Below are 57,671 nucleotides of genomic sequence, written 5' to 3'. Positions count from 1 at the left end.
AATTGTGTAATAACAACAATATTGGTAACAAAGGGTATATTTTTATCCTGGACAGCAACGGAAGCATTATTTATCATCCCAAGCAGCAGCTAATGTACGGGGGCCTGAAAACAGAGAATATAGAAGAAATTATGGCTTGTGAGTCAGACTATCTGATCACTAAGGAAGGGGAAGAGAGTAAGCTCTATACCATCTCCAAGTCAGAGATGACAGGCTGGACTGTTGTGGGGGCTGCATATACCTCGGAGCTGCTTAAGAATAACAAACAGGCACAAATGCTATATCTCCTTGTGGCAGCAGGCCTTCTGCTGGGGGTTATTCTGATTTCAAATATTATTTCCAGGGAGATTACTAAACCCATCAGGCAGCTCAGGGATTCCATGAGCATGGTGGAGGAGGGGCATTTCGATAAGGCAAATGTGGCAGTGACCACCAAAAATGAAATCGGCAGCCTGAGCAAGTCCTTTAATGTAATGACAGAGCGTATCCACACGTTGATGGAACAAAACGTCTATGAGCAGAAGGAGAAACGAAAAAATGAGATGCGGGCTCTCCAGGCCCAGATTAACCCTCATTTCCTGTATAATACACTGGATTCTATTATCTGGATGTCAGAGGCAGGGAAAAATGAGGAGGTTGTCCTGATGACGGCTGCGCTGGCGAAGCTGCTGCGCCAAAGTATCAGTAATGATAAGGAACAGGTTACTTTGTCAGAGGAGATAGAATATGTGGAGAGTTATCTGACTATCCAGAAGATGCGTTATAAGGATAAACTGGAGTATTCTATAGAGGTGATGCCGGAGACAAGGGGGACTAAGATCATCAAGTTTGCACTCCAGCCTCTTGTGGAGAATGCAATTTACCATGGCCTGAAATATAAAGAGACAAAAGGTCATCTGAATATCCGCGCATATGAGAGAGGGAATAAAGTATATATAACAGTCGCAGATGACGGCGTTGGGATGGATGATGAGACATTGCAGCATATTTTTGATGAGACAAAGACAGAGCATAAATCTAACGGCGTGGGGGTGCCGAATGTGCAGAAGCGGCTGAAGCTCTATTATGGAGCTGATTATGGGATATCTTATATCAGCAGGAAGGGGGTAGGCACGGTGGCCACAGTAAGTGTGCCGCTGGAGAGCATAGTAGACAATGAAAAAACTGACCAGTAAAAGAGTTATGACGACCTTGTTTGTGTTTTGCGTATTTATTGCTTTGCTAGTGGCTGCAGCAAGTTTCCTGAATTTTGAGAGTACAGAGAAAAAGACGTATAAGCTTATCCTGATGCCAAAGACAATTGATGAATCCAACGGTTTCTGGACTTCCCTCATAGCAGGGGCTAAGCTGGGGGCAGAAGAATTTGGCGTGGAACTGGAGGTTCTGGGAGGAAAATCAGAGGAAGATGTGGAAGGCCAGATTCAGCAGATAGAGGAAGTGATTAAAAAGAAACCGGATGCTATTCTGGTATCTCCCTGCAGTTATTCGGAGACAACTGAAGTATTGCAGAAAGTAGTGGACAGAGACATTCGTCTGATTTTGATTGATTCTGTGATTGACAGGGATATTGCGGATAGTATTGTGGCGACAGACAGTTATCTGGCGGGTGAGGAACTGGGGGAATTTACAAGGACCCTGCTGGATGAAGATTCCCAAATTGGGATTGTAGGGCATGTGAAAGGCGCGTCTACGGTTATTGAGCGGGAACAGGGGATGCGGGACGGCCTTGGCAGTTATGCCGGCCAGGTGCAGGATGTGGTATATTGTGATTCTTCCTATGATAAGGCGTATGCCTTGACGGTGGATTTAATGGAACGCTACCCGGACATCAAGGTAATTATGGGAACCAATGAATATGCGGCAGTGGGGGCGGCGCGGGCCATTAAAGATCTGGGACTGTCCGGCAAGGTACAGATGGTAGGGTTTGACAATTCAATAGAAGAGATCCAGATGTTGGAGGAGGGGATATTCCAGGGGATCGTTATACAGAAACCCTTTAACATGGGATACCTGGGAATAGAGCAGGCTGTGGCTGTCCTGGAAGGCAGGCCTGCGAAGGAGAATCTGGATGTAGGCTGCAAGCTGATAACAAGAGACAATATGTATGAGGAAGAAAACCAGAGGCTTCTGTATCCATTTACAGGCCAGCAGTAAGCTGATGGGTTAAGAATATGGGGATAAAATAGGCATGGGAAGGGTGGGAATGTGAGAAGATAATTAGACAGCAAGCCGGGAGAGGGAGTTCCGGGAGAAAGAGAAAATACTGTTTTTGGAATTATTTAAAAAAGGTTAAAAAATTACAGTCTGTAATTTTTTAACCTTTTTTAGTAAAATATTCAATTTAATAAAAAGTTAATAAATAATATACTATAAACAAATCTTAGTTGTAAATGTTTGTTGTTTTAGTTTTCTGTTTCCTTATTGGAGACTTTCGGATTCAGATAAGAATATTGAAGGGCTTTCTGGGTGTCAGTTGTTACAAGAGACAAGACAATATCTCCATTTTCCAGATGCCAGACATCACCATAATTGGTCTGCTGTTTTGTGTTATACCCGCTTTCGCCATAGGTATCCTCAATCTGCTGATGGATTGTGGAATAGATGTTTTTTAAATCCTCTTCTGTCTCCGAACTGTAAGTCCAGGCAACGCACATTAGCTCGTCAGCGCCGTCATACATGTACTTTATACTGCCTTCCAGATCCAGATAATTTTTGGGGAATACATATGTAGTCCCGTCATAGACGGAGTCATAAGTTGTGAAGTCATCGCCTTCTGAAGCGGTCATATCATCAACGGAATTCTCCCATGTCATATCAGTGAAAGGACAGGTGACAGTCTGAGGTTGCTTTTGACATCCCATGAGGGTGGACACAGCCAGGGTTAAAATCAGCGATACAGAAAAAAACGTACGTAAATGTTTCATGATTACCTCCTTTTCCGGCTCCTTTCTGGGGCGGCGGATAGTGGTATTATAATCAGGTTTTCCGGGAAATGCAAGAGCTGTTTTTGTATGCCTGGGGGGGGCCTGTGGCAGAAACAGGTGCATCGGACAGCATTTGAGACGGGATGAGGGAATTGCTGCAACATTCCTGTAAACAGCAAGATTAAAGAAGTAGGAGGAAGAAAAGTGGGAAAGATTAAACAAAATCCTTTTGTAAAAAAGGTAGGGTTTAACAGGGTTGTTTTGTGCTTTGTTTTGATTCTGCTGTACGCATTTTTCTGCGCGATGACGCAGGGGAGTTTTCTGGGAATCAACCGAATTCTGAGTGCCCTTAATTATGCATATTTTCTTGGATTCTTATCATTGGGAGTTACTTTTGTAATCGCGACTGGTGGAATTGATTTCTCTATCGGGCCTGTTATGTTCTGCTGTGCACTTGTCTCAGGATACAGCCTGATTACATATGGCGTGCCTATGGCGGCAGTTATGGTTATCAGCGTGCTGGTAGGCCTTGTTTTCGGTATTTTCAATGGATATTTGGTGGCATATTGGTCTGTGCCTGCATTCATCACTTCTATGGCAAGCATGAATATTGCAAAAGGACTCGCATCTGTCTATACAAAAACTCAGTCCGTCAGCTGGCCCCAGTCTTCAGGGGAGGGCGGATGGTACAGATACTTGGTAAAGATGGGGAATATTCCGGTAGGGCTGATTATCTTCCTTGTGATCGCAGTTATCTGTGCAATTATTTTGAATAAGACAAGAATTGGACGATATATCTTATCTCTGGGAAGCAATAAAGAAGCAGTAAGGCTTTCCGGTGTGAATGTTAAAAAATGGGAAATGATCGCATATATAATCTGTGGAGTGCTGGTGGGCATTGGTGCCATTTTCTATGTATCAGCCTATACGACAGTTCAGCCCGGATACGGTGACCAGTATAATAACGAAGCGATTGCAGGCTGCGTAATGGGAGGAACCTCAATGGCAGGGGGACTTGCTTCTATCAGCGGAACAGTCATCGGCGTATTTATCATTGCTCTGCTTCAGGAAGGCATTCTGGCTCTTGGCTTTACGAAAGATTATCAGCTTGTTATTACAGGTATTATTGTTATTGTTGCAGTATTTAGTGACGTTGTTGCAAGACGCAGGAAGAATTAATAATGATACATGGAAATCTGAGAGTAAAATTATAGAAAGGCAAGGGTAAGAGAATGGGCGAAGTTATATTAACTATGAAGGAAATCGATAAATCTTTCCCGGGTGTCCACGCGCTGGATCACGTAAACCTGGAGGTCAGAAAAGGTGAAGTCCTTGCGCTGATGGGAGAGAACGGTGCCGGTAAATCTACATTGATGAAGGTACTTACAGGTATTTATAAGAAAGACTCGGGTACGATTACATACGAGGGAAAAGAAGTAGAATTTAGCAGTACAAAAGAAGCCCAGGAAGCAGGGGTCGTTATTGTACATCAGGAATTGAACATGCTGGGGCATCTGACAGTTGCCCAGAATATTTTTATCGGAAGAGAGTTTAAAAAAGGTATCCGTATTGATGACAAGAAGATGAATGAGGAGGCCGCAAAGCTTTTTCAGAGAATGAATATTGACATTGACCCTAAAGAGACAATGGGCAGGCTTACAGTAGGAAAGCAGCAGATGTGTGAGATTGCAAAGGCCATTTCACACGAAGCGAAGGTCATTGTTTTTGACGAACCTTCTGCGGCATTGACAGAGACAGAGATTCAGGAATTATTTAAGATTATACGCGACCTGCGGGAAAAGGGACTTGGAATTATTTATATTTCCCACCGTATGGATGAGATTAAGGTGATTACAGACCGTGTTACTGTCATGAGGGACGGTACATACGTAGGAACGCTGATTACAAAAGACAGCACGAAGGATGACATTATCAACATGATGGTTGGCCGTGTAATCTACGAAGATCCTAAGACAGAGAATATGGTGCCGAAGGATGCGCCGGTCGTTCTCAAAGTCGAGAACCTGAATGCAGGTAAGATGGTACAGGATGTCAGCTTTGAGCTTCATAAGGGCGAGATACTCGGATTCTCAGGACTGATGGGCGCAGGGCGTACAGAGACGGCCCGTGCACTGTTTGGGGCAGACCCTATTGACAGCGGAAATATTTATATCAATGGCAATAAAGTTACAATTAATAATCCCCAGGATGCTGTTAAAAATGGTATTGGGTATCTGTCAGAGGACAGAAAGAGATTTGGTATTGTAGTCCAGAAATCAGTTGCAGAAAATACCACAATGGCCACTCTGGAAAATTATATGAGCGGTATTTTTATTGACAAAAAGAAAGAAAAGGAAGTTGCACAGAAGTATGTAGACTCACTGGCAACAAAGACCCCGGATGTGGAGCAGCTTGTTGTGAACCTGTCAGGCGGTAACCAGCAGAAGGTCGTTATTGCAAAATGGCTGACCAGGGACTGCGATATTCTGATATTCGATGAACCTACCAGAGGTATTGATGTCGGAGCCAAGAATGAGATTTATAAATTGATGAATCAGCTTGCAGCAGACGGAAAAGCCATCATCATGATTTCCTCTGAAATGACGGAAATATTACGTATGAGCGACAGAATCGTCGTAATGTGTGAGGGCAGGAAGACTGGCGAGCTGGATATTTCCGAGGCAACACAGGAAAACATTATGAATCTGGCTACGCGAGAGATAGAGTAGGGAGGAAAATAAGATGACAGATAAAATGACGAAAACGGCTGGCAGGGACAGGTCAGTAATTGACAGGCTGGGAGGGCAGAAATTTATTGTTCTTCTGGTTGTGATTATATTATTTCTCTTTTTCTGCATACTCAGTCCGAATTTTAGAAAATATACAACAATCGTAAGCATCCTTGATTATTCCTATTATATAACATTGATGGCAATCGGAGTTGCTTTTCCCCTGATGACGGCGGGTGTTGACCTTTCTATTGGCACGGGCCTTGTATGTTACTCACTGGTAGGCGGATATCTGATTACGATCCAAGGATGGCCCACTTGGGCAGGGATGCTCGTAAGTATTCTTCTTGGCGTGGCTATTGGCGTCCTTAATGGCTGCCTTGTTGCAATCATGGATTTGCCCCCATTTTTAGCCACCTTATGTACGTGTATGATTACCCGTGGATTAGGATCCATCATAGTAGGCGGATTGGGAATTTCCTGGCCGGCTGCTACAGCGCCGGGAGGCTGGTTCAGAAGTATCTTTAAGATACAGGTGGATGGTACGAATATACCCATTGGTTTCATCTGGATTATAGTGATTGTCATTCTTATGACGTTTGTTTTGAACCATACAAAAATCGGGCGTTATACCCTGGCTATAGGAAGCAATAAAGAAGCAACAAGGTTATCAGGGGTAAACGTAAGGTTTTATCATATCATGGCTTATGTGATTTCAGGATTTTTTGCAGGTTTGGCGGCGATTTCATATTCTGCTATCTTTTCAACAGTACAGCCGGGAAGTGGCGCGGGATTTGAGCTGGAGGCTATCGGAGGCGCCATCATCGGAGGTGTATCCATGGTCGGCGGAGCTGGAAGTATAACGGGGACGCTCGCAGGTGTATTTGTCATCTGTCTGTTGAAGACAGGACTTCCGTTTATCGGACTTACCGCAAACTGGCAGCAGATTATTACAGGTTTGGTCCTGATAGCAGCCGTACTGATTGATATTCTCAAGAGAAAGAAAGAAAAAGAATAAAGACATTAGCATAATTAACCCAATGATAGATAGCGGCTATGGTTACACATGGCTGTTACTATAAAAACTATTAATTTTAGGAGGACGAAAAAGTATGAAAAAGAAAATTTTGGCAGTTTTACTTGGCGGATGCATGGTTGCCGGATTACTTGCAGGCTGCGGCGGGGGAAATAATACAGCAGACAGCGGAAGCGATTCTGGAGATTCAAAAGAGAGTTCAAGCGGCGGCGGATATCACTTTGAAGTTGTTGTTAAGAGCTTCCAGTCATCGTATTGGCAGGCAGCTGTTAAAGGAATCGAGGAAGCAGAGTCTGAACTTGGTGTTACAACAAACACAACAGGGCCTAACGCAGAGTCCGATATTGCTGACCAGGTAAACATGCTCAATAATGCTATCAACCAGGATCCAGATGGTATTGCACTTGCAGCTTGTGACCAGAACTCCGTTTTAGATTCTCTGCAGTCAGCATTGGATAAAGAGATTCCGGTTGTATGCTTTGACTCAGGCGTGCCGGATGCCCCAGAGGGATCTGTATATGCGACAGTTGTAACAAACAATGGTTCAGCAGGTGCTATTGCAGCAGATAAAATTTATGAGACAGTAAAAGACAAAATTGCAAGCGCTTCCGAACCTGTCAGGATAGGGGAAGTAAACCAGGATGCTACATCTGCAAATATTACAGAGCGTGGCCTTGGGTTCATTGAGAGATTTATTGAACTGGCTACAGAGGATGGAAAGAAAGTTGCTGTAGTAGGAAATGATTACTATGTAGGAAAAGTATCTGACAAGGGTGACGAGAAATCAGCTGACATTATCATCGAAGTTGCAGTACCTGCACAGACAACAGTTGAGCTGTGTGCTACAGAGGCTGCTAATATCATGAACAAAGATGATACAATCGCTATGTTCGGTTCAAATCAGGTTTCAGCAGAGGGTGTCCTTACAGCTAACCAGAACCTGAGCGTACTCGGAAGCGATCCTGAAAAGAATATTATCGGAGCTGGATTCGATGCAGGTTCTACAATCAAAGCAGCTGTTAAAGACGGTACACTTATCGGTGCTGTTACACAGTCTCCTCTGATGCAGGGTAAATTATCTATCGAGACTCTGTATAAGATCTGCGAGGGAGAAACAGTAGAGGATATCGAGACAGATGGTTACTGGTATGATGCTACAAATATGGAAGAAGCAGACATCGCTCCTAACCTGTATGACTAATTAATATTAAATGATATAAATATTGCCTGGGGATGACACTGAAAAGTGGCTTTTGGGGAATATGCAATGATCTATAGTGAGAGGAACCGGGGTATCCCCGGTTCCTTTTTCAAAATAACTGTATGGCAAAGGAGAAAGATATATGCTTCAGGGAATAGAGACAATCTTTGATGATAAAGAAAAGATGATGCGTAAACTGAAAAAAAAATCCTATGAAAGTAATAGTAAGGAATTTATGGAGAGAAACGGTCATTTTTTCAGAGAAATGACGGAGTATATAGGGCGGGCAGAAAACAAGGAAGCTGCAGCACTGGAAATCGGAGAGGCCCTGGCAGGCGCTGTAAAGAAAAGATTTGCCGGTAAGAAGGAAAGGATTGATGGGCGGACACAGGTGGATCTGAATTTCTTTATGATATACTATGTATTTCCTTCCATTCTGGGGACAGGGCACCCGGACAGCAATGCCATAGCGGAAGGGGTGCGTACAGTATGGGACAGAAGCTTCAAAGGGAGTAATATAAAGTATGCGGATTATGATACTTTATATGAATCTTTCCATGAGAAAATTCTTGGGATATTCTGACAGCTCATATTTATCGGACTACTCATGCTTAATAAGGGATGCCCTTTGGGTATATTTATTGAATTGCTCATGTTCAATAAGTATGATCTTAAGAAACAGAATTTCATGGACATGGGAAATCCGGTCAGGAGAGGTATTTTTTGGGAGTTGTCCCTTTATATTTTTTAAATGTTTTTATAAAATAGCTGAGATCATTAAAGCCGGAATTATATGCGACCTCTGTTATAGACTGGTCAGTAGTCATTAGCTGGTAACAGGCACGCTCTATCCTATAGTAATTTAGGTAGTCCACTGGGGTACGGTGGGTCATCTCCTGAAAAAAGCGGCAAAAGTATTTGGGGGACATATTTACGCTGGCTGACATTTCTTCCAGCGTAAGGGGCGTATTGTAAGATGACTCCATAAATTCCAGGGCAGTTTTTAACTGTACTATGCGCTTGTGGTTCCTGGGGGATTTTACAGGTGCAGGGTTGTAATGGCCTTCTGTAAAAACTGCACCTATAAGCTGGTAAAAAGCTCCCAGCACAGTCAGTTGGTATCCCTCTTTCCTGGTAGAGACGGCTTCAAACATGGACCAGACATACTGGTGTATATCGTTATAGGATTGTGGATATACAGATTTTAACTCTGCCTCATGGTTTATAATTCTGTTGATGAATTTACAGCAGGAATCATTCTTGTTCATGAGCATGTTTATGTCAAAAACAATACACTCGTATGTACAGTCACGGGGGGTTCCGGCGTGGAGGGCGCCGGCAGGTATAAAGATAGAAGAACCTTCGCAAACCTCATATTCACGCTCGTCTATAGACAGATGGAAGGAGCCGCTGAGGATGCGGATAATCTCAAATTCTATGTGCCAGTGCAGGGACATGACATACTGTGGGTGTGAGGGTGTGATATGGTGGTATTCCAGGGGGAAGTCTACAGTCCCCCGCTGCCAGCTTTCCCGGTAATTGATATATTGCATGAATCTCCTTTATGTGAATATTGTTATATTTTTTACCATTATAGCACAAGTATCTTGCAGGGGACAATGATAAAATGTAACTAATGGGGGTGGATACAGGCCGCATGTAGGCGTTCTGTATTCATGATCAGGTTTAAGGCGGATTTGAGGTATCCGCCCTGCCGACTTTGAAAGGAGGAAGATGTGTGAGTTGTGATAAGAAACAGGTGCTTGCATTTGACTTCGGTGCTTCCAGCGGACGTGCCATTCTGGGGACCTTAAAGGACGGGAAGATCCACATGGAAGAGGTTTACCGTTTTTCCAATGATCCCGTAATTATTGGCAAGACTATGTACTGGGACACATTGAGACAGTTTTTCGAGATTAAGCAAGGTATCATCAAGGCAAAACAAAAAGGTGGTTTTGACAGTATTGGAATCGACACTTGGGGGGTTGACTTCGGACTGCTTGATGAACATGGAGTATTGCTTGAGAGCGCCGTGCATTATCGGGATGACAGAACTCTAGGTATGCAGGATGCAGTATTTAAAGCTATTCCAAGAGATGAGCTTTATGATATGACAGGCAACCAATTTGAGAACTTTAATACAGTATTTCAACTGTATTCACTTGTACAGGACAGGCCCTGGATGTTGGAACGCGCAGATAAGCTTTTGCTGACCCCGGATTTATTCAACTATTTTCTGACAGGGGAGAAAAAAGCAGAGTATACTATGTCTACCACTACACAGTTGATGGATGCGCGCAATAAAGTCTGGTCAGATAAGATTATGGAAGCGCTCCGTATTCCGAGAGGCATTTTCCCGGAGATCGTACCCAGCGGTACGGTAGTGGGTACCTTAAGCGAAGATATTTGTGAGGAGCTGGGGATCCAGCCGGCCAAGGTGATCGCGGTTGCCAGCCATGATACACAGAGCGCTGTTGTGGCGGTTCCGACACAGGAAGAAGATTTCATGTTTATCAGCTGTGGGACATGGAGCTTGTTTGGTACAGAGCTTAAGGCTCCTATAATTGGCGATAAGTCTCTGGAATGTAATGTGAGTAACGAAGGCGGATATGGGGATACAACTACACTGCTTAAGAATATTATCGGCCTGTGGCTGGCCCAGGAGAGCAGGAGGCAATGGATCCGGGAAGGCCAGGAGTATTCCTTTGGGGAGCTGGAGAAGATGGCCATGGAGGCAGAACCCTTCCAAAGTTTTATTGATCCAGATGCACCAGAGTTTGTCCCCGCAGGCAATATTCCTGACAGGATACGTAAGTTCTGTTCAAGAACAGGGCAGAAGGTGCCGGAGACAATTGGTGAGATTATGTGCTGCATCAACCAGAGCCTGGCATTAAAATATAGATATGCCCTGGAGCAGATTGAGTCATGTACAGGCAAACATTATCCGACCATACATATGATAGGCGGAGGAATCCAGAGCAAGCTTTTATGCCAGATGACAGCCGGGGCAAATGGCCGTAAGGTAATTGCAGGGCCGGTAGAGGCCACGGCGCTTGGCAATATAGTGGTACAGTTCATGTCATTGGGTGACATTAAAGATGTGAACGAAGCAAGGCAGATTATTGCAGATTCAGAAAAAACATATGAGTACATCCCACAGAACCAGGAAAAATGGGATGCCGCATATGAAAAATTTAAAACTTTTATTCAAGAATAAGGAGGAAGAAAACAATGGCAAAATCAAGACTCATCGGGGACTATCCAGTAATCGGAATCAGGCCTACAATTGACGGAAGAAGAGGCGTCCTCAAGGTTCGCGAATCTCTGGAAGACCAGACCATGAACATGGCTAAATCAGCCGCAAAACTTTTTGAGGAGAACTTAAAATATTCTAACGGCGAGCCGGTTAAGGTAGTCATTGCCGATACAACAATCGGCCGTGTGGCTGAGGCTGCCGCTTGTGCAGATAAGTTTAAAAAAGAAGGGGTTGATATTACATTGACTGTAACTCCATGCTGGTGCTATGGAGCTGAGACAATGGATATGGATCCCCAGACAATCAAGGCAGTATGGGGATTTAATGGAACAGAGAGGCCGGGAGCTGTTTATCTTGCTTCTGTCCTGGCTACACATGCGCAGAAAGGCCTTCCTGCATTTGGTATTTATGGACATGATGTACAGGAAGCTGACAACACAGAGATCCCATGTGATGTAAGAGAAAAGCTGCTGAGATTCGGACGTGCTGCTGTTGCCGCTGCAACCATGAGAGGTAAATCCTACCTGCAGATTGGATCTATCTGTATGGGAATCGGCGGATCTATTATTGACCCTGCATTTATCGAAGAATATTTGGGCATGCGTGTAGAATCTGTTGACGAGGTAGAAATCATCCGCCGTATGACAGAAGGCATTTACGATGAGGAAGAATACAAGAAAGCGCTGGCATGGACAAAAGAGAAATGCAAAGAAGGCTTTGACAAGAATCCAGAAGAATTCCAGAAATCACGTGAAGCTAAAGATTCTGATTGGGAATTTGTAGTTAAGATGATGTGTATCATCAAAGACCTCATGAATGGAAATGATAATTTACCGGAGGGCTGCGAGGAAGAGAAAGTTGGCCACAATGCCCTTGCAGCAGGATTCCAGGGACAGAGGCAGTGGACAGACTTCTATCCAAACTGTGACTTCCCAGAGGCAATGCTTAACACATCCTTTGACTGGAATGGCGCAAGAGAGCCATATATCCTTGCAACAGAGAATGACGTTCTCAATGGCCTTGGAATGATGTTCAGTAAACTGCTTACAAATTCAGCCCAGATTTTTGCAGATGTACGTACATACTGGAGTCCTGAAGCGGTAAAGAAAGCGACAGGCGGCTATGAACTGGAAGGTAAGGCTAAAGAGGCGGCTGGGTTTATCCACCTGATTAACTCAGGGGCAGCATGCCTGGATGCAAATGGACAGGCAAAGGATGCCGATGGAAATGGCTGTATGAAGCCATGGTACGAGGTGACAGAGGCTGACCAGGACGCTATTATGAATGCAACAACCTGGAATTACGCAGATCTCGGCTACTTCAGAGGTGGCGGGTATTCCTCAAGGTTTGTTACAGAGGCTGAGATGCCTGTGACCATGATCCGTCTGAACCTTGTTAAAAACTTAGGGCCAATGCTCCAGATTGCAGAGGGTTGGACCGTAAAACTTCCTGAAGAAGTGACAGATGTACTCTGGAAGAGAACAGATTATACATGGCCATGTACATGGTTCGCACCAAGAGTGACAGGGGAAGGCGCTTTTGCCACAGCATATGATGTTATGAATAATTGGGGCGCAAACCATGGGGCAATCAGCTACGGCCATATTGGAGCTGACCTGATAACACTTTGCTCTATCTTAAGAATCCCGGTTGCAATGCACAATGTACCTGAGGAGAAGATTTTCAGGCCTGCATCATGGAATGCATTTGGACAGGATAAAGAAGGACAGGACTTCAGGGCTTGCCAGGCATACGGGCCACTGTACAAATCAATCAGATAATATCCCTCATGTATGGGATGCGTCTAGTGCTTAATAGCCTGCAGGGTTTATTATAGGATAGCCTGTGGGTTGGGAACAATTTAAACAGACTGTGATACAGAGAGTGCCTATCATGTAGGCGCTCTTTGTATTCATATTTCACCAAAGGAGAAGATTCTTTTTTGGGTAAAACAGGAGGAGAGAGATGTTAAAAGGAATTCCACAGATTTTATCACCAGAGCTGCTGAAAGTATTATGTGAGATGGGGCACAGTGACCGCCTCGTTATCTCCGATGGAAATTTCCCCTCAGAATCTATAGGAAAAGATGCTATTGTAATCCGCTGTGATGGGCATGGCGTGCCAGAGATATTAGATGCTATTCTTCAAGTGTTCCCTCTGGACACTTATGTGGAAAAGCCAGTGAATCTGATGGAAGTGATGGCAGGAGATAATGTGGAGACACCTATCTGGGATACATATAAAGAAATCATAGCCAAATATGACGATAGGGGCGCTGATGTAGTGGGAAATATTGAGCGCTTCAAGTTTTACGAAGAGGCCAAAAGTGTCTATGCAATTATTGCTACCAGTGAGAAAGCACTCTATGCGAATATGATGCTTCAAAAAGGAGTTGTTTTGGAGTAAACAATATTTCTGCTTCCGGGAATGGCGGAACAGAAAAATGTATCTGCATATCTGCTGCAGGCGATTTAACATAATATATTTATTCCCGCGGGCAACGAGCCAAGCAGATATGTTTACATGTCCGTTTGGCGACTGCCGCGAGGGTCAAATACCCCGATGCTTGCATCGGGGTATTTGACTGGACTACGAATGTCCGACAAGATATACCCAAAGGGCACCCCCTAATGCAGGCCCCTAAAGGGGCGGGCGGACTCCGTCCAATAAGGTATACCCAAAGGGCACCCCCTAATGCAGGCCCCTAAAGGGGCGGGCGGACTCTGTCCAATAAGGTATACCCAAAGGGCACCCCCTAATGCAGGCCCCTAAAGGGGCGGGCGGACTCCGTCCAATAAGGTATACCCTAAAGGCGTCCTTGAACCGAAAGGCAGATGGTGTTACAATAGTTGACGAAACACTATATTCTTTCCGTAAAATGAAAAGGAGCAAAAGGGATTTTATGACAATTACTGAGATTGCGAAAATGGCCGGTGTATCCGTGTCTGCTGTATCACGTTATCTGAACGACGGCTATATCAGTGCGGAAAAGCGTAAAAAAATTAAAGCTGTTATAGATAGGACAGGATATAAGCCGTCTAAGCAGGCTCAGATACTTAGGACAAAAAAATCAAAGGTTATTGGTGTGATTTTGCCGAAAATCAGTTCGGAGTCAATAGCCAGGGTGGCAGATGGAATTAGTTCTGTACTTTCTGGCGCCGGATACCAGATGCTTCTTGCCAGCACGGAGAACCAGCCTAAAAGGGAAATTGAATATTTGAATTTATTTAAAAACAATCCTGTGGATGGCATATTGTTTTCAGCATCTGTATTCGACAAGGCGCACCGGGAGGCTTTGAAACGTCTGGAAATACCTGTAGTGATTATCAGCCAGAAATTTGAGGGTTTTGCCTGCGTATATCATGATGATTATGGGGCGGCAAAAGCGATGGCTGAAATTATGCTGAGGAAGGGTTGTAAGAACATAGGGCATATCGGCGTCATTCAGGAGGATGCAGCGGCAGGTAAGAGCAGGACGGATGGGTATATAGATGCCATGCGGGAATCTGGGATAAGGGCAGCCAAAAGTATGATAGAAGTTGGCGGTTTTGGCATGGATGCAGGGTATGGATGTATGAAAGAGCTTTTAGGGAGGCATCCTAACCTGGACGGCGTATTTTGTGCCACAGATACATTGGCAGTAGGTGCTATGACTTGCCTGAAGGATATGGGAAAAAGGGTTCCTCAGGATGTGGCTGTAAGTGGAATCGGGCATAACCGTATGTCGAGAGTTGTGACCCCTAAATTGACAACAGCCCATCTTTTTTATAAGACCAGTGGAATTGAGGCGGCAAATATGCTTTTGGAGATGATTGAGGAAAAAAGCACTATATCACGCCAGACAAAGCTGGGATATGAAGTGATAGAAGCGGAAAGTGTATAAAATGGCAGTTCTTTTGGGAGGCTTAATGCTCTGGAAAGGACTGCCTTCTTTTTTTGTGTATTATTACTGAAAAACCTTATTTAAATTTGGATCATCTGACTATTTACAGATTTAGAGAAAGTGATACAATATTAAGTGAAAAGTGAAAACGATTTCATAATATATACACGTAATTATTAAAAATATATGTGAAATCATGTTAATAAAAGTGGTAACGTTATCATAAAGGAGGATGTTATGGACTACCAAGCAATTGCCAGGGAGATTTTAGAAAAGATAGGTGGCAGAGAAAACCTGATTTCAGCAGCCCATTGTGCGACACGGCTCCGGTTGGTTATCTCAGATAATAGCAAGTGTGACAGTAAGGCTGTGGAGAATATGGAAGCCGTGAAAGGGGTGTTTTTTGCCTCAGGCCAGATGCAGATTATTCTGGGGACTGGGACTGTCAATAAAGTATATGACGAATTTATAAAAATAGCAGGAGTAAGCGGTGCAAGCAAAGAGGAAGTAAAAAGGGAGGCTGCCAAAAAGGGGAACCCCTTTCAGCGCCTGATTAAAACAATTGGTGATATATTTGTGCCTATTATTCCGGCCATAGTGGCAAGCGGTTTCCTTATGGGGATCATGGAAGCCCTGAATTTCATGGTAAACAATGGTTTCCTGAAAATAAGTACAGATGGATCTATTTACCAGTTTGCTGTTTTATTCAGCAACGTTGCCTATGTTTTTCTGCCTATTTTAATTGCATTTAGCGCGGCAAAAGTTTTTGGGGCAAATCCCTTCCTGGGAGCTGTCATCGGCATGATTATGATCCATCCCGACCTTCAGAATGCCTGGACAGTAGCTACAGAAGGAGTACAAAAAACACAAGAGGTATTTTTTGGACTTTGGAAAGTAGATATGGTTGGCTATCAGGGGCATGTAATTCCAGTTATTATTGCAGTATTTGTATTGAGCGTGATTGAAAAACGGCTGCATAAAATCGTGCCTCCTATGTTTGATCTGTTTATCACTCCTCTTGTGAGTGTATTTGTTACAGGATATCTTACGCTGGCAGCCATTGGCCCAGTGTTTGTGTTTATAGAAAACGGTCTATTAGATGGGATTCAGAAACTTCTTACACTTCCTTTCGGCATAGGCAGTTTCTTGATGGGCGGACTATACGCCACAACAGTAGTTTCAGGAATCCATCATATGTATACCGTAATAGATGTGGGGCAATTGGCGAAATTTGGCCTTACTTTCTGGCTACCTCTGGCATCTGCGGCAAATGTGGCGCAGGGCGGCGCGGCATTGGCAGTTGCATTCAAAAGCAAAAATAAGAAAATGAAGTCTGTGGCTCTTCCCTCTGCCCTCAGTGCATGTATGGGTATTACGGAACCTGCAATTTTTGGGGTTAATTTACGGCTTGGAAGACCATTTATAGCAGCATCCATAGGTGCAGCCTTTGGGGCATTGTACGCATCTATTGTAAACCTTGGAGCAACCGGGACAGGTGTGACAGGCATATTCGGCATACTTTTGCACCTGCACCGTCCGCTGCAGTATGTGATTGCTATGGCCATTGCCTTTGGCGCTGCATTTATTCTGACAGGACTGCTGGGATTTAAAGAGGAACCTGAACAGAATAAAGATTTAGAAGAGGAACCGAAGGAAGCAAAACCAACGAATACAGTCCCGGATAATCAGCAGGGTGAAGAAATACTGGAAATTACCTGTCCCGTCAAAGGAAAGGTGATTCCTCTGTCTGAAGTGCCGGACGCCACATTTGCATCAGGCGTATTAGGGGACGGTGTGGGAGTAAAGCCGGCAGAGGGAAAGGTATATGCGCCTTTTGACTGTACTGTTGTGACAGTATTTGATACGAAACATGCTCTCGGACTGGAGACAGAGGATGGATTGGAATTGTTGGTCCATATTGGATTGGAAACGGTGTCTTTAAGAGGAGAGCCTTTCACCGCACATGTAACGGCAGGACAAAGAGTCAGGAGAGGAGATCTGCTGCTGGAATTTGACATGGAGAAAATCAAGGCAGCCGGTTTAGTGACAGTCAGTCCGATTATAGTTACTAATCCAGGCAAGTATAAAGAAATTACTATTACGGCTGGTGGAGAAAGCAATTAGAATAACAAATTTATATTTCCGGCGCCGAGCCTGCCGCTCTATGGGCGGAGGAAACAGGTGATGGGAATCAATTATAAAGACAAAATATAAAGGGGTTTTAAGGAGGCTTATGTTAGGAATAAATGAAAATGACAGGTGGAGGCTTGGGTTCCATCTCATGCCGCCCACAGGCTGGTTAAATGACCCAAATGGATTATGTGAATTTAATGGAGAATACCATGTGTTTTTTCAGTATACGCCAGATAATCCAGAGGGGGGGATGAAGTACTGGGGCCACTATTTGAGCAAGAATCTGGTAGAGTGGGAATATGCAGGCATTGCACTATCGCCAGAAAAAGAATTTGAAAAGTGCGGAGTCTATTCCGGGTCCGCATTGGTTGCAGGCGGCAGAATGAATTTGTTTTACACGGGTAATGTAAAACTGCAGGGAGATTACAATTATATAACAGACGGGCGCCAGGCAAATACAATACTTGTATGCAGCGAAGACGGCCGTACCTTTGGGGAAAAGAAATGTCTGCTGACAAATACAGACTATCCGGAGAATCTTACCTGCCATGTGCGTGACCCAAAAGTTGTGCCAGGAAAAAGCATAGGAGCTGAAAATAATAAAAACTATATGTTTTTAGGGGCCAGGACCCAGGACGATGAAGGGGAAGTGCTTGTCTATGAGAGCTCTGGGACAAAGAACTGGAAGCTGGTGAACACCCTGACTTCGACAGAAAAATTTGGATATATGTGGGAGTGCCCGGACGCTTTTATGTTGGACGGCAGGAAGATTTTAAGTGTGTCGCCCCAGGGGGTTGAGGAACAAGAAGGGAATTATCAGAATTTATATCAGTCAGGATATTTTGAACTTACAGGGAGATTTGAAGGTTCATACCGCCTTAAGCGTTTTAAGGAATGGGACCGGGGATTTGATTTTTATGCCCCTCAGACTTTTGAGGACAGCCATGGGAGAAGGATACTGATTGGATGGATTGGTATGCCGGATGACCCTGGACAGCGTAACCCCACAGTAGCCAGGGGGTGGCAGAATGCTTTAACCGTACCGAGGGAAGTATTTCTTAAGGATGGCAAGGTAATGCAGTATCCAGTGAAAGAAATTTCAGCACTGCAAAAAAAAGAAGAGACACTCAGAGTGGGAGAATCCTCCCGGGCAATGAGGATGTACGACGCCCACATAGAGACGAAAGTTAATTCGGATATTATAGTTACTGTCAGTGATGGGATTAAGCTTCAGTACAGTCTTGTGGATCATTACTTTACACTAGAGTTTTTAAAGGAATGTGATCTGGGGTGCGGCAGAAGGAAACGCAGTGTATATTTGGAGAAATGCAATGCAATCCGTATACTGGCAGATACCTCCTGCCTGGAGATATATTTAAATGGAGGGGAAGAGGTATTCACAACCCGGTTTTATACGGACAGCGGGGCGAGCAGTTTCTGCATAGAGAAGGGGGCAGAGGCAGCCACATACTGGGAGATGAATCCTATGAAATATATAGTCCCTGAGAACATACTATAATATGGCTGTGGCAGGTAAGACCCAGCCTGCATTTACAGAAGAAGAGGGTGCCATCCTTGAGAAATTCCTCATACTTGCATTTGGACTGCATATATTGTAAGGTATACTTATTGAACTACGAATATTCAATAAGGCAGCCCCAGGATATCCTTAAACGGGGGACAAGTGGACGGCAGATGTAAGGCCGTCTGAGGCGAGCTGGGGAAGTAAACTTAATTTGGGGACAAGGATGGGGTTTATGGATTTTAAAAATTGGGACAAGAATAAAATGAAAATTTTACTGGAGGCCGCACTGGCAGTCTTATTGGTCGTCATCATAGGCATAGCTGCAGGCAAGGGGATGCTGAGTAAAAAGGACGGGGAAAAAACTCCGGCATCCGGGCAGGAGGCTGTAAAAAAGGCCGAGGAGGAAAATGCAGCGGCCAAGGAGGATAAATCTTCACAATCGGAAGGGCAGGAAGAGAAGGATGGCAGCTCAGATACTGTAGAAAACAGTGGGGAGCAGGCAGAAGAGGTTATAGCAGATGGGCAGTATCCAATTATGGGGAAAAGTTCTGTGACGGTAGATCAGATGGTGGAATATTTTAAATCCAGTGGTGAGCAATATCCCAAGGAAGCGCTGGAAAAGGGCGGGGCCGACAGCATAGAAACATTCTGCCAAATGTACTACGATGAGGCTGTGGCAGAAGGGGTCCGTCCTGAGGTAGCGTTTGTCCAGACTATGAAAGAGACAGGATGGCTGCAGTATGGAGGGGATGCATCCATTGAACAGTTTAATTTTGCCGGGTTGGGGACGACAGGGGGCGGCGTGGCAGGCAATTCTTATCCTGATGTCAGAACTGGTATCCGGGCGCAGATACAACATTTGAAGGCATATGCCACAGCGGATGCACTGAGCCAGGAATGTGTGGATGACCGTTATGAATATGTCACAAAGGGGTGTGCCCCCTATGTAGAATGGCTGGGGCAGCAGGAAAACCCGGAAGGATATGGGTGGGCCACGGCAGATAATTATGGATATTCGATTGTAGATATGATATCCAAACTAAAGCAGATTAAGGAATAGAGTAAGGCCTACTTTAGGGAATTTATACGCTGCTGTAAATGTACTTGGCGACGCCAATGTGATTTTTGTGTAATATGATAAATATTAAGATTACGTAAACTCCTTGACAAATCAGTCCCCGAAAGATATGATATTTTGTAGTTAATATATAGTTAACATTTTATTAATATATAAAGGTGCTGATGAAGAGGAGTACATAAGGCCGCCTGTCAGAGAGAACCGTCCACCGGCTGAAAGATGGTTCCAGGAAAAGGAGTATGGAAGGTAGCTTCTGAACTGGATGCCCGAAGCGTACAGTAAGGTATCCCGGAGTTGTCCGCGTTATAGGACAGAAGAGATGCGTGCGTGGGAGCAGGGATATTAAACAAATTCCTGCTGTGGCCTAAAGCAGCATGAATAAAGGTGGTACCGCGTGGAATGCGCCCTTTACATAGTATGTAAAGGGTGTTTTTGTATTCTGGAGCCTGTATGCAGCAAAAGGGCATTGTTTTGCAGTTACAATGGAGTGGTAAAGTATTTGTAAGGACTTAATAAAAAAGCAGGGTATGTGAGGGAGAACAAGGAGGAAACTATGAGTAAAGAATTGGCGAAAACGTATAATCCAAAGGAAATTGAAGAAAAACTATACGAAAAGTGGTGTGAAAAGAAGTACTTCCATGCAGAGGCAGACAGGAGCAAAAAGCCTTTTACAACGGTGATGCCGCCTCCGAATATCACAGGCAAACTGCACATGGGGCATGCGCTGGATAATACGCTTCAGGATATATTAATCCGTTTTAAAAGAATGGAAGGCTATAATGCACTCTGGATTCCAGGCACAGACCATGCGGCCATCTCCACAGAAGTAAAGGTGACAAACCAGCTTAAGGAAGAGGGGATCGACAAAAAAGCCTTGGGCCGTGAGGGTTTCCTTAAGAGAACCTGGCAATGGAAAGAAGAATATGCTGGGACCATTGAAAATCAGCTGAAGAAACTGGGGATTTCTTGTGACTGGGACAGAGAGCGGTTCACAATGGATGAGGGCTGCAGCAAAGCCGTTGAGGAAGTGTTCATAAAACTTTACGAAAAAGGGTATATCTATAAAGGCTCCAGGATTATTAACTGGTGCCCGGTATGTAAGACTTCTCTTTCTGATGCTGAAGTTGAGCATGAAGAGCAGGAAGGCTCCTTCTGGCATATTAAGTATCCTATTATTGGCACAGACAGGTTTTTGGAAATAGCCACCACCCGGCCGGAGACAATGTTGGGGGATACCGCCATTGCAGTGCATCCGGAGGATGAGCGCTACAAGGATATTATAGGGAAGAAAGCTCTTCTGCCTCTGGTGGGACGAGAGATACCGATTGTGGCGGACTATTATGTAGATAAAGAATTTGGTACAGGCGCTGTTAAGATTACCCCGGCCCATGACCCAAATGATTTTGAAGTTGGCAGGCGCCACGGCCTGGAAGAAATTAACATCATGAATGATGATGCTACTATCAACGATAAGGGCGGGAAATATGCAGGCATGGCGCGGTACGAGGCAAGGAAGGCCATAGTAGAGGACTTAGATGCAAAGGGATATCTTGTGAAAATAGAGCCTCATTCACATAATGTGGGAACTCATGACCGCTGTGGGACGACAGTGGAGCCGCTGATAAAACAACAATGGTTTGTGAAGATGGAAGAACTGGCAGGGCCTGCTATCCAGGCGTTAAAATCAGGCGAACTTAAATTTGTGCCAGAGCGCTTTGACAAAATTTATCTTCACTGGCTGGAAAATATAAAGGACTGGTGTATTTCCAGGCAGATTTGGTGGGGGCACAGGATCCCGGCCTATTATTGTAAAGAATGTGGAGAATTTGTAGTAGCCAGGGAAATGCCAGGGAAATGTGAACACTGCGGATGCACAGAATTTACACAGGATGAGGATACCCTGGACACATGGTTTAGTTCAGCACTCTGGCCATTTTCCACGCTGGGGTGGCCGGAGAAAACGGAAGATTTAGCATATTTTTATCCTACAGATGTGCTTGTTACAGGATATGATATTATTTTCTTCTGGGTAATACGTATGGTATTTTCTGGACTGGAGCATACTGGCCAGTCTCCCTTCCATACCGTGTTGATACATGGACTTGTGAGAGATTCCCTGGGAAGGAAGATGAGCAAGTCTCTGGGGAATGGAATCGACCCCCTCGAGATCATTGACCAGTATGGCGCTGACGCCCTGCGGCTTACGCTGGTAACTGGAAATGCACCGGGAAACGATATGCGTTTCTATAATGAAAGAGTAGAGGCCAGCAGGAATTTTGCCAATAAGGTGTGGAATGCTTCCCGTTTTATATTGATGAACCTGGAAGATGAAAAATTGAGAAGTATGGCAGTTTCTGAACTTGGCGCTGCTGATAAGTGGATCCTCACACGGGTAAATACATTGGCAGTGGATGTAACAGAAAATATGGACAAGTTTGAGCTGGGTATTGCAGTGCAGAAAGTATATGATTTTATATGGGACGAATTTTGCGATTGGTATATTGAGATTGCAAAATACCGTATTTATCACAGGGCGGAAGAGCCGGATGGTGCAAGGTGCGCTCTTTGGACTTTAAAAACAGTACTCTCCCAAGCGCTTAAGATGCTTCATCCTTTCATGCCATTTGTGACAGAAGAGATCTACAGTGCATTGGTGCCAGAGGAGGAATCATTAATGATATCTGCATGGCCGGCCTATAAGAAGGAGTGGGATTTCCCGGAAGAAGAAAATATTCTGGGGCATATGAAAGAGATTGTGCGGGGAGTCAGAAACATTCGGGCCGAAATGAATGTGGAAAATGCAAGAAAGACAAAAGTGTTTATTGTCTGCAAAGAAGAAGAGCTCTGCCGGGGATTGGAAACACTTACAGATTCTATAAAACCATTGATGAGCGCAGCAGATATATTCATCAGCAGTAAAAAGGAAGGCATCCCCGAGGATGCAGTGTCAGTGGTTGTGCCGGATGCTGTGGTATATCTGCCCATGGAGGAGCTGGTTGACTTTGAACAGGAGCTGAACCGGCTTAAAAAAGAAGAGGAAAAGCTGATAAAGGAAATTGCCAGGGCAAAAGGAATGTTGGCAAATGAGAGGTTTTTGAGCAAGGCGCCAGAAGCAAAGGTGCAGGAGGAAAAAGGTAAGCTGGAAAAATATTCACAGATGCTTAAGCAGGTGCAGGAGAGAATGGCCGGCCTGAAGAAATGATAAGAGAGGGCATACATGAAACGCATTCAAATCAAGAAACCTGATATAAAAGGCTTTTTTCAAAAGATTAAAAATATAAAAGGCGAAGATGTACGCAGATATTGGAGGGAGCGGCGCCAACGGCGCCAGCATATACTGGAACAAAGGCGCAACAGTAAATTCGCAAAAAAGATGCAGCCTGTCTACCGTTTTATGGACAGGATATCTCTGATCCTGCATTTTGTGCTGGCCTGCGTGCTGAACTTTTTTATAGAAGTAATATCCAGGCATTCTCTGCTTCAGGCCTGGGAGTATATGACAGGGACGCCTGAGGTGTTTTTGTTCAATGCATTTTTAATATTTGCTACATTTTCTATTGTATACCTAGTCAGGAGGAGAGTCTTTGCCAGAATCCTGCTGAGTGTATTCTGGCTGTTTTTGGGAACCTGTAATGGTTATCTGCTTTTAAAACGGGTCACGCCTTTTAACGCACAGGACTTGAAGGTGCTCTCAGATGCACTGGCGCTCACAGGGAATTATTTCAATACATTTGAGCTGCTGCTTTTAATTGTTGGAATCGCGGCGGTTGTCATATGGGTGGTTTCTATGTGGCGCCGGGGGGGGCAGTTTACCGGAAAAATGCACCGTATACTGGCTCTTTTTGGCGTAGTATTCTGGATAGGGGCCTATATATTTTTGACGGACATAGCCATAGACAAGAGGGTAATCTCGAATTATTTTGGAAATATAGCCTTCGCATATGAGGATTATGGATTTCCTTACTGCTTTACTGCAAGTATTTTTGATACAGGAATATCTGAACCATCGGGTTACAGTGAGTCCGCAATGAAAAATATAAGTCAGGACGGGGCTATAACGAAGAGCGAAACAGGCAGGGAAGAGGAAGAGCTTCCTAACATATTATTTGTGCAGCTAGAATCTTACTTTGACCCCACAGAGGTAGAATGGCTCCAGTTCTCGGAAGATCCGATCCCCAATCTGAGGAAGATGTACAGTGAGTATTCATCAGGGTACTTTAAGGTGCCTTCTGTAGGGGCGGGCACTGCGAACACTGAGTTTGAGGTGCTTACAGGAATGAGTATGCGCTTCTTTGGGCCGGGCGAATATCCATATAAGACATATGCAAAGACAAATGTTCTGGAGAGTGCAGCAACAGCACTGGGAAGCCTGGGATATGGCGCGGAAGCCTTGCACAATAACGGGGGTAATTTTTACAGCCGCGCCCATGTATTCAATAATATGGGATTTGACCATTATACAAGCAAAGAATTTATGAATATTCTGCAGACCACCCCAAAGGGATGGGCCACAGATGATATTTTAATACCGAATATCCTGGAATCTATGGATACAACGCAGCAGCAGGATTTTGTGTTTACTATCAGTGTACAGGGGCATGGAGATTATCCCACAGAGAAAATGATCGAAAACCCGGAGATTACTGTCACGGGCCCGGAGGATGAGGGGGAACGTAATGCCTGGGAGTATTATGTAAATGAAGTACACGAGATGGATAAATTTGCTGGAAATCTTGTGGAAGAGATTCAAAAGCGCGGGGAGCCAACAGTAATCGTATTCTATGGAGACCATCTCCCCACTATGGGACTGGAAGCAAAGGACTTAAAAAGCAGATACTTGTACAATACAAATTATGTCATCTGGGATAATATAGGCCTTAAGAAACAAGATGGCAATATAGCAGCATACCAGATTATGGCAGATGTTTTTGAACGTCTGGATATCCATTCAGGGACCGTATTTAATTATCATCAGATGAGAAGGCAGACTAAGAATTATCTGGCAGACCTGGAATTGCTGCAGTATGACATTCTATATGGAAACCAGTATGTGTATGAGGACAGCGGCCTCCCCATTACAGAGGGCCATATGGCTATGGGGGTAAAAGATACCGCTATTACAGAGCTGGTATCCCAACTGGATGGGACTTATAGTATATATGGTGAAAACTTTACTAAGCAGAGTAAAGTGTTTGTAAACGGAGAGAAGCAGGCAAGCACATTTTTGAATAATACTAGAATCGACTTAAAGGAGACTAAATTGAAGGAGGGCGATATAGTCCAGGTAAATCAGGTGGGTTCCAGCAATACAATTTTCAGGACATCCCCGGAATATGAATATAAGGACGGGAAGCTGACAGAGCTCCCTTCTGACGGCAGTGATGTAGAGGCAGGGAGGAATGCGTTTGTGAAACAGGATGAAGGTGGAAAGAAGTGACATATAAAGAGGCAGAGGCTTATATACTGGGGATCCCCAAATTTACCAGCAAAAACGGCCTGGAGCATACAAGACTTTTTTTGTCCTATTTGGGGGAACCTCTAAGCCGCAGCCGGGTAATCCATGTGGCAGGTACCAACGGTAAGGGTTCTGTATGCGCTTATTTGAATACGCTGCTTTTGGCACAAGGAAAGACTGCAGGATTATTTATATCTCCACATCTCATAAAAATGAATGAGCGGATACAGATTAATGGCCGCCAGGTTACGGATGAAGAATTTTTAGATGTGTTTTTATTTGTCAAGGCAAAAGTAGATGAGATGCAAAAGAGGGGACTGCCCCATCCGACATTTTTTGAATTTCTCTTTGGCATGGCCATGGAGGCATTTCACCGGGCAGGGGTAGAGTATATAGTCCTGGAAACAGGACTGGGAGGGCGTTTTGACGCTACAAACACGATAGAGAACCCTCTTGCTGCAGTTATTACCTCTATAGGCCTGGACCACACGGCAATTCTGGGAGATACAGTGGAAAAGATCGCCTTTGAAAAAGCTGGGATTATCAAACCAGGAGTTCCTGTGTTTTTTGCGGATACACAGGAAGAGAGTAATCGTGTAATAGAGAGAACAGCTAAAGAGCTCGGTGCATCCTGTAAAAAAATAGGGAAAGATGCGTACGAAATTCTGGGAATAAAGGACAAATATATTGCATTTTCCTGTGCGAATGCGTATTATGGAGATACTACATGGACTCTCAGGAACATAGGTATTTATCAGCCTGAGAATGCCCTGCTGGCATTGGAAGTGATGCGTATGCTGTTTGGCGATAAAGGGTGTCTTAGTACATGGAGAGATGCCCTTGCCCGGTTTTGCTGGGAAGGGCGCATGGAGGAGGTACTCCCCGAAGTCTATGTGGATGGCGCACACAATATAAGTGCGGTAGAGGGATTTGTACAGAGTGTGCCTGGTGATAAAAGGAATATTATTGTATTCTCAGCGGTACAGGATAAAGATTATGAGAAAATGATCGCCTTTTTGTGCAGGAACCTGGAGACAGATTTTTATATGGTGACTCCTATTAAGGACAAGCGTGCTGTAAGCGTCCAAAGCCTGCAGCGGGTTTTCCAAAAATATACAGAGAAACCAGTCTTTGCCCGGGAGTCACTGGGGGAAGCACTTACTTTCGTTTTGGAACGCCGGGAAGGCCGCAGGGTATTCTGCCTGGGTTCTCTTTATCTGACTGGAATGATTAAATCATTAATAAAGGAGGCCGTATAATGCTGGATTATGAAGAAGAGCTGAAAAAATTTAGACCCAGCCTGGAAGTGGAAGATATAGAAGATGCAGTCTATCAAGAAGATTTATCAGATATGACGGACCTTCTAAGGGAAGTAATGGATCAGACGAAGTAAAGGAAGATTATGGTGAGCATAGATGGACTATACGAAGAAAATCATATGCCAGTCTAACTACTGGTATAATGATGGCCTGAGGAAAGCGCAGATGCGGGACATGTCCGGTGCAGTTGCCTCCCTACGGCGGAGTTTACAATATAATAGAGAAAATGTCGCTGCCAGAAATCTTTTAGGCCTGGTGTACTACGGCCGGGGAGAGGTGGCAGAGGGACTGGTTGAGTGGATTATAAGTAAGAACTTAAGGCCGGGGGACAATATTGCTAACTATTTTATAGGGAAGGTGCAGGAGTCTGCGGCAGAACTGGAAGTGATAAACCAGACAGTAAAGCGCTATAACCAGTGCCTTATATATTGCGGGCAAAATGGCGAGGATCTGGCGATTATCCAGCTGAAAAAGGTGGTGGCGGCAAACCCAACATTCCTGAAAGCCTATCAGCTTCTTGCACTTTTGTATCTCCACACAGAACAGTATGCAAAGGCAAGGCAGGTTCTAAGAATAGCCAGAAAGCTGGATACGACCAATGAGATGACTCTAAGATATATGCATGAGATGACCCAGCTGCGGGGACGTAAGATTAAGGAGGAAAAACCGGGGAAAGAGGAAACCGTGGAATATAGTCTTGGGAATGAGACGATTATTCAGCCTAAGAACGGTGGGATTAAAGAACTGGCAAGCAGGTTTACCCTGTTAAATATAGTAGTCGGTGCAGTCATTGGAGCTGCAATCGTATGGTTTCTAATCGTGCCTGCCGTGGATCAGGCGAAAACGGACAAGGTAAATAAGCAGATTGTGGAGTATAGTGAGCGGATTAATGCCCAGGAGGCGCAAATCAGCGCCCAGACAAGGACATTGGATGAATACCGTGCCACAAATGTAGATTCTGAGCAGGCGGCCCAAAGTGCAGCCAGTACTTCGGAGAGCTATGAGAATCTTATGTCTGCCTCTAGCCAGTACAACTCTGGGAGTTACACGGAGGATGTCATAGCGGACACACTTTTGAATGTGAACAGAGAGGCCCTGGGAGAGGGGGGACAGGCTATTTATGATCAGATTTCCTCAAATATATTCCCTGTTGCCTGCGACACCTTATATTCGGCGGGCATGGCTTCATTTGAAGTGGCCAACTTTGATACTGCCATTGCAAACCTAAGTAAAGTTGTGCGTATGGATGAAGGGTACAACAGTGGGGCGGCACTATTAAATCTTGGGCTGTCCTATATGAGAAACGGGGATAATGACAATGCCACAAATTATCTTAACCGTGTAATAGAATTAGTTCCCGGGACAGAATATGCCACAGAGGCACAGAATGGCCTAAATACCATATCCCAGAGCACAGCGGCGGCCGGCGGTACAGAAGATCAGGCAGCCCAGCAGGCGGATGGACAGGATACAGCCGGGCAGTAGCGGCTATACATAAGACAGGCATTAAGTACACAAGATAAGGATATGTAAATTTACATATCCTTTTTCTGATGCAGAAAAGAAAATTTTTTATCCATGAAACAAAAGAAGGCAGCGGCAGCTTTGCCATAAGGGCACAGTGCCTGAATGAATATAATATAACCGGAGGAGGAGTACTATGAAGTATCAGGTGCAGGAAAATTGCCTGACGATTTATCTGCCCAGGGAGGTGGATCACCACAATGCCGAAGAAATGCGTAAAACGGCGGATACATTGATCGAACGCAACCACATTAAATATGTGATTTTTGATTTTGAAATGACGGATTTTATGGATAGTTCAGGAATAGGGGTAATTATGGGGCGCTATAAAGTAATTCGGCTTGTTGGCGGTGAGATATGGGCAGTTCATACAAATGTGAGAATAAAGAAGATTCTTACAATGTCGGGGATGACAAGAATAATGCAGATATATGAGGAGGACGAGATATGAAAAACACAAATGAAATGGAGATTATTTTTGACAGCCATTCATCAAACGAGGGATTTGCCAGAGTATCCGTGGCTGCATTTATGACACAGCTCAATCCTACGGTGGAGGAAGTGTCAGATGTAAAAACTGCTGTGTCAGAGGCTGTTACCAATGCTGTCATTCACGGCTACGAGGGCGAAATACATAAAATATCTATCAAGTGCCGCATAGAGCACAGCCAGATCATTGTAGAGGTCAAAGACCATGGGATTGGGATTGAGGACGTGGAGCAGGCTATGACACCGTTGTATACAAGTAAGCCGGAGCTGGAGCGCTCAGGTATGGGGTTTGCGTTTATGGAGGCCTTCATGGATAAGGTAGAAGTGGAGTCCGAACCTGGGCAGGGAACCAGGGTGAGGATGAAGAAAACTATCGGTAAAGGAAGGGAGTTATGGACCACACAATCGCTTTAATCAGAAAATCACACGACGGGGATAAAGAAGCGAGAGAACAGTTGGTAGAAGAAAATGTAGGACTGGTATGGTGTGTGGTAAAGAGATTTTACGGCAGGGGGACTGAAGCAGAGGATTTATTTCAGATAGGGAGTATCGGCCTGCTGAAGGCTATAGATAAATTTGACTTGTCTTATGAGGTGAAATTTTCTACCTATGCAGTACCCATGATATCAGGGGAAATAAAACGGTTCCTCAGGGATGATGGAATTATCAAAGTGAGCCGTTCCCTAAAAGAGCTGTCCTATAAAATATTCCAGGCAAGGGAGTCCCTGATTGCCGAGATGGGAAGGGAGCCGACTTTGGAAGAACTGGCAGAGACAATGCATGTAGATAAAGAAGAAATCGTACAGGCACTGGAGGCGGGGACAGAGGTAGAATCTTTGTATAAACCCATCCACCAGAAGGAGGGGAGTGAGATCCGCCTTGTAGATAAGCTGGAGGAAAAAGAGAGAAAAGAAGAAAAGATTCTGGACCATATGCTGCTCAAACAACTTTTGGAGACATTAGACAAGGAGGAGAGGCAGCTTATTTACCTGCGGTATTTTGCCGATGAGACACAGGCAGAGATAGGAAAAAAGCTGGGGATATCCCAAGTGCAGGTATCGCGGATGGAAAAGCGGATTATTGAAAACCTGCGCAGGCTTGGCATGGCATAATTAAAAATATTAAGGCTCTGGAATCCATAAACCAACTGCATACTTTCCCTGAAATCCGGGATACTAATTCTCAAACGGACATGGCATTCAACTAGAGGTATATTTGACATGTCCATAAAAGCGGTTCTTAGGCAGTGCCGGCACTGTTCCGGGAACGGCGTCAATAGCAGGAAAGGAAGGATGACAGTATGGAAAAAGGAAGAAGAAAAATCCGTATCTGCCTGTTGGGGATTGTACTGGCAGCAGTGGTGATCGGTGTTTTTTACTATTATTATGGCGGCAGCAATACAGGAATAAGCAGTGAAGGGACTCTGGTACAGGCAACAGAGGAGGGGCATCATGTCTGTTAATAAGGACACGGTATATCTGAAGGGTGACAGGGATGTTGAGGTTCAGAAAAGAGACGTCACCCTCGGAGATATTATGGCATTTGAGTGCAGCAATAAAAGTATTATCCCGAAATTAAAGACTTTAAAAATTTTAAAAATACCAGAGGGAAAAAAACAGAGGTTTGTAATCTCCATATTAAAAATTATTGCCTGTATCCATGAGAAATATCCTGGATTGGAGATACAGAATATGGGTGAGCAGGATATTATCATCACTTATGAAGAGCAGAAGACACCGGGAATATTCATGCATATATTGAAAACTGCCATCGTGATGCTTCTCACATTCTGCGGGGCAGCTTTTTCAATTATGGCATTTAATAATGATGTTTCTGTGACAACACTGTTTTCCCAGATTTACGAATATGTGACGGGAACGGGTTCAGACGGCTTTACAATTCTGGAGGTATCGTATTCTGTAGGTGTTACAGTCGGCATACTGGTATTTTTTAATCATTTTGGCAAAAGGCGCTTCACGGTAGACCCCACGCCTATGGAAGTGCAGATGCGGCTTTATGAGAATGATATACAGACAACACTGGTGGAGGATGCGTCAAGAAGGGAGCAGGAGCTGGATGTGGGTAAATCAAATCATATTGGCACTCATAGGACTTAGTGCAGGGGTGGTAGTAGCCGGGGGGTTATTTTCTTTTATAATAGAACTGGGTGTTGTGGCAGATTTTGCAGACAGGACACATACTGCAGATAAGATATTGCTGTATGAAGACTGTGTTGCCGTAGGGGGGATCGTCGGGAACCTTATGTCTGTATTCCAGATCCATATTTCCGGCGGCATGTGGCTGCTTCCTATATTTGGACTGTTGACAGGTGTATTTGTAGGATGCTGGGCCATGGCACTTGCAGAAATATTGAACGTATTCCCTATCTTTGTAAGAAGACTCAAAATCGTGCGCTATGTGTCTGTTTTTATTGTAAGCATGGCTGTGGGGAAGGGACTGGGTGCTGTCCTATTTTTCTTCCAGCGGTGGTAGGGCATGTATGAGTGGCTGTGCCGGATAAAAATAGTTAAATGCCTAATCTGGGCGCTGTGCCCAGCAGCAATTCTTTTTCATGAAATCAGGAATGGAAACTTGACTTATGATTGTGGTCAGTGTAAAATTTAAATGTAGTACAGGCTATCCAATGAAGGAATATGTTTCCCATGAGGGTAGCCAGTTTTTTTTAGGAGGAGAAAAGTATGAAAAAGAAACTGTTAGGCGCGCTGCTGTGCGCAACTATGGTGATCGGCCTGCTTGCTGGCTGTGGTGCACCGGCCGCTGAATCAGGAAGTAGCGACACAAAGGAAAAGACAGAGGCCGCGGGCATTGCCAAAGAGGACCTTAAAGTAGGATTTGTACATGTGTCTGACCCAAGTGATATGGGGTATACCTATAATCAGGATTTGGGTACAAAGGAGATGCAGGAAGCCATTGGCTTAAGCGATGACCAGATTGTCAATAAATTCAATGTCCCTGAGGGGGCAGAGTGTGATACAGCACTCAGGGAGCTTGTGGATGCAGGCTGTAATATCATCTTTGCAACAAGCTTTGGATTTGAAGATTACGTAAAAGAGGTTGCAGCAGAGTACCCCGAGATTCAGTTCTGCCATGCCACAGGCTATCAGGCAGCAGATTCAGGCCTGGATAATATGCATAATTATTTTGCCTCTATTTATGAAGGGCGTTACCTGGCAGGTATCGCGGCAGGCATGAAAACAGAGTCAAATAAACTGGGATACGTAGCTGCATTTCCGTTTGCGGAGGTAATCAGCGGCTATACAGCATTTTATTTGGGCGCAAAGAGTGTGAATCCAGATGTGACAATGGATATTATGTATACGAATTCATGGAATGACCCAACTGTAGAGTCACAGGTTGCAAAAGCATTGATTGAGCGTGGGTGCGACGTTGTTTCCCAGCACTCAGATTCTACAGCCCCGGCGACAACGGCTGAGGAAAATGGGGTATGGCAGGTAGGATATAATAATGATATGATAGAGGCGGCGCCTAAAGCTTCCCTGATTTCTGCCCGGATTGACTGGGGCATCTATGTGACTGACGCTGTCCAGGCAATGATTGACGGCGAGGAGATCCCCGTTGACTGGTGCAAAGGACTTGCAGACGGTGCAGTATATCTTTCCCCGTTGAACACAGACATCGCAGCTGAGGGGACACAGGAAGCCATTGACAAGGCAGAGGAAGCGCTTAAGTCAGGAGAGATTCATGTATTTGACGGCCCTCTTAAAGGCACGAGTCCGGACGGCGAGACAATTGAAGTAGAGGAAGGCGATTACTATCACGAGCAGGAAGAAAGTTCTGCACCATCCTGGAGTTATATTATAGAAGGATGTAATGTGGTTGAATAGCTGATTTAATGAGGAATAAGTTCATTGGCAGAGCCGTTACATAACGGCTCTGTTTTTGGAAGCACAGTACCCTTGTCTATTGAGGGGGTTAATATAAAACACGCAGAGAAGAAGGAGAGTGAGGATGTGGGCAAAGAGACAAATTATGCTGTAAAAATGCAACATGTCACCAAGACATTTGGCAAGGTAGTGGCCAACAGAGATGTAGACCTGGAATTGAAAAACGGGGAGATTTTGGCACTCCTTGGGGAGAATGGGAGCGGCAAGACAACATTGATGAATATGCTTTCGGGCATCTACTTCCCTGATCATGGTGAGATACATGTGCATGGCAGGCCAGTCACAATCCGTTCTCCCAGGGATTCATTTGACCTGGGCATCGGTATGATCCATCAACATTTTAAGCTGGTGGAAGTCCTGACAGCGGCGGAGAATATTGTGCTGGGACTAAATGGCAGGGTTACGGTGAACCGCAGGGAAATTAACAGTAAGGTGGGGGAGCTTGCTGACCGGTATGGTTTTGAGATAGACCCTACAAAGAAAATATACAATATGGCTGTCTCAGAGAAACAAACTGTAGAAATTTTAAAGGTACTCTATAGAGGCGCAGACATATTGATACTGGATGAACCTACTGCAGTGCTGACTCCCCAGGAGACAGAGAAACTGTTTGCTGTGCTGAGGAACATGAAGGAGGATGGTAAATCAATTATTATTATTACACATAAACTTCATGAGGTGCTTTCTATATCTGACCGGGTGGCTATTTTGCGCAAGGGTGAGTACATAGGTGCCGTAGATACTGACAAGACCAGCCAGGCCCAGCTGACTGAAATGATGGTCGGGCGGCCAGTCAGCCTGGAAATTGACAGGCCTGAGATAGAAAGAGGCCAGGAAAAGCTCCAGGTTATTGACGTTACCTGTTTAAGCGGGGATGGCGTGAAAGCTCTTGACAATGTTTCTTTTTCTGCTTATGGCGGGGAAATACTGGGTGTGGCAGGGATAGCCGGCAGCGGCCAGAAGGAGTTGTGCGAGGTGATAGCGGGATTATATCCGACAGTGGGAGGCTCTGTACTGTATGCTGGAGAATTGGACGGGGAACCCATCAAGGAAAGGATTTTGGGGCTGAAGCCGGATGAGATTGTGAAAAAGGGGATTTCTATGGCATTTGTCCCGGAGGACAGGCTGGGAATGGGTCTTGTTGCAGGGATGGATATGACGGATAATGTTATGCTGCGCAGCTACAAAAATAATAAAGGGCTGTTTGTGGACAGAAAGACTCCAAAAGCACTGGCCAGCCAGCTCATTGAAGATCTGGAAATTGTAACCCCGGGTGTGGAAACCCCAGTGGGAAGGCTTTCAGGAGGGAATGTGCAGAAGGTGCTGTTGGGAAGGGAGATTGCCTGCAGTCCTTCTGTCTTGATTGTGGCTTACCCGGTACGCGGACTGGACATTAACTCTTCTTACAGAATATATGACTTGCTGAACGAGCAGAAGCAAAAGGGTGTGGCGGTAATTTTTATAGGAGAGGATCTGGATGTGCTGATGGAGTTATCCGACAGGATTATGGTTCTGTGCGGTGGCAAAGTAAGTGGTATTGTGGATCCCCAAAAAGTAACAAAGGAAGATATTGGACTAATGATGATACATGTAGACGGCAAGAGTGAGGAGGTGGGTGCATGAGCAGAAATCAAAATGCACAGGCAAAGGAGCCTCTGATACGTATGGTAAAGAGGGATGTGATTTCAAGACAGAAATCCTGGGGAATACGGGGAATTGCATTCCTTCTCTCCCTGATAACCGGGGGACTTTTAATTTTATTTCTGGGACACAACCCCTTGTCCGTCTATAAGGCTATGGTGGTTGGTTCATGGGGATCCCGGACAGTCATACATGAGACAGTCAAGCTGGCAATCCCCCTTTTGATTACAGCTATTGGCATTTCTTTTGCTTTTAAAATGAAGTTCTGGAATATCGGGGCAGAGGGACAGATATTAGTGGGTGCAGTGGCGGCAGGTTTTTTTGGACTTTTTACCGCCCATATTCTGCCTAAGCTTCCTCTGGTAGTTCTTATGCTCCTGGCCGGGATGGCGGCAGGCGGGTTGTACGGGCTTCTCCCGGCAGTCTGTAAGGCAAAATGGGGGACAAATGAGACTTTGTTTACCTTGATGCTGAATTATATTGCCCTGGCTTTTATTAAATATCTCATGAACGGGCCCTGGAAGGCTCCTGGAAGCAGCTTCCCGAAGATTGCCATGCTTGTGCCTGGGGCGCGGCTGACAAAAGTACTTGGCGTACACTGGGGATGGATTTTGGCTTTAGTATTAGTTGTTATTTCCTACATATATTTTAATAAGACAAAACAGGGATATGAAATTGCTGTTGTGGGAGAGAGTAATAATACAGCGCGGTATGCGGGGATTAATGTCAGTAAAGTGTTCATTAGGACTATGTTTTTATCAGGCGCACTCTGTGGACTTGTGGGGATGCTGCAGTTTGCAGGGGCAGATTATACTATTACGGAAGGGACGGCAGGAGGCGTGGGATTTACAGCCATCACAGTGGCCTGGCTGGCAAAGATGAATCCCTTTGGGATGCTGGCTGTCTCTGTATTTATTGCGATGCTGGAGAGAGGCTCCAACACTATCCAGACAAATTTTAAAATACCTGCGTCTGCCTCTGACCTTCTGATTGGAATCATTTTATTCTTTATGCTCGGGTGTGAGTTCTTTATTACGTACCGTCTGATATTCCGGGGGAAGGAGGAAAGACATGATTAGTACATTAAACAGTTTGTTTATTGCTGCCGTGCTGGCCGGCACGCCGCTTCTTCTGGGCGCCCTGGGGGAGATACTGACAGAGAAGTCTGGCAATCTGAACCTGGGCGTTGAGGGGATGATGTTTATGGGGGCCATTACCGGATTGGCAGGTTCATATTATTATGAGCAGGGTGTAGCTAAGGCCGGGGGGGCGGCAAGTGGAATTGTGTCTGCCCTGATTGCCCTGGCAGTATCCTTTGCAGCAGGTGCCTTCGGTGCATTGATTTATAGCTTCCTGACCATATCTCTTAGGGCAAACCAAAATGTGACAGGCCTGACATTGACAATATTCGGTACTGGTTTCGGGAATTTTTTTGGAGAATATATTGGACAGAAAGCTGGGGGATATGTGGCAGTAGGCAGTGCAACTAAAGAGGCCTTTTCCAGGCTCCACATTCCAGTGCTCTCGGATATCCCCATACTCGGGAAATTGCTTTTCCAATATAATTGGCTTGTCTATTTTGCGATTGTGCTTGCTGTACTGATGGCCTGGTTTTTTAATAAATCCAGGGTAGGCCTGAACCTAAGGGCTGTAGGGGAAGATCCTGCCACAGCAGACGCGGCGGGAATCAATATTACAAAATATAAATATGCAGCAACTGTGATAGGCGGAGGGATCTGCGGGATCGGCGGTATGTATATGAGTATGGTGACAACATCGGGCGTGTGGGTACATGGATGTGTCAGCGGCTATGGCTGGCTGGCGGTTGCCCTGGTTATTTTTGCGACCTGGAGCCCTGCAAGAGGGATGTTGGTTGCCCTTATTTTTGGAGGCCTGACTATTATGCGTATGTACATAAATATTCCCGGCCTGCCTGCACAGATCTATGACATGGTTCCTTATGTTGCGACGATCATTGTACTTGTGGTGACTAGCATGAGACAGAGTAAGGAACATGCACAGCCTAAGAGCTGCGGGCTCAATTACTTCCGGGAGGAGCGTTAAAACAGCAGCTTTTTCTCACTAATAAATGATATATGCCTGCCTGTGCGCAGGCATAAGTAATGGCACTTCGCTTTAATTTGTGAAGTGCCATTTTTCATGTCCTATATTTAAATGAATTTAGAAATCCAGTACAGTAACCCCAGTACCCAGCTAGTAAAAATCCCATAGAGTATGACAGGGCCGGCAATAGTGAAAATCTTACATCCGATTCCAAATACCTGCCCTTCTTTTTTATATTCAATGGCCGGGGCCGCCACTGAATTAGCAAAACCTGTGATAGGGACTAGGGCCCCTGCGCCGCCCCATTTGGCGATTTTAGGGTATACATTGATTCCTGTAAGGATTACGCTGATAAGTACAAGCAGCATGGAGGTCCATCCACTGCATTCGTCTTTAGACAGGGATTGAAGTTCACAGTAATTGTAGATGAACTGCCCCAGAGTACAAATAATTCCTCCAGTGACAAATGCCTTTGCCATATTTACATACACATTGTGGACAGGAGTTTTCTGTTTTACATAATCCTCATACTGTTTCTGTTGTTTCATTTTTTCAACTTTGTCCATAGAAAACTCTCCTTTTTTTCATTATCATGTGATTTAGTATTTGGAAAAAAAGATAGAATATACCAGCCAATTCTATGAAAAAGTAAAATTTTATTTTTTTGCCATCTCGTATATTTTAATAACATCATCTTTATATAAAGTTTGGAAAAATCCTACATGCCCTCCACCGGCGGCCACACACTTTTCGGCCATCTCGTGGATCTGTGCATCTGAGGGTTCAATGCCAAGTTCTTTCATATTTGTAGGCATGCCTATTTTACGGCACCATTCTTCCCACGCTTCAATGCCCTTGAGTGCAGTGCTTTCCACATCATAGAAATTTTCCTCCACATGAAACACACGCACGGCAAATTGGGCAAACCGGTAAGGGTTTGTTTTTAACACATACCTAGCCCAGCTTCCCCATATAGCACATAAGCCTGCACCGTGAGCTACATCAAACATTCCCCCGAGTTCGTGTTCAATTTTATGGGAGGCGAAATCTGCTACCCGACCTGTACCGGTAAGTCCGTTGTGGGATAGGCTCCCCGCCCACATCAGGGCCGCGCGCGCTTCATAGTTGTCTGGCTCATGTACGGCAGTTATGGCGGCTTCCCGTACAGAGACAAGTAGTCCCTCGGCCATACGGTCAATCAGATCTACGTCAGAGGTATTTGTAAAGTAACGCTCCATCGTGTGCATCATAATGTCAGACGCACCGCTGGCAGTCTGGTATACCGGGAGTGTGAAGGTGAGCTCAGGGTTCATGACCGCAAATTTAGGACGGGCGCAGTCATGGTTGTATGAGCGTTTGAGCATACCTTCCTCAATTGTAATAACCATGGAATTACTCGTCTCTGATCCAGTAGCGGCAATAGTAGAAATGCAGCCTATGGGGGCAATTTTATCAGTTGCTGTTTTTCCTAGAAGCAAATCTTCAAGAGGAAAATCATTGGCCAGGCCATATCCGATTCCTTTGGCAGAGTCAATGGCACTTCCTCCTCCGATTGGGAGAAGGAAATCAACCCCCTCCTCTTTACATAACCGGATACCTTCTTTGACAAGGCTTAAGCGGGGATTGGGCACTACGCCGCCTAAATCTATGTATTTTAGGCCTGCATCCTGAAGGCCCTGATGTATCTTATCCAGGGTACCGTTTTCCTGGAGAAAGGTTCCACCAAAATGCACTAGTACTTTATGCCCTCCCAGTGCCTTGATTTCACGGCCTGCCTCCGCTTCAGTACCTCTGCCAAAAATTACTTTAGTGGGATTGTAAAATTCAAAATTAATCATATAAAATCCTCCTTATAATAATATTCATAGCCAGAAAACGCTGGCTTTTTCTATAGTTTCATTATAAAAACTTTTTATATAAATGAATAATTGAAAAATTTCACCAAATAGGTGAAACAAAATATGGTGAAAATGAAATGCAAATCAAAGCAGGGCAGTATGCACAAAAATATAAATGACTATATAGAAAAAAAGTTATTAAATTAGATAAAATAGATAATAAATACATATAAAATGCAAAAAAATACGGGGAATTTGACATAAATTGCACTAAGTCTTTGATTTAAAGTGCAATTATATGTTTTGAAAAAATATATAGCGGGCAGATATAATATGTTCAAGCAGCATGAGGGAGGTGGCCAGATGTTTTTACCAAGAGAAAAGAAAATATTGAATATGCTTTTAAAAAATGAAAAGAAATTTACTACATCTCAGATTGCTGCAGAATTAAAGGTAAGTCCAAGGACAATTAAAACAGACATTAAGAAAATTAATGAGATATTGGAAAAGCATTCCTGTTCTATACGTACAAAGCAGGGCGTGGGACTTTGGCTGGACCTTGACGCAGATGGTGAACAATATTTGAGAATGGCTTTGTATGAAGTACAGGATTCTTATATATCAGCAGATGTAAGAAAGTACTATATAGCTGCTGCCCTTCTGAACAACAAGGACTTTACCTCCATGGAGGCAATGTCTGGGAGATTTTATGTAAGTAAGGGGACCATTGTAAATGATATCAATGAATTGGAACCATTTTGGGAAAAATTTGGGATTCATTTTACTAAAAAGGTTAAGCTCGGGGTCAAGGCCTGGGGTTCTGAAAAACAAATAAGGCTGGCCCTTATTGATGCATTGAAAAGAGCGGCAGGAGAACCTGGAAAGTCTGCTGTAGAGAAAGTACAAATACTTTTTGAAGATGTGGACCTGATACTGTTAAAGGAAGTCGTTCTGGAGACAGAGAAAAGATTTCATTTTGTGCTCACGGATATTTCTTTTGATGAATTTCTTGTACAGCTTGCAGTTATGATTCAGCGTGTCAAGATGGACTCCCTGGTAGAGACAGATAATCCCGGTTCCTTTGATGTGGGGAGGCAGGAATGGTTTATCAGCCAGTACTTAAAGGAAGAGATTACAGTGCATATGGGGATAAAGATTCCAGAAGAAGAAGTCACATATCTGCTCTCCTGCCTTAAAGGGATGCGCTTTCAGGTTCCTATTATAAAAGAAAAGGATAAGGATAAGCTGCGGGTCAGGGCACCGGAAATGTTTGATTACATGGAAGAAGTCCTACATGAAATTGATGGAAAGTACCATCTTGATTTAGGAGAAGATGAGGAGCTGGCATGTGCTATGTTTGACCATCTGGAGTGTATGGTCCACAGGATCCAAAGTAAAATGTATTTGGCAAATCCAATATTGGAATCTGTAAAAAAGGAGATGTTCTATGAGTATGAGATAGCCTCCTACTTAATTTCGAAATTTAGTACCCGCTACAAAATTGAAGCAACAGAGGATGAGATAGGATATATAACGTTTCATATCGGCGCTTCTATTGAGAGAATGGCCCAGAAGAAAAAGAAGAACTTGTCGGTTACTGTTGTATGTACCACAGGAATAGGCACTTCACAGTTTATCTCCATGAAATTGGGACGGCTTTTCCCAGACCTGGAAATCAGGCAGATTATTTCGGGAAATCAGGCGGAGAATTTGGAGGGCAATGGGCAGGATTTTGTGATTTCGACTGTGCCGCTGTACTTAAAAGGGATAGATGTGATCCAGGTTTCCTCTGTCCTCAATGATACAGATGTGTCACATATAAGAAAGTATATTGGGAAAAAGGAGAATCAGCATGGTGAAGGAAAATGCAGCTATTCATATTTAAGAGGAGTTTTACATGAGGATATTTCCATTTTAGACTGTGACTTAAAGTCAAGGGAAGAAGTAATTGAGCTGCTGGGCAGCAGGATGCTGAGAGAGGGGTACGTGGACGGGGGGTATGTGAGGTCAGTCTTTGAGAGGGAGGGATTATCAGACACATCCATAGGAAACCTGGTGGCAATCCCACATGCCTTCGAGGGGCATATTTTGAAACCAGGAATTGGAATGCTGACTCTTCAAAAACCAATAGCCTGGGGAAACGAAAAAGTACAGCTGGTATTTATGCTGGCGTTAAATGCCAGGACTAAAAATGACTTTCAGGGGATTTTTGGGGAGATACTTGATTTGACTAAAAATATAAAAGATTTAGGGCAGGTTCTTAAGGCCAGGAAATTTAATGATATTGAAATCTTAAAAAATATGCAGTGAAATATCCAGCAGGCGGGGATCAGCAGAGAAAGGAATAATTAGACTTTATGAATATTGCAGAAATGGTTGATGAGAAGTTGGTATCTTTTGGCTTTGAGGCTGAGACAAAAGATGATGTTTTGACGGGCCTCGGTAAAATGATGTATGACGCAGGTAAAGTAAACAGCCTGAAACAATATATAGATGGACTTTACGAAAGGGAGGCTGAATTTTCCACGGGAGTGGGAAATGGCGTTGCAATACCCCATTGCAAATCCAACTGTGTCAGAGAAGCGGCATTTACATTAGTGAAACTTAAAAATTCGGTGGAGTGGGAAACCCTGGATGGACGTCCGGTTGACTATGTAATTATGCTTGCAGCGCCAGAATCCTCAGATAACACGCATTTAAAAATGTTGTCCAGGCTTGCGTCAAATCTGATGGATGATGATTTCCGGGAGGCGCTTAAGGCAGCGTCATCTGTACAGGAAATTAAAAGGTTATTTAAAAATAAAAAGGAGGAAGAGTAATATGTTTATTTTGGGAGTGACAAGCTGCCCGGTAGGAATTGCACATACCTATATGGCCGCATCAAATCTTGAAAAATGTGCTAAAAAAAGGGGACTGGAAATCAAAATTGAAACCCAGGGGGCGACAGGTGTTGAAAATGAGATTACAAAGGAGGATATTGCCAGGGCAGATGGTGTGATTGTGGCCAGCGATGTAAGGATTAAGAACAGCGGACGTTTCGATGCACTTCCCACACTTACTGTGGGTGTCAGTGAGGCGATTAAGGATGCTGAGGGTATAATTGATGAATTGATGGAGGCGTTGGGATAAAATGGCAGAGATAAAGAGGAAAGTAAAAAAGAAAAGCCAGGGAGCATTTTTAAGAGATTCCATTATGACAGGTATTTCCTATATGATCCCTGTTATTGTAGGGGCGGGGGTGATACAGGCAATTGCAAAAGCTATGGGAGGGTATGATATTGGAAATCATATGGATGAAATTGACACCCTGGCAAAGGCCATCATGCTTTTAGGACAGAATATGATGAATTTTGTAGTACCAGTAATTGCGGCATTTATTGCCTATGCCATGGCTGATAAACCGGGACTGGCCCCAGGATTTGTCATGGGCGCCCTGGCTGGTGCCATTAATACAGGGTTTGTGGGCGGCGTCGTGGGCGGTATCATGGTCGGCTATTTTGTCCTGGCAGTTAAGAAGATTAAAGTACCTAAAGCAATTCAGGGTATCATGCCTATTTTAGTAATCCCAGTCCTGGCCACTCTTGTCTGCGGACTTTTGATGTATTATGTTGTCGGTGTGCCGATCCGTGTGTTTATGGAATGGCTGACTGCAGGCCTGACATCTTTAAGCGGAGGGTCTAAATTCGTTCTGGGTGCAGTTATCGGTGCCATGATCTGTTTTGACCATGGCGGGCCTATTAATAAGACTGCAGCGCTCTTTGTCAATGGACTGAATGCAGACGGGTTTCTAATCCCCACATCTGCCAAAATGTGTGCTGGAATGACTTCACCTCTTGGAATCGGACTTGCATGTTTTCTTGGGGGTAAAAAGAAGTTTACAGACGGCGAGCGGGAGCAGGCCAAATCCTTGTTTATTCTGTCTTGCTGCTATGTGCAGGAGGGGGTCATTCCGTTTCTGATGAAGGATCCCATACGGGTGGCTATTTCTTGTATGACCGGAGGTGCCATTACTGGGGGACTGTGTATGATTTCTGCACTGGAATCCCCGGCTGTCCACGGAGGCGCCTTTGTAGTGGCTATGACATCTAATCCTCTTTTATTTGTGGGATACTGGCTGCTTGGAGGATGCATTACAGGAGTATTGTACGCAATTTTGAGAAAACCGCTGCCAGAAGGATATGTGGAGAGTGAAGAAGATACAGTGTCTATTATATAAATTTTTGCAGTGGAACTTATTTTTAAGGCGGAGAAATAAGGGGTTAATCCAGTTTAGCCGCCAGTTAAATGAATGCGGTATTAATTTTGAAAGGATAAAAACATGTATGTATCGATGAAAGACATGCTCTGGCATGCACATAAAAATCAGTATGCAGTGATGGCAATTAATTGTGTGAATATGGAGCAGGCAAAGGCTATCATTCAGTCTGCAGAGGAGGAAAAGTCTGCGGTAATACTTAATATTTCCCCCCGCCAGATGAAGGCCCACGGGCATGGGGATATTCTCGCACCTATGATTAAGGGGATGGCTGAAAAAGTTTCTGTTCCGATTGCATTTAATCTAGACCATGGGGCCGATCTGGGAGATATTACAAAAGCAATAAAATATGGTTTTTCCAGTGTAATGATCGATTCCTCCAGCTATACGTTTGAGGAAAATATACGGAGAACACAGCTTGTGGCATCTCTTGCCCATAGTATGGGATTATCTTGCGAGGCGGAGCTTGGCCATGTAGGGATGGCGAATCAGGCGGACAATGAAAAAAGAGATCTCTATACGGATCCCGGACAGGCAAAAGAATTTGTGGAAAAGACTGGCTGTGACTGTCTGGCCGTGGCTATAGGGACCGCCCATGGAAGTTATCCCCAAGGATTTGTCCCCAGGCTGGATTTTGAACGCCTGAGATTACTGAAACAGACATTAAAAATGCCTCTTGTACTCCATGGTGGTTCCGGCGCAGGGGATGAAAACATCAAAAAAGCTGTTGCCTGTGGAATCAACAAAATTAATGTTTGTACAGATCTTTTTAAACATGCCAGGAAAGCCACTGCGCAGGCACTTGAAAAGAATCCTGAAATTGATTATATGGATTTGTGTATAGCCGCACAGAATGCGATGAAAGAATTTATTAAAGAATATATGAGAGTCATCGGATCCAGCGGACGCTACAATTTTGAAGGATATAAAGGAGTGGAATTAGATTAGAGAAAGGCGGAGATGGAAATATTCTGAAAACGGTTGTCAAAGGGGACAGTCCCTCCTGCAGGAGGGACTGTCCCCTTTGCAAAAATACGTACTTTTAATATAAATAATCGTAAAACCCGAAGTTTTATTCAGTAAACTTAAGGACTATTGTCTGATAATTTAATGAATTTTATTTTTTATATTTAAATGCCCATTATTCGAATGGAGTGTTTCATATATCTATCGAAGGAGTCCACTAAGCAGGCCATTAAATGTATAGTTTGGAAAAAGTAAGAGATACTATTTCTTAAAATCCGATAGAAAATATATGGAAATGAGGGAATAGGATGAATCAAACGAAAGGAAGCCAGAGTATTGGCTTTGGAGAATCACCTTATCTTATCAGCAGCGGATCTGTTGTTGGCAGTAAAGAGTCAGAGGGACCGCTTGCAAAATTATTTGATATGGCCAACCAAGATGATCTTTTCGGAGGCAAGACTTGGGAGGAGGCCGAGAGTAATATGCAGAAAGAGGCGTGTGTACTTGCGCTTGGCAAGGCACATATTACACCTGAAAAGGTCAGGTATCTATTTGGGGGAGACCTGCTGCGCCAGGGCATTGCCACATCAATGGGGGTGGAGGCTCTGCAGATTCCTATGTTTGGGTTATATGGAGCGTGCTCTACTTCCGGCGAGGCTCTGGCATTGAGTGCAATGAGTGTTGCTGCAGGATATGGTGACTATATGCTTGCAGTTACGTCCAGCCATTTCGGCAGTGCAGAAAAAGAATTCCGTTTTCCTCTCGGCTATGCTAGCCAGAGGCCATTATCTGCACATTGGACAGTAACTGGCAGTGGGGCGTTTCTTGTGGGAACAGAGAAAAGCCACGTACGGATCAGCGGTGTAACTGTTGGGAGAATTGTAGATTATGGATTAAAGGATTCACAAAATATGGGTGCATGTATGGCTCCAGCGGCAGCTGATACTATTGAACAGAATTTAAAAGATTTTGGCAGACAGGTAGAAGATTACGATAGAATCGTGACAGGCGACCTGGGATATGTTGGACAGGACATCCTGTTCGACCTGATGAAGAAAAAAGGATATGATATTAAGACAAAACATATGGATTGCGGAATGACCATTTTTGACCAGCAGATGCAGGACACCCATGCAGGAGGCAGCGGCTGCGGCTGTGCGGCAGTTACATTATCTGCTTATATCCTTCCCAAAATAAAAAAAGGAGAGTGGAAGAGAATACTTTTCGTTCCTACAGGCGCACTCATGTCCACAGTAAGTTTTAATGAAGGTGCCAGCGTTCCCGGAATCGCACATGCAATTGTTTTGGAACATTGCTGATTAAATTTAGGTACAGGTCAGAAAGCAAATAGGTACACCATTAAAGTTAATTGAGGACGTAACAAAAATAAAAAGGCTACGTCCTAAAAGGAGGTTTTATGGACTACATTTATGCATTTTTAATAGGTGGGATTATCTGTGCATTGGTGCAGATACTGCTGGACCGGACGAAGTTGATGCCAGGGAGGATTATGGTACTTCTTGTATGCAGCGGCGCAGTGCTTGGGTTCTGCAATATTTATGAACCGTTCCAGAAGTTTGCGGGGGCAGGGGCCAGCGTACCCCTTTTGGGATTTGGGAATGTGTTGTGGCAGGGTGTGAAAAAGGCCGTCGATACGGATGGATTTCTTGGGATTTTCATGGGGGGATTTACGGCCAGTGCAGTGGGCATATCAGCAGCGCTCATATTTGGATATATGGCCTCATTCATTTTTGAGCCTAGAATGAAAAAGTAAAATATATATAAAATATAAGTAAAATTTTGTTGTGTTTTGCAAACGATAATGTTATCGTAATAGTACGGGAAAACTTAATATAGCTGTATACTATAGGAGGAAGCGTATGAATTACGTAGGCATTATTATTCCTTTTGTCGGCGGACTCGGCATGTTTATTTATGGAATGCAGATTATGGCCCAGGGCCTGGAGAATGCTGCCGGCAGTAAGATGAAGACATTACTGGAAGCACTGACGAAGAATAAGTTTTTTGGGGTTCTGCTCGGTGCTTTTATTACGGCTGTAATCCAGAGCTCTTCCGCGACTACGGTCATGGTCGTGGGTTTTGTAAATGCAGGGATCATGAATCTTACCCAGGCCATGGGAGTTATAATGGGTGCGAATATCGGCACAACTGTGACAGGCTGGCTCGTATCCAGTGTGGAGTGGGCCAAATTTTTAAGTCCCGGTAATTTGGCGCCTATAGCCATTATGGTAGGCGTGATTGTTATGCTTACAGGGACACGGCGTTCCACTAAGGATGTTTCCAGTATCATTGTTGGCTTTGGGCTTTTGTTTGTCGGTATCACCACCATGTCATCTGCTGTTGCGCCTTTACAGGAATCTGAGGGATTCCGCAGCCTTTTTGTGACACTTGGCCACAATCCGCTGTTGGGGGTCGTAGCAGGGGCGGTTGTTACTGCTATCATTCAAAGCTCATCTGCATCTGTGGGTATTTTGCAGAGTCTTGCTGGGGCAGGCCTGGTTCCCTTTAATGCAGCAGTATATATCATTATGGGACAGAATATTGGTACCTGTGTGACTGCGATCATGTCCAGCATTGGGGCGAAAAAGACGGCTAAGACAGCGGCGGTGATGCATCTTCTGTTTAATATTATTGGAACGATTATTTTCAGCATTGTGGCAATCGTCTTTTTCAAAATCATTAATCCGGCTGCTGGCAACGGCCTGATTACACAGACAGAGATAAGTACTGTCCATACGATATTCAATATTGGCACTACGATACTGCTGTTCCCTGTTTCAGACTGGATTATTAAACTTGCAAAGAAACTGGAAAAAGGGGATGAGAAGGAAACAGACGAAAGCCGTGTGCTTTTAGATGACAGAATGCTGGAGACGCCAAGCATCGCGCTGCAGTCCACAGTCAGTGAGGCTGTACGCATGGGGAATATTGTAAAAGTAACTCTGGCAAAATCGAAGGATGTTATGTTTACTAAAGACTATCAGAAGATTCTGGAGATTAAAGAGGAAGAAAGCACTGTGGACAGGCTGTGCAGCGGTATTACGGATTATGTCATTAAAATCAGCTCACTTTCTATTAATGAAAAGGAGCACCAGCGTGTGGCAAGCCTTCTGCAGATATTATCTGATATAGAGCGTATTAGTGATTATTGTGAAAATATTTCTGAATTTGCAGAAACGCTGCAGTCACGTAAAGCGGAATTTACAGAAATTGGCACCGCAGAATTAAAGGAAATGATGGATGTATGTATAGACAGCTATATATATGCGATAGAAGCCTTTGAGGAAGATAGCAAAGAGAAGGCTATGAAAGTCATTGAAAAAGAGAGCCAGGCTGACGATCTTGAAATTAGGATCAGGTCGAGCCATATGAAGAGGCTGGCAAATAATCAGTGCAATACAGATGCAGGCATTGTTTTTTTAGATGCACTTGTCAGCCTGGAGCGTATTTCAGACCACTCCCGGAATATTGCTGAGGAAGTATTGACAGGGGCATAAGAATTTACGCAGGCGCACAGGACTCACGTATATACCAATATTGGTGATAATTTTATAGAACCCGGGGCATAATATTTGCCTCTGGTTCTTTTTATATGTCAGTATAGGCCATGGCGGTGGGGGAAGTATTCCAGCCATGCAGTTTCAGATGTACGTTGGCACTGGTGCATCCAAATGATTTAACCTAGATTTAACAATTGGCACATTACATATTTTACAATTCTCTTTTATGATTGCAACTGTGAAGGAAATAAAGAGTTTAAGCAAGAAGTAATCACAGGATATTTTGTGAAAGTAAAGGAGATTTGTAAAATGAAAATGAAAAAGTTTATTGCAGCAATATCTATGGTTAGCATGTTGGCAATCGGTGTTACAGGATGCGGCAGCTCAGATGCAGGAACAGATAATACCTCAGATGCTTCGGGGGACACAAATACAGAAGCTTCCGCTGACTGGGACAGCACAAATGATATAACTATAGTATCCCGTGAAGATGGGTCAGGGACAAGAGGCGCGTTTATAGAACTGTTTGGGATAGAGGAGAAAAATGGAGACGAAAAAGTCGACATGACAACTGAGGAGGCACAGATAACAAACAGTACATCTGTTATGCTGACTACAGTTTCAGGGGATGAATATGCAATTGGATATGTCTCTCTGGGTTCATTAGATGAAAGCGTTAAAGCAGTAAAGATTGACGGCGCTGAGGCAACAGCTGATAACGTAAAATCAGGAGATTACAAAGTATCCAGGCCGTTCAACATTGCAACAAAAGAAGATTTAGACAATGAAGTGGCAAAAGACTTTGTAAACTTTATTATGAGTGAAGAGGGCCAGGCAGTTGTTGAAGAAAACCACTATATAGCAGTAGATGACGTAAAGCCTTTTGAGGGGACATCACCGTCAGGAAAAGCTGTAGTGGGAGGCTCTTCCTCTATTGCCCCAGTTATGGAAAAGCTGATCGAAGCATATAAAGCTGTAAATCCAGATGCAGAGATCGAACTTCAGACAACAGACTCCACAACGGGAATGACATCCGCTATTGATGGCAGCTATGATATCGGTATGGCTTCCAGAGAACTAAAAGATGATGAATTGTCTGGAGGACTTACCCCGACAGTTATCGCTACAGACGGTATTGCGGTAATCGTTAATAATAACAGTACAGTGGATGAGCTGAGCAGTGAACAGGTAAAAGCGATCTATACAGGCGAGGCTCTTACATGGGATGAGGTAATCGAATAAATGAAATCAAAAGCATGGAATGAGAAATTCATGCAGGGAGTGTTCTTTATTGCCGCCTGTGCTTCGGTGCTGGCGGTAGCTCTCATTTGTATCTTTTTATTTGCAAATGGGATCCCCGCAATGAAAGAAATCGGATTTTTCAAATTTGTGTCAGGAGAAATGTGGAAACCCAATAACAGTATATATGGAATACTTCCTATGATAATAGGCAGTATCTATGTGACAGCAGGAGCCATACTTTTTGGCGTGCCTATTGGAATATTGACTTCTGTGTTTATGGCGATGTACTGCCCGAAAAAAATTTACAGGCCTCTCAAAGCCGCAACAGAATTGCTGGCAGGAATCCCTTCGGTCGTATATGGTTTTTTTGGCCTGGTTGTTTTAGTGCCCTGGATCAGAGAATTTGGGAGGACGTTAAAAGCTATGGGGTTAGTAAGAAGCAGTGGAAATGGCAATAGTATACTGACTGCCTCCATTCTTCTCGGGATGATGATTCTTCCAACAATTATCGGGGTGACAGAGTCCGCCATCCGTTCAGTGCCGCCGCAGTATTATGAGGGGGCCCTTGCCCTTGGGGCGACCCGTGAGAGAAGTATTTTCCGTGTTATTATGCCTGCTGCAAAATCAGGGGTGATAGCCGGGATTGTGCTTGGAATCGGGCGCGCCATAGGGGAAACAATGGCAGTTATTATGGTAGCCGGGAACCAGGCCAGGATGCCGGCCGGCATTTTAAAAGGGGTGCGTACTCTTACCGCCAATATTGTGATTGAGATGGGGTATGCCACAGATTTGCACAGAGAGGCTTTGATTGCCACGGGTGTTGTTCTCTTTGTGTTTATCCTTATTATAAATTTCAGTGTAGCTTTATTGAACAGGAGGTCAGAACGTGAGTAATCAAACAACATTCGGCCAGAAGCTGAAAAATTATTTGAAAAACCATCCCGGATCCTTTCTTGTGATGCTGCTGGTTATCCTGGGCGCAGTCCTGACATTTACAGTACTGATTTTCCTGATAGTGTATATCCTTGTACATGGGATTCCCTATATTAAGCCGTCACTCTTTTCATTTACTTATACATCCGACAATGCATCGCTGATGCCGGCCCTAATCAATACTCTTACAATGACATTTCTTTCCCTGCTGGTTGCTGTCCCGCTGGGGATATTTGCGGCTATTTTTTTAGTCGAGTATGCGAAGAGGGGTAACAAGTTCATGAATGTAATACGCCTTACCACAGAGACGCTTTCAGGCATCCCTTCTATCGTGTATGGACTGTTTGGAATGCTGTTTTTTGTAAATACGCTGGGATGGGGATTTTCTCTGCTTGCAGGGGCGTTTACATTGGCAATCATGATTCTGCCGCTGATTATGCGCACCACGGAGGAAGCGTTAAAGTCTGTGCCTGATTCCTTCCGGGAAGGAAGCTTTGGATTGGGGGCAGGGAAACTGCGGACAGTATTCCGTATCGTCTTACCCTCTGCGGTGCCTGGAATCCTGGCAGGTGTGATTCTGGCCATTGGCAGGATTGTGGGAGAGACTGCAGCGCTTATGTATACAGCGGGGACTGTGGCCAATGTACCTTCCAGTGTGATGGGTTCAGGGAGGACGCTGGCCGTGCATATGTATAATCTGGCCAGCGAGGGACTGTATATGGATCAGGCATATGCAACAGCGGTGGTGCTGCTTGTGCTGGTAGTCGGGATCAATGCAATATCCAGCGTAATAGCAAGAAAATTAACGAAAGCGTAGAAAGGTAATAGAGATGGGAAAAATAAGTATCAAAAATCTGGACTTGTATTACGATGATTTCAAAGCCCTAAAGGATGTAAACCTGGAAATAGAACCCAATAAAATCACCGCTTTTATCGGGCCCAGTGGATGTGGGAAATCAACACTGTTAAAATCAATTAACCGGATGAACGACTTGGTGGAAGGGTGCCGTATAGAAGGAGAGATTCTGCTGGACGGAGAAAATATCTTTAAAGGCATGGATGTGAATATTCTCAGAAAAAGAGTCGGCATGGTGTTCCAGAAACCGAATCCTTTTCCAATGAGTATTTATGATAATATCGCATTTGGCCCGAGAACCCATGGAATCCATTCTAAGGCCAAGTTAGATGACATAGTGGAAAGATCCCTGCGCAATGCTGCCATTTGGGATGAGTGTAAAGACAGGCTGAAAAAGAGTGCCCTGGGAATGTCAGGGGGACAGCAGCAGCGACTTTGTATTGCAAGGGCTTTGGCTGTGGAGCCTGAAGTTCTTCTGATGGATGAACCCACCTCAGCCCTGGACCCAATTTCCACATCCAAAATTGAAGATCTTGCTATGGAGCTGAAAAAAGATTATACTATTGTCATGGTAACACATAATATGCAGCAGGCAGTGCGCGTGTCGGATAATACGGCCTTCTTTCTTCTCGGTGAGGTTGTAGAATACAATGATACGGAGAAATTATTCTCCATACCGGCAGATAAAAGGACAGAGGATTATATTACAGGGAGGTTTGGTTAGGATATGCGTAATAAATTTGATATGCAGTTACAGTTACTGGAGGAGCAGCTTACACATATGGGTGAGCTCTGTGAGATAGCCATAGCCAAGGCTACAAAGGCGCTGAAGGAGGGGAGTCCTGAACAGGCCAGGGCAATTATGGCGGCTGATGAGGAGATTGACCAGATAGAGAAGGATATTGAGAGACTCTGTCTGAAGCTGCTTTTACAGCAGCAGCCAGTGGCAAAGGATCTGCGGAGGATTTCTGCAGCTCTGAAAATGATTACGGATATGGAACGTATCGGTGACCAGACTTCTGATATTGCGGAGATTGTAATTTCATCGGGAAACAACACGGCAGTGGATATTAAAGAAATCGGGACTATGGCAGCAGCAGCCAGCAAGATGGTGCGTGACAGTGTGACAGCATATGTATCCAAAGATCTTGAGCTGGCGGAGAGTGTAATGAAAGCGGATGATGTGGTAGATGAGCTGTTTAACACTATCCGCGATGAACTGATCCGTTATATCCGTGCAGAGAAAGGTGAAAATGGAGGTAATATTTTCGATCTGATTATGGTAACAAAGTATTTGGAGCGTATTGGTGACCATGCCACAAATATTGCTGAATGGGTAGAATTTTCCATTACAGGCGTGCACCGTAATAATGCCGTGCTGGAAGAGAAATAAAAAAGAGGAGCTATTTATAATGATATATTGCGTGGAAGATGATGATAACATCCGGGAGCTTGTAATATATACATTGGAAACAACAGGGTTAAAAGCGCAGGGGTTTGCCGACGGCAGCGCATTTATGGAAGCTTTGGCGTTTGATACGCCAGAGCTTATTTTGCTTGATATCATGCTGCCGGGAGAGGATGGCCTGGCCCTGCTTTCCAAACTGAAGGGTTCTGCCAAGACAAAGGATATACCAGTCATTATGGTAACGGCAAAGGGAGCAGAATATGACAAAGTAATCGGACTGGATTCAGGGGCCGATGACTATGTGACAAAGCCTTTTGGAATGATGGAGCTTGTATCCAGGATTAAAGCTGTCATGCGCCGTACCGGGCAAAAGATAGATAAAACAGATATCAGCATAGCGGGGGTGCGGATCAATATTAAAAAGCATGAGGTGACTGTAGATGGAACCCCGGTGACGCTGACCTTAAAGGAGTTTGAGCTTTTAGAGAGGCTGATGCGTAACCAGAATATAGTGTTGACAAGAGACCAGCTTCTGGAGGATATATGGGGATATGACTTTGACGGGGAAACCAGGACAGTGGATGTACATGTAAGGACTCTCCGCCAAAAGCTGGGAAGTAAGGGAGAGATTATAGAGACGGTCAGGGGGGTCGGATACAGGGTAGGGGGATATCATGAGGATTAGGATCCAGAGGAGCATGATGCTTGTTATATTTGGTACCCTACTTATTTCATATCTAATATTGACAGTTGCCCTGTATGGCCATAACATGGATTTAATGAAGATGGAGGTCAGGCAGGAGGCCAGATATATCAGATCAGCAATTAATATTACAGGCTCCTTATACCTGGAGAAAATGGATGAGGTAGATGTGCGGACAAGGGTCACACAGATATCTTCTGATGGCGCCGTGATCTACGATTCTGGCAGAGATGCTAAAACTTTGGACAGCCATAAATCCAGGAAAGAAGTACAGCAGGCGCTGTCCAAGGGGACTGGGGAAGATGTAAGGATGTCTGATACCCGGGGGCAGGAAATGTACTACTATGCTCTTTTACTTGAGAATGGGACAGTGCTGCGGGTAGCAAAGTCTATGGATAATTTAGCTGCCACTGCCATGAGTGTACTGCCTGTGATGGGGGTTCTGGCAGTATTTATGCTGTTTCTGGCCTGGCTTTTGGCAAAGTGGCAGACAGCGAGGCTGATAAAACCAATCAATGAATTAAATATTGAGCATCCGCTGGACAATGACATTTATCCAGAACTGGCCCCCTTGTTACGGGCAATAGATGCGCAGAATCAGGAGAGAGAGGCTGTCTCCAACATGCGGAAGGAATTTTCCGCAAATGTTTCCCATGAACTGAAGACGCCTCTGACCTCTATATCTGGTTATGCGGAGATTATAAAAAATGGGATGGTCAGGCCCCAGGATATTCCTAATTTTTCTGAGAGAATCTACAAGGAGGCCAGGCGCCTGATTACTCTTGTGGAGGATATTATCAAGCTTTCCAGGCTGGACGAAGAGTCTGTAGAACTGGAGAAAGAGGATGTGGATCTTTATCATTTATGCCGGGAAATTATAAGCAGGCTTTCCCCCCAGGCGGCGGCAAAGAATGTACGGTTTGTCATTGCAGGGGAGCCGGTTATCTATCATGGGATCCGGCAGATTTTAGATGAGATGATTTATAATATTTGCGAAAATGCAATCAAGTATAATGTGCAGGGCGGCAGGGTATCCGTATGGGTGGGGAATACTCTTGAAGGCCCCAAAGTCAGCGTGGCAGATAATGGCATAGGGATACCGAAGGAGCACCAGGAGAGAATCTTTGAGCGTTTTTACCGTGTGGATAAGAGCCACTCTAAAGAAAGAGGGGGGACAGGGCTTGGACTGTCTATTGTTAAGCACGGCGCGCTGCTTCATGGTGCAAAGGTCTTTGTGGACAGCGAAATAGGGAGCGGGACACGGATAGATATAAAATTCTAAAGATTTTTCCGGGAGATATGCCCCACGGAGGGGATAGTGGACGCATGGCATACATTGCCCTGCAGAAGTCTTGCCAAAATGCTGAGACAGAAAATGCGTAACCTGATAAAGATAAATATATTTTGGGGGAGAGGTATGTCAGAAGGGATAAAGATTGGCGCTAAGAAACAAGAGCCGGGCGGGCGTGACAGCGAAGAGAGGAAAGCCGTACTTGAGCTGGCCCTGGATATGGGGCGTGTCCTTTTGAAAAATGGCGCGGAAATCTTTCGGGTGGAGGAAACGATCAGGCGGGTATGCAGCAGGTACCATATTGAAGATGTAGATCCCTTTGTCATGAGCAATGGAATTTTTATTACTGCATGCTATGGAAGTGAGGAAATTTATGCACGTGTAAAACATATTCCCCTTTCAGGCTTCCATCTGGGGATTGTAACAGAAGTAAATGACCTGTCCCGAGAAATAGCAGCCGGGAATATGGGACTTTGTGAAGCACGGGCACGGCTCAGTGAGATCGAAAAAATGCCTCCTAAAAGGGGGCGGTTCAGAGTTTTTGCCGCAGGTATTGGCAGCGGCTGTTTCTGCTATCTGCTGAAGGCCAACGTCTGGGAGAGTATGGTGGCTGTAATCATAGGATGTATGCTTTATACGTTCGTTATTTTTGCAGAAAATCACAGGCTGACAAAAATTATTATTAACATTGTAGGCGGCGGGTTTATAACAGTGATGGCTCTTTTGGCCATACAGATTCCCTGGACTGTCCCTGTCAGGATGGATAAAATTATTGTGGGTTCCATACTTCCCCTTGTCCCAGGGGTAGCTTTTGTCAATTCTATCAGAGACATTGCAAACAGCGATTTCATTTCCGGCATTGTGAGGATTGTAGATGCACTGCTTGTGTTCGTCTATATTGCTATTGGAGTAGGATTTGTGCTTGGCTGTTATAATAATCTGGCAGGAGGTGCAGGCCTATGGTGATGACCGCAGGAAGTATATTCGGCAATATATTTTGTTCTTTTCTGGGGACTATCGCATTTTCTGTTCTGTTTAATGTTCCCCGGCGGTTTTATCTGTGCTGCGGCCTGACTGGAACAGCAGGATGGCTTTGTTATTGTGCGGTTCTGGGAGTGGCCTCACCGTCCACAGCCTCCTTTTTAGGGACGGCAGTTGTGGTCCTGATATCCAGGATGCTGGCAGTGTGGAAGAAATGTCCTATTACTATTTTCCTTGTCTCCGGCATTTTCCCTCTTATTCCCGGCACAAGCATCTACTATACTGCATATAATCTGGTGCAGGGTGAGCTTTCAGAGGCAGCCAGCATGGGGATAGGGGCGCTCAAGGTGGCCTTTGCCATTGTGCTTGGGATAGTCTTTGTGGTATCGGTGCCTAAACAGTGGTTCAAGTTTTCCTACTGGCGCAGCAGACGGCGCGGCGTCTCAGAAAATTCAGACTTATAGGCCCGGGAGAAAGCAGAGTAGTCATGAAAACCAGAAGCAAAACATGCCTGTGTGGCAGGCATACCCTGTGATATCAGGTTTCTTGCAAGCAGCAGGCGGCGGTACGTTATATAATTTCCTATTGTATAGCCTGTCTCGGCCTTAAACAGGCGCATCATATAATATTTACTTATATAAAAGGTGCCTGACAGCCTGTCAATGCTTAAGTCCTCTGCCAAGTGGCTGTTGATGTACTGGATAATATTTATGATTTTTGAGTTATATAATTCAGTGTCCAAAAACTCTACGCGGTTTTTAATGGCGGCTCTGTTCAAGTGGATCATGAACTCCAGAAATAAAAGTTGGCGGTATAGGCTTTGCGCATACTCCTGGTCCTCAAAAGAACGTTCCAGGCGGTTCATAGTTTTAAAGAGAGAGCTTTTCTCGAAATTGTGGATACGCAGAACATTGGAACGTTCTTTTTTTGCCTTTTCAAAGCAATAGTGCAGGTCGTATTCGTCTGTCTTATAGGCATCCATAAAGCTGGGGGAAATATAGACAATTATTCTTTCATATGCATTACAGCTGTCAACTTGTACCCGGTGGATATCATTGCGGCTTACCAGAATAATGTCATAAGGCTTCAGGGCATAAGATTTCCCTTCTATAAAGTATTGCACTTTGCCCCTGATAAAAATTGTGATTTTGTGAAAGTCATGATAATGGAAGTCGAATTCTCTGGATATACTGTCTTTAAGGTGGAATATCCTAAAGTCGCTGTTCAGGTATCCACGTTTATTATATTGCTGCATAGACTCCCTCCTCTATATAGTTACATTTTATTATAGAGCATTATTTGCAATATAAAAAGCATTTTTATGGTATTATATCAAAAAAATGCCTGATATAATAATTACAGTAGGAGGTGCTGAGAGTGAAAATTATATTAGAACGTTATCATGGTTTAGGAAACGATTATCTGGTTTTTGATCCAAATAAGAATGAGTTAAAATTAAATAAAAGTAATGTAGAGATGCTCTGCAACAGAAATATGGGACTTGGCGCAGACGGAATACTGGAGGGCCCCTTTATCGGAGAAAAGCACATGTCCCTGAGAATCTGGAACCCGGACGGGAGTGTGGCAGAAAAAAGTGGGAATGGCGTGAGGATTTTTGCAAAATATCTAAAAGATGCGGGATATGTCCAGAAGAAGAATTACAAACTGACCACAGACGGGGGAGAAGTGGAGATAACTTATTTAAATGAAGATGGCAGCAGGCTGCGGGTGTCCATGGGAAGGCTGTCCTTCTGGAGTGATGAAGTGCCGGTGACAGGAGAGCGCAGGGAGGTTATCAACGAGGACATGGTGTTTGGGAGAACCCTGTATCCGGTGACATGTGTATCCGTAGGCAACCCCCATTGTGTCATACCTATGCGCGAAGTTTCCCGTCCCCTTGTGTGTAAAATAGGAAATTATTCAGAAGTAGCCAGATATTTTCCAGAGCGGATTAATACAGAAATTATGAAGGTGACAGATAATGAAAATATCTCCATCGAAACCTTTGAGAGAGGAGCCGGCTATACAATGGCAACAGGAACCGGGGCCTGTGCCGCTGCAGGGGTTGCCTATAAGCTGGGAATGACAGGAAATAAAGTGGTTGTTCATATGCCTGGGGGTGATCTGCAGGTCGAGATTGATCGCGACTGGAATGTGTTTATGACAGGGGAAGTGTTCTATGTGGCCCAGATTGTCCTTAGCAGTGAGTTTTCAGAAAGACTGCGGGCGTTATAATGTTTAGAAATTAATAATATGCACCTGATATGGTATTTGAGGCAGATTCTGGTCGGATTCTGTTCTGAAGATGACTATATCAGGTGCTTTTGTTTTGTTAGAAAAATTTTCTTGCGAAATTTGTCTTATTGCTTTCAAAACGAAAATATGTTAGTGTTGTTTTGGTTACTGAAAGGAAGCTTTTAATGTATGAAGATCTTTTTTGGCTAACATCAGGAAGTCCTGCCCAATATTCATGGGAGGGAGGTAATAGTAATTTTCTGAGATGATCCAACCTTGATAGCCGATACTTTTAATTGCATCTACAGATTGAGAATAACCTGCATCTCCAGAACCCAGGAGGACGCATCCGCGTTCAGAAGGGGTGAAGAGGGGGGATAAACTGTCTTTCATGTGAAAATGACTGATGAGTTCTGCCCCAAATGTGGTGATTTGTTCCTGGGGAATACCGGTTCTGAATCTCAGAGGGTTTAAAGTATCCATACATATCTTTACACGCCCGTTTAACTGGGTTAAAATTTCCTGGATTTGATGCAGCGGAAGTGCAGATTCCAGCGCTATTTCTATATTACATGTATCAGACAGCGTGCAGGCATACTGCAAATGCTGTAATATATGCTCCTTAGCTTCTTCTGAAGTTGGACTTGCAGTGATTACAATCGTATGGATGTTAAGTTTCTGGCAGGCGAGGAAACCAAAACGCAGACTTTGCCGTGCATATTCCCCTTTCAGTGTAGATGGGGCGTAGTTCATGGTGCCTTCTGAAAGTAAGGCTCCTAAATTCAAGGAATGAAGTTGTATATGATATTGCCTGGCGGCCTCTGCCAAGGCTTTTTGGACTTCAGGGTTGTTCAGGGGATAACTGAATCGCCTTCCCCCGGCCTCCCCGAGCTGTATTCCGTCAAATCCTGCCAAAGAGGCAAGACGGATGGCCAGAGAACCCTGGCAGGGAAGCGCCCATTCGCATATTCCAAATAATTGTTCCATTTTCTAATCCTCCATGAGTAAATTATAATACAATTACAATACAAAAGTCAATCTAAATATAATACAAAATAAATATGAAATGATTGACAAAAAAGATACAATATGATAATATATTGAAAAATAACTCGTGTAGAAAAATAAATTGGAGGTGTACAAAATGAAAAAAATTAATACTGTGCTTGGAGCTTTGGATACAGAGAATTTGGGAATGACATTAATGCACGAACATTTGGGGACAGTAGATGCAAATGTGTGGAAAGCTTTCCCGGACT

Annotated in this window: 54 protein-coding genes and 1 other annotated feature (2 of these 55 cut by a window edge); of the genes, 48 read left to right on the top strand and 6 right to left on the bottom strand. The window is 44.3% G+C overall.

The window, feature by feature from the left end; all coding sequences use genetic code 11:
• Nucleotides 1-1,175 carry the 3' portion of a sensor histidine kinase gene (locus EFA47_RS12390; protein WP_122643567.1) on the top strand. Its footprint begins 637 nt before the window's first position, so only the last 1,175 of its 1,812 coding nucleotides appear in the window; the start codon falls outside the window, past its left edge; the stop codon is at nt 1,173-1,175.
• Nucleotides 1,156-2,154, top strand: coding sequence for a substrate-binding domain-containing protein (locus EFA47_RS12385; protein WP_122643566.1), 999 nt, complete (start codon nt 1,156-1,158; stop codon nt 2,152-2,154). Before EFA47_RS12390 ends, EFA47_RS12385 begins: the two co-directional genes overlap by 20 nt.
• Before the next feature lie 248 nt (nt 2,155-2,402).
• Here EFA47_RS12385 and EFA47_RS12380 read toward each other — a convergent pair whose 3' ends face one another.
• Nucleotides 2,403-2,924, bottom strand: a complete 522-nt coding sequence (locus EFA47_RS12380; protein ID WP_164689996.1) for a hypothetical protein — start codon at nt 2,922-2,924, stop codon at nt 2,403-2,405.
• Between the two features lie 204 nt (nt 2,925-3,128).
• Between EFA47_RS12380 and EFA47_RS12375 the strand changes: the two genes are divergently transcribed.
• The 5 genes from EFA47_RS12375 (at nt 3,129) to EFA47_RS12355 (ending at nt 8,473) form a co-directional block, all read left to right on the top strand.
• A complete protein-coding gene (locus EFA47_RS12375; protein ID WP_122643564.1) occupies nt 3,129-4,103 on the top strand; it encodes an ABC transporter permease in 975 nt (324 codons plus the stop codon).
• 53 nt (nt 4,104-4,156) lie between these two features.
• Nucleotides 4,157-5,653: a sugar ABC transporter ATP-binding protein gene (locus EFA47_RS12370; protein ID WP_122643563.1), complete on the top strand. Its 1,497-nt coding sequence runs from the start codon at nt 4,157-4,159 to the stop codon at nt 5,651-5,653.
• A 13-nt stretch (nt 5,654-5,666) separates the two neighbouring features.
• Nucleotides 5,667-6,671, top strand: a complete 1,005-nt coding sequence (locus EFA47_RS12365; RefSeq protein WP_122643562.1) for an ABC transporter permease — start codon at nt 5,667-5,669, stop codon at nt 6,669-6,671.
• A 94-nt stretch (nt 6,672-6,765) separates the two neighbouring features.
• Nucleotides 6,766-7,890, top strand: coding sequence for a substrate-binding domain-containing protein (locus EFA47_RS12360; protein WP_122643561.1), 1,125 nt, complete (start codon nt 6,766-6,768; stop codon nt 7,888-7,890).
• A gap of 142 nt (nt 7,891-8,032) precedes the next feature.
• Complete coding sequence (locus EFA47_RS12355) at nt 8,033-8,473, top strand: hypothetical protein (RefSeq protein ID WP_122643560.1); 441 nt, start codon at nt 8,033-8,035, stop codon at nt 8,471-8,473.
• Nucleotides 8,474-8,597: 124 nt separating this feature from the next.
• Here the strand turns inward: EFA47_RS12355 and EFA47_RS12350 are convergent, their stop codons facing one another.
• The gene (locus EFA47_RS12350; RefSeq protein ID WP_122643559.1) at nt 8,598-9,443 is read right to left on the bottom strand and encodes an AraC family transcriptional regulator; all 846 of its coding nucleotides are present in this window, start codon (nt 9,441-9,443) and stop codon (nt 8,598-8,600) included.
• Between the two features lie 185 nt (nt 9,444-9,628).
• Between EFA47_RS12350 and EFA47_RS12345 the strand changes: the two genes are divergently transcribed.
• The 22 genes from EFA47_RS12345 to EFA47_RS12250 all read left to right on the top strand — a co-directional run bounded on the left by EFA47_RS12345 (nt 9,629) and on the right by EFA47_RS12250 (nt 36,183).
• Nucleotides 9,629-11,107, top strand: a complete 1,479-nt coding sequence (locus EFA47_RS12345) for a rhamnulokinase (RefSeq protein ID WP_122643558.1) — start codon at nt 9,629-9,631, stop codon at nt 11,105-11,107.
• Nucleotides 11,108-11,121: 14 nt separating this feature from the next.
• Nucleotides 11,122-12,927, top strand: coding sequence for an L-fucose isomerase (locus EFA47_RS12340; RefSeq protein ID WP_122643557.1), 1,806 nt, complete (start codon nt 11,122-11,124; stop codon nt 12,925-12,927).
• A gap of 184 nt (nt 12,928-13,111) precedes the next feature.
• Entirely contained in the window at nt 13,112-13,552 is a 441-nt protein-coding gene (locus EFA47_RS12335) for an RbsD/FucU family protein (protein ID WP_122643556.1), read from the top strand.
• A gap of 496 nt (nt 13,553-14,048) precedes the next feature.
• On the top strand, nt 14,049-15,029 hold the full coding sequence (locus tag EFA47_RS12330; RefSeq protein ID WP_122644527.1) for a LacI family DNA-binding transcriptional regulator: 981 nt from the start codon (nt 14,049-14,051) through the stop codon (nt 15,027-15,029).
• Nucleotides 15,030-15,266: 237 nt separating this feature from the next.
• Entirely contained in the window at nt 15,267-17,153 is a 1,887-nt protein-coding gene (locus EFA47_RS12325) for a PTS beta-glucoside transporter subunit IIBCA (protein ID WP_122643555.1), read from the top strand.
• A gap of 109 nt (nt 17,154-17,262) precedes the next feature.
• A complete protein-coding gene (locus EFA47_RS12320; RefSeq protein WP_122643554.1) occupies nt 17,263-18,681 on the top strand; it encodes a glycoside hydrolase family 32 protein in 1,419 nt (472 codons plus the stop codon).
• Nucleotides 18,682-18,919: 238 nt separating this feature from the next.
• Nucleotides 18,920-19,747: a glucosaminidase domain-containing protein gene (locus EFA47_RS12315; protein ID WP_235853259.1), complete on the top strand. Its 828-nt coding sequence runs from the start codon at nt 18,920-18,922 to the stop codon at nt 19,745-19,747.
• Between the two features lie 170 nt (nt 19,748-19,917).
• Nucleotides 19,918-20,177, top strand: a binding site (T-box leader).
• Between the two features lie 141 nt (nt 20,178-20,318).
• Entirely contained in the window at nt 20,319-22,967 is a 2,649-nt protein-coding gene (locus EFA47_RS12310) for a valine--tRNA ligase (RefSeq protein ID WP_122643553.1), read from the top strand.
• Between the two features lie 15 nt (nt 22,968-22,982).
• A complete protein-coding gene (locus tag EFA47_RS12305) occupies nt 22,983-25,202 on the top strand; it encodes an LTA synthase family protein (RefSeq protein WP_122643552.1) in 2,220 nt (739 codons plus the stop codon).
• Nucleotides 25,199-26,479, top strand: a complete 1,281-nt coding sequence (locus tag EFA47_RS12300) for a bifunctional folylpolyglutamate synthase/dihydrofolate synthase (RefSeq protein ID WP_122643551.1) — start codon at nt 25,199-25,201, stop codon at nt 26,477-26,479. The genes EFA47_RS12305 and EFA47_RS12300 overlap by 4 nt, the downstream gene beginning before the upstream one ends.
• Nucleotides 26,479-26,613 (top strand): hypothetical protein, encoded by a 135-nt coding sequence (locus tag EFA47_RS20275; protein ID WP_268888466.1) that lies wholly within the window; start codon nt 26,479-26,481, stop codon nt 26,611-26,613. The genes EFA47_RS12300 and EFA47_RS20275 overlap by 1 nt, the downstream gene beginning before the upstream one ends.
• Nucleotides 26,614-26,635: 22 nt before the next feature.
• Nucleotides 26,636-28,024, top strand: a complete 1,389-nt coding sequence (locus EFA47_RS12295; RefSeq protein WP_122643550.1) for a tetratricopeptide repeat protein — start codon at nt 26,636-26,638, stop codon at nt 28,022-28,024.
• Between the two features lie 175 nt (nt 28,025-28,199).
• Nucleotides 28,200-28,514 (top strand): STAS domain-containing protein, encoded by a 315-nt coding sequence (locus EFA47_RS12290; RefSeq protein ID WP_122643549.1) that lies wholly within the window; start codon nt 28,200-28,202, stop codon nt 28,512-28,514.
• On the top strand, nt 28,511-28,966 hold the full coding sequence (gene spoIIAB, locus EFA47_RS12285) for an anti-sigma F factor (RefSeq protein WP_122643548.1): 456 nt from the start codon (nt 28,511-28,513) through the stop codon (nt 28,964-28,966). The genes EFA47_RS12290 and spoIIAB overlap by 4 nt, the downstream gene beginning before the upstream one ends.
• Entirely contained in the window at nt 28,945-29,664 is a 720-nt protein-coding gene (gene sigF / locus EFA47_RS12280; protein ID WP_122643547.1) for an RNA polymerase sporulation sigma factor SigF, read from the top strand. The genes spoIIAB and sigF overlap by 22 nt, the downstream gene beginning before the upstream one ends.
• A gap of 188 nt (nt 29,665-29,852) precedes the next feature.
• Complete coding sequence (locus EFA47_RS19900) at nt 29,853-30,014, top strand: hypothetical protein (RefSeq protein WP_164689995.1); 162 nt, start codon at nt 29,853-29,855, stop codon at nt 30,012-30,014.
• Complete coding sequence (locus EFA47_RS12275) at nt 30,004-30,669, top strand: stage V sporulation protein AA (RefSeq protein WP_122643546.1); 666 nt, start codon at nt 30,004-30,006, stop codon at nt 30,667-30,669. Before EFA47_RS19900 ends, EFA47_RS12275 begins: the two co-directional genes overlap by 11 nt.
• The gene (locus EFA47_RS12270; RefSeq protein ID WP_122643545.1) at nt 30,629-31,045 is read left to right on the top strand and encodes a stage V sporulation protein AB; all 417 of its coding nucleotides are present in this window, start codon (nt 30,629-30,631) and stop codon (nt 31,043-31,045) included. The genes EFA47_RS12275 and EFA47_RS12270 overlap by 41 nt, the downstream gene beginning before the upstream one ends.
• A 206-nt stretch (nt 31,046-31,251) precedes the next feature.
• Entirely contained in the window at nt 31,252-32,418 is a 1,167-nt protein-coding gene (locus tag EFA47_RS12265; protein WP_122643544.1) for a BMP family ABC transporter substrate-binding protein, read from the top strand.
• A 156-nt stretch (nt 32,419-32,574) separates the two neighbouring features.
• Entirely contained in the window at nt 32,575-34,101 is a 1,527-nt protein-coding gene (locus EFA47_RS12260) for an ABC transporter ATP-binding protein (protein WP_206215554.1), read from the top strand.
• Entirely contained in the window at nt 34,098-35,198 is a 1,101-nt protein-coding gene (locus EFA47_RS12255; protein WP_122643543.1) for an ABC transporter permease, read from the top strand. The genes EFA47_RS12260 and EFA47_RS12255 overlap by 4 nt, the downstream gene beginning before the upstream one ends.
• Complete coding sequence (locus EFA47_RS12250; protein ID WP_122643542.1) at nt 35,191-36,183, top strand: ABC transporter permease; 993 nt, start codon at nt 35,191-35,193, stop codon at nt 36,181-36,183. Before EFA47_RS12255 ends, EFA47_RS12250 begins: the two co-directional genes overlap by 8 nt.
• Nucleotides 36,184-36,290: 107 nt before the next feature.
• Here the strand turns inward: EFA47_RS12250 and EFA47_RS12245 are convergent, their stop codons facing one another.
• Nucleotides 36,291-36,749, bottom strand: a complete 459-nt coding sequence (locus EFA47_RS12245) for a SpoVA/SpoVAEb family sporulation membrane protein (protein WP_122643541.1) — start codon at nt 36,747-36,749, stop codon at nt 36,291-36,293.
• Nucleotides 36,750-36,839: 90 nt separating this feature from the next.
• Nucleotides 36,840-38,021, bottom strand: a complete 1,182-nt coding sequence (locus tag EFA47_RS12240) for an iron-containing alcohol dehydrogenase (RefSeq protein ID WP_122643540.1) — start codon at nt 38,019-38,021, stop codon at nt 36,840-36,842.
• A 363-nt stretch (nt 38,022-38,384) separates the two neighbouring features.
• Between EFA47_RS12240 and EFA47_RS12235 the strand changes: the two genes are divergently transcribed.
• The 17 genes from EFA47_RS12235 to EFA47_RS12155 all read left to right on the top strand — a co-directional run bounded on the left by EFA47_RS12235 (nt 38,385) and on the right by EFA47_RS12155 (nt 54,641).
• Complete coding sequence (locus EFA47_RS12235; RefSeq protein ID WP_122643539.1) at nt 38,385-40,331, top strand: BglG family transcription antiterminator; 1,947 nt, start codon at nt 38,385-38,387, stop codon at nt 40,329-40,331.
• Between the two features lie 47 nt (nt 40,332-40,378).
• Nucleotides 40,379-40,840 carry a PTS sugar transporter subunit IIA gene (locus tag EFA47_RS12230; protein WP_122643538.1) on the top strand — a complete coding sequence of 154 codons (462 nt, stop codon included), beginning with the start codon at nt 40,379-40,381 and terminating at the stop codon, nt 40,838-40,840.
• A 1-nt stretch (nt 40,841) separates the two neighbouring features.
• A complete protein-coding gene (locus tag EFA47_RS12225; RefSeq protein ID WP_122643537.1) occupies nt 40,842-41,150 on the top strand; it encodes a PTS fructose transporter subunit IIB in 309 nt (102 codons plus the stop codon).
• Nucleotide 41,151: 1 nt separating this feature from the next.
• Nucleotides 41,152-42,237 carry a PTS fructose transporter subunit IIC gene (locus EFA47_RS12220; RefSeq protein ID WP_122643536.1) on the top strand — a complete coding sequence of 362 codons (1,086 nt, stop codon included), beginning with the start codon at nt 41,152-41,154 and terminating at the stop codon, nt 42,235-42,237.
• 102 nt (nt 42,238-42,339) lie between these two features.
• Nucleotides 42,340-43,224 (top strand): class II fructose-bisphosphate aldolase, encoded by an 885-nt coding sequence (locus EFA47_RS12215; RefSeq protein ID WP_122643535.1) that lies wholly within the window; start codon nt 42,340-42,342, stop codon nt 43,222-43,224.
• A gap of 326 nt (nt 43,225-43,550) precedes the next feature.
• Nucleotides 43,551-44,561 carry a stage V sporulation protein AD gene (spoVAD, locus tag EFA47_RS12210; protein ID WP_122643534.1) on the top strand — a complete coding sequence of 337 codons (1,011 nt, stop codon included), beginning with the start codon at nt 43,551-43,553 and terminating at the stop codon, nt 44,559-44,561.
• 98 nt (nt 44,562-44,659) lie between these two features.
• Nucleotides 44,660-45,016 (top strand): SpoVA/SpoVAEb family sporulation membrane protein, encoded by a 357-nt coding sequence (locus tag EFA47_RS12205; RefSeq protein WP_122643533.1) that lies wholly within the window; start codon nt 44,660-44,662, stop codon nt 45,014-45,016.
• A gap of 106 nt (nt 45,017-45,122) precedes the next feature.
• Nucleotides 45,123-46,760 carry a Na/Pi cotransporter family protein gene (locus EFA47_RS12200; RefSeq protein WP_122643532.1) on the top strand — a complete coding sequence of 546 codons (1,638 nt, stop codon included), beginning with the start codon at nt 45,123-45,125 and terminating at the stop codon, nt 46,758-46,760.
• Between the two features lie 312 nt (nt 46,761-47,072).
• Nucleotides 47,073-48,005: a substrate-binding domain-containing protein gene (locus EFA47_RS12195; RefSeq protein WP_122643531.1), complete on the top strand. Its 933-nt coding sequence runs from the start codon at nt 47,073-47,075 to the stop codon at nt 48,003-48,005.
• Complete coding sequence (pstC, locus tag EFA47_RS12190; protein ID WP_122643530.1) at nt 48,006-48,899, top strand: phosphate ABC transporter permease subunit PstC; 894 nt, start codon at nt 48,006-48,008, stop codon at nt 48,897-48,899.
• Complete coding sequence (gene pstA, locus EFA47_RS12185) at nt 48,892-49,755, top strand: phosphate ABC transporter permease PstA (protein WP_122643529.1); 864 nt, start codon at nt 48,892-48,894, stop codon at nt 49,753-49,755. The genes pstC and pstA overlap by 8 nt, the downstream gene beginning before the upstream one ends.
• A 13-nt stretch (nt 49,756-49,768) precedes the next feature.
• Complete coding sequence (pstB, locus tag EFA47_RS12180) at nt 49,769-50,518, top strand: phosphate ABC transporter ATP-binding protein PstB (protein ID WP_122643528.1); 750 nt, start codon at nt 49,769-49,771, stop codon at nt 50,516-50,518.
• A gap of 3 nt (nt 50,519-50,521) precedes the next feature.
• Nucleotides 50,522-51,187, top strand: a complete 666-nt coding sequence (phoU, locus tag EFA47_RS12175) for a phosphate signaling complex protein PhoU (protein WP_122643527.1) — start codon at nt 50,522-50,524, stop codon at nt 51,185-51,187.
• A 19-nt stretch (nt 51,188-51,206) separates the two neighbouring features.
• Nucleotides 51,207-51,887 carry a winged helix-turn-helix domain-containing protein gene (locus tag EFA47_RS12170; protein WP_122643526.1) on the top strand — a complete coding sequence of 227 codons (681 nt, stop codon included), beginning with the start codon at nt 51,207-51,209 and terminating at the stop codon, nt 51,885-51,887.
• A complete protein-coding gene (locus EFA47_RS12165) occupies nt 51,877-53,187 on the top strand; it encodes a sensor histidine kinase (RefSeq protein ID WP_122643525.1) in 1,311 nt (436 codons plus the stop codon). Before EFA47_RS12170 ends, EFA47_RS12165 begins: the two co-directional genes overlap by 11 nt.
• 135 nt (nt 53,188-53,322) lie before the next feature.
• On the top strand, nt 53,323-54,162 hold the full coding sequence (locus tag EFA47_RS12160) for a threonine/serine exporter family protein (RefSeq protein WP_164689994.1): 840 nt from the start codon (nt 53,323-53,325) through the stop codon (nt 54,160-54,162).
• A complete protein-coding gene (locus tag EFA47_RS12155; RefSeq protein WP_122643524.1) occupies nt 54,156-54,641 on the top strand; it encodes a threonine/serine exporter family protein in 486 nt (161 codons plus the stop codon). The genes EFA47_RS12160 and EFA47_RS12155 overlap by 7 nt, the downstream gene beginning before the upstream one ends.
• Here EFA47_RS12155 and EFA47_RS12150 read toward each other — a convergent pair.
• Nucleotides 54,593-55,432, bottom strand: a complete 840-nt coding sequence (locus EFA47_RS12150; protein ID WP_122643523.1) for an AraC family transcriptional regulator — start codon at nt 55,430-55,432, stop codon at nt 54,593-54,595. The two genes, EFA47_RS12155 and EFA47_RS12150, sit on opposite strands and share 49 nt — an antisense overlap.
• 122 nt (nt 55,433-55,554) lie before the next feature.
• Here EFA47_RS12150 and dapF point away from each other — a divergent pair, with 122 nt between their 5' ends.
• On the top strand, nt 55,555-56,412 hold the full coding sequence (gene dapF, locus EFA47_RS12145) for a diaminopimelate epimerase (RefSeq protein WP_122643522.1): 858 nt from the start codon (nt 55,555-55,557) through the stop codon (nt 56,410-56,412).
• Nucleotides 56,413-56,577: 165 nt separating this feature from the next.
• Here the strand turns inward: dapF and EFA47_RS12140 are convergent, their stop codons facing one another.
• Nucleotides 56,578-57,399: a sugar phosphate isomerase/epimerase family protein gene (locus EFA47_RS12140; protein ID WP_122643521.1), complete on the bottom strand. Its 822-nt coding sequence runs from the start codon at nt 57,397-57,399 to the stop codon at nt 56,578-56,580.
• A gap of 157 nt (nt 57,400-57,556) precedes the next feature.
• On the opposite strand from EFA47_RS12140, the gene EFA47_RS12135 reads away from it, so the two are divergent.
• Nucleotides 57,557-57,671, top strand: partial view of a phosphotriesterase family protein gene (locus EFA47_RS12135; RefSeq protein WP_122643520.1) — the 5' portion only. It continues 848 nt past the right edge of the window; the window shows 115 of its 963 coding nt (coding positions 1-115); it begins with the start codon at nt 57,557-57,559; the stop codon falls past the right edge of the window.

This window comes from Luxibacter massiliensis (genome assembly GCF_900604355.1).
In the GTDB taxonomy this organism is placed as follows: Bacteria; Bacillota; Clostridia; order Lachnospirales; family Lachnospiraceae; genus Luxibacter; species Luxibacter massiliensis.
Note: the sequence above shows the minus strand (reverse complement) of the source record. Positions and strands in the feature narration are given on the sequence as shown.

Bases quoted from the DNA above. Each gene is read 5' to 3' on its own strand.
- EFA47_RS12385 (WP_122643566.1), top strand. From the start codon at position 1,156: ATGAAAAAACTGACCAGTAAAAGAGTTATGACGACCTTGTTTGTGTTT.
- EFA47_RS12380 (WP_164689996.1), bottom strand. From the start codon at position 2,924: ATGAAACATTTACGTACGTTTTTTTCTGTATCGCTGATTTTAACCCTG.
- EFA47_RS12370 (WP_122643563.1), top strand. From the start codon at position 4,157: ATGGGCGAAGTTATATTAACTATGAAGGAAATCGATAAATCTTTCCCG.
- EFA47_RS12365 (WP_122643562.1), top strand. From the start codon at position 5,667: ATGACAGATAAAATGACGAAAACGGCTGGCAGGGACAGGTCAGTAATT.
- EFA47_RS12360 (WP_122643561.1), top strand. From the start codon at position 6,766: ATGAAAAAGAAAATTTTGGCAGTTTTACTTGGCGGATGCATGGTTGCC.
- EFA47_RS12355 (WP_122643560.1), top strand. From the start codon at position 8,033: ATGCTTCAGGGAATAGAGACAATCTTTGATGATAAAGAAAAGATGATG.
- EFA47_RS12350 (WP_122643559.1), bottom strand. From the start codon at position 9,443: ATGCAATATATCAATTACCGGGAAAGCTGGCAGCGGGGGACTGTAGAC.
- EFA47_RS12340 (WP_122643557.1), top strand. From the start codon at position 11,122: ATGGCAAAATCAAGACTCATCGGGGACTATCCAGTAATCGGAATCAGG.
- EFA47_RS12335 (WP_122643556.1), top strand. From the start codon at position 13,112: ATGTTAAAAGGAATTCCACAGATTTTATCACCAGAGCTGCTGAAAGTA.
- EFA47_RS12330 (WP_122644527.1), top strand. From the start codon at position 14,049: ATGACAATTACTGAGATTGCGAAAATGGCCGGTGTATCCGTGTCTGCT.
- EFA47_RS12325 (WP_122643555.1), top strand. From the start codon at position 15,267: ATGGACTACCAAGCAATTGCCAGGGAGATTTTAGAAAAGATAGGTGGC.
- EFA47_RS12320 (WP_122643554.1), top strand. From the start codon at position 17,263: ATGTTAGGAATAAATGAAAATGACAGGTGGAGGCTTGGGTTCCATCTC.
- EFA47_RS12315 (WP_235853259.1), top strand. From the start codon at position 18,920: ATGGATTTTAAAAATTGGGACAAGAATAAAATGAAAATTTTACTGGAG.
- EFA47_RS12310 (WP_122643553.1), top strand. From the start codon at position 20,319: ATGAGTAAAGAATTGGCGAAAACGTATAATCCAAAGGAAATTGAAGAA.
- EFA47_RS12305 (WP_122643552.1), top strand. From the start codon at position 22,983: ATGAAACGCATTCAAATCAAGAAACCTGATATAAAAGGCTTTTTTCAA.
- EFA47_RS20275 (WP_268888466.1), top strand. From the start codon at position 26,479: ATGCTGGATTATGAAGAAGAGCTGAAAAAATTTAGACCCAGCCTGGAA.
- EFA47_RS12295 (WP_122643550.1), top strand. From the start codon at position 26,636: ATGGACTATACGAAGAAAATCATATGCCAGTCTAACTACTGGTATAAT.
- EFA47_RS12290 (WP_122643549.1), top strand. From the start codon at position 28,200: ATGAAGTATCAGGTGCAGGAAAATTGCCTGACGATTTATCTGCCCAGG.
- spoIIAB (WP_122643548.1), top strand. From the start codon at position 28,511: ATGAAAAACACAAATGAAATGGAGATTATTTTTGACAGCCATTCATCA.
- sigF (WP_122643547.1), top strand. From the start codon at position 28,945: ATGGACCACACAATCGCTTTAATCAGAAAATCACACGACGGGGATAAA.
- EFA47_RS19900 (WP_164689995.1), top strand. From the start codon at position 29,853: ATGGAAAAAGGAAGAAGAAAAATCCGTATCTGCCTGTTGGGGATTGTA.
- EFA47_RS12275 (WP_122643546.1), top strand. From the start codon at position 30,004: ATGTCTGTTAATAAGGACACGGTATATCTGAAGGGTGACAGGGATGTT.
- EFA47_RS12270 (WP_122643545.1), top strand. From the start codon at position 30,629: ATGTGGGTAAATCAAATCATATTGGCACTCATAGGACTTAGTGCAGGG.
- EFA47_RS12265 (WP_122643544.1), top strand. From the start codon at position 31,252: ATGAAAAAGAAACTGTTAGGCGCGCTGCTGTGCGCAACTATGGTGATC.
- EFA47_RS12260 (WP_206215554.1), top strand. From the start codon at position 32,575: ATGCAACATGTCACCAAGACATTTGGCAAGGTAGTGGCCAACAGAGAT.
- EFA47_RS12255 (WP_122643543.1), top strand. From the start codon at position 34,098: ATGAGCAGAAATCAAAATGCACAGGCAAAGGAGCCTCTGATACGTATG.
- EFA47_RS12250 (WP_122643542.1), top strand. From the start codon at position 35,191: ATGATTAGTACATTAAACAGTTTGTTTATTGCTGCCGTGCTGGCCGGC.
- EFA47_RS12245 (WP_122643541.1), bottom strand. From the start codon at position 36,749: ATGGACAAAGTTGAAAAAATGAAACAACAGAAACAGTATGAGGATTAT.
- EFA47_RS12240 (WP_122643540.1), bottom strand. From the start codon at position 38,021: ATGATTAATTTTGAATTTTACAATCCCACTAAAGTAATTTTTGGCAGA.
- EFA47_RS12235 (WP_122643539.1), top strand. From the start codon at position 38,385: ATGTTTTTACCAAGAGAAAAGAAAATATTGAATATGCTTTTAAAAAAT.
- EFA47_RS12230 (WP_122643538.1), top strand. From the start codon at position 40,379: ATGAATATTGCAGAAATGGTTGATGAGAAGTTGGTATCTTTTGGCTTT.
- EFA47_RS12225 (WP_122643537.1), top strand. From the start codon at position 40,842: ATGTTTATTTTGGGAGTGACAAGCTGCCCGGTAGGAATTGCACATACC.
- EFA47_RS12220 (WP_122643536.1), top strand. From the start codon at position 41,152: ATGGCAGAGATAAAGAGGAAAGTAAAAAAGAAAAGCCAGGGAGCATTT.
- EFA47_RS12215 (WP_122643535.1), top strand. From the start codon at position 42,340: ATGTATGTATCGATGAAAGACATGCTCTGGCATGCACATAAAAATCAG.
- spoVAD (WP_122643534.1), top strand. From the start codon at position 43,551: ATGAATCAAACGAAAGGAAGCCAGAGTATTGGCTTTGGAGAATCACCT.
- EFA47_RS12205 (WP_122643533.1), top strand. From the start codon at position 44,660: ATGGACTACATTTATGCATTTTTAATAGGTGGGATTATCTGTGCATTG.
- EFA47_RS12200 (WP_122643532.1), top strand. From the start codon at position 45,123: ATGAATTACGTAGGCATTATTATTCCTTTTGTCGGCGGACTCGGCATG.
- EFA47_RS12195 (WP_122643531.1), top strand. From the start codon at position 47,073: ATGAAAATGAAAAAGTTTATTGCAGCAATATCTATGGTTAGCATGTTG.
- pstC (WP_122643530.1), top strand. From the start codon at position 48,006: ATGAAATCAAAAGCATGGAATGAGAAATTCATGCAGGGAGTGTTCTTT.
- pstB (WP_122643528.1), top strand. From the start codon at position 49,769: ATGGGAAAAATAAGTATCAAAAATCTGGACTTGTATTACGATGATTTC.
- phoU (WP_122643527.1), top strand. From the start codon at position 50,522: ATGCGTAATAAATTTGATATGCAGTTACAGTTACTGGAGGAGCAGCTT.
- EFA47_RS12170 (WP_122643526.1), top strand. From the start codon at position 51,207: ATGATATATTGCGTGGAAGATGATGATAACATCCGGGAGCTTGTAATA.
- EFA47_RS12165 (WP_122643525.1), top strand. From the start codon at position 51,877: ATGAGGATTAGGATCCAGAGGAGCATGATGCTTGTTATATTTGGTACC.
- EFA47_RS12160 (WP_164689994.1), top strand. From the start codon at position 53,323: ATGTCAGAAGGGATAAAGATTGGCGCTAAGAAACAAGAGCCGGGCGGG.
- EFA47_RS12155 (WP_122643524.1), top strand. From the start codon at position 54,156: ATGGTGATGACCGCAGGAAGTATATTCGGCAATATATTTTGTTCTTTT.
- EFA47_RS12150 (WP_122643523.1), bottom strand. From the start codon at position 55,432: ATGCAGCAATATAATAAACGTGGATACCTGAACAGCGACTTTAGGATA.
- EFA47_RS12140 (WP_122643521.1), bottom strand. From the start codon at position 57,399: ATGGAACAATTATTTGGAATATGCGAATGGGCGCTTCCCTGCCAGGGT.